This window comes from Streptomyces sp. NPDC104581 (genome assembly GCF_055583685.1).
Genome location: NZ_JBVJNN010000041.1, coordinates 1 through 57,671, shown reverse-complemented (window position 1 = coordinate 57,671; position 57,671 = coordinate 1). Strand labels below are relative to the sequence as shown.

Genomic DNA, 57,671 nt, shown 5'->3' with positions numbered 1-57,671 from the left:
GCCTGGCTGGCCGGCGCCGAGGTGGCGCTGGTCCTGCTCACGCTCATCACCGCGGTCGTCGTCGCCATCCGGCTCGGCCGCGTGATGATCCGCCGCCTGCGCGACCTGCGCAACGCCGCCCACGAGGTGGCGCACACCGGTCTGCCGCGGGTGATGACGGAGCTGTCCCAGCCGGGCGCGCTCAGCGGCGCCACTCCCGAGCAGGTCGCCGAGCGGTCGGGCAACCCGGTGAAGACCACGGGTCTGGACGAGATCGGCGAGGTCGGTGAGGCGTTCAACGCCGTCCACCACGAAGCCGTCCGCCTCGCGGCCCAACAGGCCCACATCCACGAGCAGTTCGCCGAGACGCTGGTCGGTGTCGCCCGCAGGGGCGCGCAGCTGACCACCGTCATGGTGTCCGAGCTGGACGCGGTGCAGCGCGACGAGGCCGACCCCGAGCGCATGAAGACCCTGTTCGCGCTCGACCACCTCGCGATCCGAATGGAGCGCAACACCAACAACCTGCTGGTGCTCGGTGGTTACGGGCACGGCCGGGTACGGTCCGCCGACATCTCCTGCTCGACGGTGATCGTGGCCGCCGCGCAGCAGATCGAGCGCTTCGACCGGGTGTCCCTCGGTGTCATCGAGTCCGGCATCGGCATCGCCGCGCGTGTGGTCCACGACGTGGCGCACATCCTGGCCGAACTCCTCGACAACGCGACGCGCTTCTCGCCCCCGGACAAGCAGGTCGGGGTCGCGGTCTGGCGGCTGTGGGACCGGGCGGTCGTACAGATCGTCGACGAGGGCGTGGGCATCACCGCCGAGAAGCGCGCCACCCTGAACAAGGGTCTGCTGGAGCCGAAGTCCGGCATCGGCGACGTACGGTCCATGGGTCTGCACGTGGTCGCGCGGCTCGCCGCCCGGCACGGCATCGTCGTCGAACTGCGCGACTCCTCGGGTCCGGGCACGATCGCCGAGGTCACCCTGCCCGCGAACGTGCTGGCGGCGGCTCCGCAGGAGGCCACGCCTCCCGCGCAGGGAGCGCTCGGCGAGCGTCCGGGCGAGCGTCCCGGCGTGCGCTACGAGACCCCGCGCCCGATCACCGGTCCCGGACCGCTCCGCCGTCAGTCGGCGGGTGCGGGAGCGGGCGCGCCGACCGGCCCGAGCGGCATCGGCAGGAACGGCGACGCCGCCACGGCGGGCGACTACAACCCGGGAGGGGACAACGGCTCCGCCGGCTCCTCCCGTGACGCATCCCGCGGTTCCGACGGCTCACGAGGCTCCGGCGCGGCGAAGGGTTCCCCCGCCGACGACCGCGAGCGCTCCAACGCGCCTTCCCAGCACCCCGTTCACGCGGAGCCGGTCTCCCGTATCGCCGGAGTCAGCTCCTCGGGACTGCCACTGCGGCAGCGCAACACGCCCAAGCAGTGGCCCACCCTGGGCAAACGCGACGGTGCGGACCAGCGGTCCGGTGCCGCCCCCAAGCCGTCGCCCCGCCGTCGGGACTCCCGGCAAGTCTCTGACGTCCTGGCGGCCTACGCCCAGGGGATCAACAGGAGCACGAGCCACCGCGGGCGCTCCGCCACCGACGACGACACCCAACGGAGCACAAAATGACGACCTCACCCAACGACCTCAGCTGGATCCTCAGCGGATTCGCCGGGCGCATCCCGGAGGTCACCCAGGCGATAGCCGTGTCCGTGGACGGACTCGCCCTGGCCTACACCGGGGTGGAGCGTGACGACGCCGACCGGCTGGCGGCCATCGCTTCGGGTGTCGTCAACCTGCTCTCCGCCGCCGCCCAGTTGACGAACACCGACCCCGTCGAGCACAGCCTGACCGCCATGGAGGGCGGCTACATGTTCTCGATGGCCGTCTCCAGCGGCGCGTCCCTGCTGGTCACGACCACCAGGGACGCGGACATCGGCGAGGTCAGCTACATGATGTCCGAACTGATCAACCAGGTCGGCGACTCCCTGACCCCCCAGATCCGCGACACGGACGCCCAGCCCTCCCGCTGACGTCCGGGTCGTGCGGGCCCCGCCGTCCGGCTCGTTCTGCCGTACGCGGTGTCCCGCTCGTTCCGTCCGGTTATTTCCTCCATCCCGATGAGAGCCCTCATGTTCTTCGACAAATCCATACGTGGCCGCAGCAGAGTCCGGCCGGTCGGCGCGGCCGCCCTCGTACTCGGACTGGCAGCCGTCACCGGGTGCAGCGGCGACAGCGGCGCCGGCGACGACACTGTGAAGATCGGCCTGGTGGCCTCGCTGTCAGGCACCTACGAGCCCGTCGGCACGGAGCTGCGCAAGGGCTTCGAGCTGTACCTGGCGACGCACGACAACAAGCTGGGCGGCCGTGAGGTCGAGCTGATCGTGGCGGACGAGGGCGACGGTCCGCCGACCGCCGTTCCCGCGGCCACCAAGCTGATCAAGAAGGACAAGGTCGACGCGCTGACCGGTCTCGTCGGCGGTGGTTCGGTCAACGCGGTGATGCCGCTGATCAACCAGGCCAAGATCCCGCTGCTCGGTTCCAACGGCCGTCCGCCGGTCAAGGACATGAAGTACCTCTGGACGACGAGCTTCCTCTCCGACGAACCGGGCGCGGCCATCGCCCCGTACGTCAAGGAGAAGGTCGACGGCCCGGTCTACGCGATCGGCCCCGACTACCAGGGTGGCTACGACGAACTGCGCGGCTTCACCGACGAGTTCAAGAAGGTCGGCGGCAAGCTCGCCAACCCGGACGGCAAGACGAAGTGGACGCCGTTCCCGAAGACGACGAACTTCATGCCGTACTTCGCCGAGATCGCCAAGACGGACGCGAAGGCGGTGTACTGCTTCTACGCGGGCAAGGCCGCCATCGACTTCGCCAAGCAGTACGCGCAGTCCGATGTCGCCGATCTGCCGCTGTACACGGCCTTCGTCACCGAGGGCAGTGTGCTCCAGGCGCAGGGCGACGCGGCCAAGGACGTCTACTCGGTCCTGAACTACGCGGCCGACCTCGACAACGAGGCCAACCGCAAGTTCGCCGCCGACTGGACGGCCAAGCACGACACCCAGCCGACCACCTACGCGATGGCCTCGTACGACGCCGCCGCCGTGCTGGACCAGGCGATCGGCGACGCCGCGAAGAAGGGCGACGTGACGCCCGAGACCATCAACACCGCCATCGGCGGTCTCGGCCAGATCGACAGCCCGCGCGGCGCCTGGGAGTTCGGCGACAAGGCGCACTCGCCGGTGCAGCAGTGGTACCTGCGCCAGGTGCGCAAGGACGGTGACCAGCTGGCCAACGTCATGGTCCAGGACCTGGCGACCCTCGGCAGCTGAGATGAATCTCCTTGATGCCCACTTCGTACCGGCGGTGGACGGCGTGGCCTACGGGCTGTTGCTGTTCGTCGTCGCCGCCGGCCTGAGTCTCGCCTTCGGCACCGCGGGCGTGCTGAACCTGTCACACGGCACGCTGTACGCGATCGGCGCCTATACCGGTGCCGAGTTGAGCGACGGGACCTGGGGCGGCCTCGCCGTCGGACTGGCGGCCGGGACCGCGGCGGCCACCGCCGCCGGGGCCTGTCTGTCCGCCGCGACGATCCCCCTGGCCCGTCGTGGGCATCTCGCGCAAGCACTGCTGACGTTCGGGCTCGCCCTGATCGGCGGCAATCTGCTCATCGAGTTCTTCGGGGCCGACGAGCTACCGGTACGCGTCCCCGAGGCGCTCGACTCCTCGGTGACGCTGCTGGGCCACCGTTACCCCGCCTACCGCCTCTGCTTCATCCTCATGGCGGTGGTGCTGGCGGCGTTCGGTACGTGGGTGCTCACCCGCACCCGCGTGGGCGCGGCGGTACGGGCGTCCGCGGACGACCCGCAGATGCTGGCGACCACCGGGCACAGCCCCCGCGCCGTGCACACCGGTGTGCTGGCCGCCGCCGGGGCGCTGGCGGGTGCCGCCGGAGTGCTCGGCGCGCCCATCATCGGGCCGGGCGCCGGCACGGCCGACACCGTGCTGATGCTCTCGCTCGTGGTGGTCGTGCTGGGCGGGCTGCGGTCGCTGTGGACCACGCTGTTCGCGGCGATCGCCGTCGGCGAGGTGCAGACGCTCGGTGTCTCGGTGGCGCCGGACTGGGCGCCGTACCTGCTGTTCGCGGCGATGGCCGCCGTACTGATCCTGCGCTCCCAGTTCACCGAACCGGCGACTTCGGGGGCGCACGGCGGCGGGGACGGTGGCGCGGACCCGGTCGAGTGGCTGCGGCGGCGGCTCTCCGCGTCCTTCAAGGGGCGGGGAGCGGGCGCCGCGGCGCCGTCCGGTCCGGTCCCGTCGGGGACGCCCACGGGGAAGTCCTCGGGGGCGGTCCCGTCCGGGGGCGGTGCCGACAGGACGGAAGCGGGCGGACCGGGGAGCCGCGCGAAGCTGCCGTGGCTGCTCCGCGGCGGCGGGGACGGAGGCGACCTCGCCTCTCGGGTACGCCAGGCCGCCCCGCTCCTCGTGCTGCTCGGCGTGCTCATCGCCCTGCCGACGCTGCTCGACGCCTACACCATCTCGCTGGCCGGCTCCGCGCTCGCCCTCGGGCTGCTCGCGGTCAGCGTCACCATCCTGACCGGTTACGCCGGGCTGCCGACCCTGGGCCAGACGGCGCCGTTCGCCGTGGGCGCCTACGCCACCGCGAATCTCGCCGACGCCGGATGGACCGCGGGCCCGGTCCAGATCGTCGTCGCGGCGATCGCCGCCGCGCTGTTCTCCCTGGTGACGGGGCCCGCGGTGATCCGGGCCCGGGGGACCACGGTCCTGATGATCACCCTCGCCATCGGTGAACTGGCGAGCGCGGCCATCAACCAGCTCAAGTCCGTCACCGGCGGCGCCGACGGACTCGTCGGCTTCCCGCCCACGCAGGCGCTCTGGGGCGGTGAGGGGATGGTCGACGAGAGCGAGGTCTACAACTACGCGCTCGCCGTCGCGGTCGTCTCCGTCGCCGTCACCCTGCTCGTGCTGCGCTCCCCGGCCGGAAGGCTGCTGATCGGTACCCGCAGCGCCGAGGCCCGCATGCGCGCGTCCGGTCACCCCGTGGGCCGCTATCTGCTGATGGCGCACATCGGCGCCGGCGCGCTCGCCGGGGTCGGCGGCTCGGTCATGGTCACCGTGCAGCAGTACCTCTCCCCCGCCGACGTCGGTTTCGAGATCGCGGCGTTCGCGCTGCTGGCGGCCGTCATCGGCGGCAACACCTCCGTGGTCGGCGCCCTGATCGGCGCCGGACTCATCGTCAGCACCCGCGACTGGGTGGCCGGTTCCTGGCCGGGCCACGGCCATCTGCTGCTCGGCGTGCTGTTCGTCCTCGCCGTCTATCTGCTCCCGCGCGGTCTGGCCGGCCTGCGCGCCGGACGGGGAACCGGTGGGCCGGGTCCCGGTGGACGGCGGACGACCGGGGCCGACCGGCCACCGTCCGACCACGACAGCGCTCCGGCCGGGAAGGTCGCCCCATGACAGCCAGCACACCGGCCACGGCGCCGGTACTGGACCTGAAGAACCTCACACGGCGGTACGGGAGCCTCACCGCCGTCGACGACGTCAGCCTCCGGCTCCCCGCCGGAGCACGGCACGCCGTCATCGGGCCCAACGGCGCGGGCAAGACCACCCTGCTCAACCTGATCGCCGGCACCGACCGGCCCGACCACGGCACCATCGCGCTGGGCGGCACGGACATCACCCGTACGGCCACCGCGAAGCGCAGCCGCCTCGGGATCGCCCGCAGCTTCCAGCAGCCCTCGGTCATCGGTGAGCTGTCGGTGCTGGACAACATCGTGCTGGCCGGCTGGCGGCACCACGCGCTGCGCCGGGGAGCCTGGCGGCGCCCCTCCCGCTACCGGCAGCACGCCGAGTCCGCCGGGCGGCACCTGGAGGCCGTCGGCCTCGCCGACTCGGCGCGCAGGCCGGCCGCCGACCTGTCGCACGGTCAGCGCCGCATGCTCGACCTCGCGGCGGCGCTCGCGGGCGACCCCCGGCTGATGCTGCTCGACGAACCCGCCGCAGGACTGACCGAGGGCGACATCGGCCGTCTGCTCACGATCCTGCGCGGCCTCCCGGACAGCGTGGCCGTCATCCTGGTGGAGCACCATGTCGAGGTCGTCGCAGAACTCGCCGAGACGGTGACCGTGTTGGCGGCCGGACGGGTCCTGATCACCGGTCCCACCGCCGAGGCGCTCGCCCATCCGGAGGTCCGCGACGCGTACCACGCCACGGGCGCCCGCGATACAGCAGAAGCGAGAGGGTGACCGACCACCGATGCTGGAACTCACCGGCCTGACGGCGGGCTACCACGGCGGCACCGTCCTGCACGACATCGACCTGACCGTCCCCGCCGGCTCCGTCCACGCGATCGTGGGCCACAACGGGGCGGGCAAGACCACCCTCGTCCACACCGTGGCGGGGTTCATCCGCCCGTCGGCCGGCTCGGTGCTGCTGGACGGCCGGGACCTGACCGGGCAGCCGGCGCACCGGGTGGCGCGCGCCGGGATCGGCCTCGTACCGCAGGGGCGCCGGGTCTTCGCCGGGCTCACCGTCGCGGAGCACCTGCGGCTCTCCTACCGCCCGCCGCGCCGCGGCGACGCGGCCCGGCCCGGCGCGTGGACCCCGGCCCGGGTGCTGGAGCTGCTGCCCCGGCTCGGTGAGCGGCGGGGCAACCGGGGCACGGACCTGTCCGGCGGCGAGCAGCAGATGCTCGCCCTGGCGCGTGCGCTGCTGGGCTCGCCGAGCGTGCTGCTGATGGACGAGCCGACGGAGGGGCTGGCGCCCGGCCTGGTCAAGCAGGTCTACGAACTGGTCGGCACCCTGGCGGACGAGGGGATCGCGGTGCTGCTGGTCTCACCGAGCCCCACGCAGGCGGCGGAGTGCGCCCGCACGATCACGGTGCTCACGTCGGGCCGCCCGACCCTGCGCATGTCGGGCGAGGCCGCCCGCGCCGACCCGTCCCCGCTCCACGAGGCCCTGGAACTGACCCCGTCCCGTCCGGCGGCCGGCTGAATCCGCCCGGCGGGCAGTTCAAAGCCCGTGCGGCGCTAGAGGACAACGCGCCCGGCCCGTGCGGCGTTTGAGGACAGCACGCCCGGCCCGTCAGGCGCTTGAGGGCGGAACCGGCCCACCGGGGACCCCCGGTGGGCCGGTCGCGTCACTTCAGCCGGTGCCCGCCGAACCCGCTGTTCCGGTCCGACCCGCTGTTCTGCGCCTGCCACCACACGTCGAACTCCGCCTGCCCCATCGCGCCCCACTCCGGCGTGTTCTCCACCTGCGCGCTGCCCATCCTGCGGGCCAGCGCGACCAGCGAGGCGCCGACGGCCCCCCGGTTGGTGTCGTACGCCTCCGCGATCTCCTTCCAGCTCCCCCCGGCCACCGCCGCGGCCTCCAGCGCGGTCGCGTCCTGGAGCGCCTTCACGCTGCCGCCGCCGATGTGCGGCCGGGCCACGCTGGCGGCGTCGCCGACCAGCAGCATCCGCCCGGAGGTGTACTGCGGCACCTCCAGGTCGTAGATGGGCTGGATGAACGTGGTCTCGGCGGGCGTACGGAGCACCCGGGCCGCCCAGTACGGCGGGAAGTTGTCCGCGACCAGGGCCCGGAGGTGCGCGGTGAGCGCCGAGTTGAGCCGGCCTGGCGGCAGCGACGTCGGTGTCCGCAGGTCCGGGTGGAGGTCCTCGGACTCCGGCGGGGCGGTGTAGAGCACCCAGTTGAGCCGGTGTCCGCCGACGCCGTCGGGGATGCGGTAGATCATGCAGTGGCCGCCGGGGAAGACCACGTTGTGCGCGTCGTTGCCGTCGGACGGCAGGTCGGCGACGTCCGCGGAGGTGCCGCGCCAGCCGATGTACCCGGCGTACGTCGCGCTGAGCCCGGGGAACATCGCCTCGCGTACGACGGAGCGGTAGCCGTCCGCCCCGATCACGGCGTCGAAGCGTTCCCGCTGTCCGTCCGCGAGTCGGAGGGTCACACCGTCCGAGTCGGGCTCCACCGCGTCGACGAGCGCGCCGGACCGGTAGTCGACCTCCTCGGGCACCCGGCGCCGCAACTCGCTCCACAGGGAACCCCAGTTGTAGGCGCGGAACGGGAACGGCTGCTCGCCCACGGCCCGTCCGTGCTCCGCCTCACCGTCCCGCACGCTCCACACCCGGCGGGTCAGCGGCGCCCAGGGCATGTCGGCCGCCACGTACCCGGCGCCCTGGAGTTCGTCGTACCGGTCGTTGTGGAGGGCGATCCCGACTCCCCTGTCGCGGAGTTGGGCGTCGGCCCGCTCGAAGACGGTGACCTTCCCGGCCCCGCCGCGGGACACGGCCAGCGCCGTGGCACACCCCGCTATGCTGCCGCCGACGACGGCGACGCTGCCTCCACGCATACCTGGCACTCCCACTCGGTCGATGTTCCGGTTTCCCCCGCGCTCGGGGCCACGACGGATCTTATCGACGTCAATCCCGCGCCGAGCGGGCGCGACGGCTCAGCGACAGCCGTTCCGGTCCCCACCGCGAAGGAGGCGCTCGCCGGGCGGGGAGCGCGACACGGCCCGGTGGAGGCCGATCCCACCGGGCCGGTCCCGACAAGACACCATCTAGCGCCGCGCACGCACCAGTTGGGCGTCCGCCCAGTCTCCGTGGTCCGAGTCGATGCCGTCGCCGCCGTCCGTGACGCGCAGTGTCAGTTGCCGCACCCCGCTGACGTCGACGTCGAACGCGTACGCCGGGTCCGCCGGCCCCAGGACACCGCTGCGGGCCAGGACCTCGCCGTCGCCGATCACCTCGAACTCCACCGAGCCCTTGTCCGGCTTCTCCTCGTCGATGCCGGCCCAGGCCGTGAAGCGGTCGTGGGCGCCGTTCAGTTCGACGGTCACCTCGGAGCGCGCGTGCACCCCGAGTCCCTTGTCGTACGTCGTGTCGCCCAGCCGCAGCGGGCCGCCGTCGCCCGCCCCGTCCTCGCCGTTGGAGAGATCGCGCTCGACCGGGCCCCAGCCGTTGGACTCGGATGCGAACGGCAACGAGCTGACGTACACGGTGCCCTCACGTGCCACGAAGACCCGCACCGTGCGCTCGACGGTCAGCGGCGGCGCGTCAGGGCGGGCGTCCGGGTCGCGGTAGGCCACCGTGACCGGGATCTCCGTCGCCCCGTACTCGGGGTCGGCGGGGACGGTGACCCGCCAGGACGCGGTCAGCGCGGCCCCGTCGGGCAGTTCGTCCGCCGTCGCCCCGTCCCCGTCGACCGCCCAGCCCTCCGGGGTGCGGGCGCCGAGCGTCACGTCCTCGGCGGGTCCCGCCTCGTCCAGGACGAAGCGCGCGGTCATGTCGACCTCCGCGCCCGGCAGTGCGTCGGTCTTCGCGGGGGTGACGGAGAGCGTACCGACGGGCACCGTGTCCACCGGCCGGTCGCAGCTCTCGCGGCCCGGCACGGCGCGGCAGATCTGCGCGGCGAAGCCGCCGTCCGCCAACACCGGCACCGTGAGCGCTTTCTGACGGTCAATCACCTGACTCTGGCGCACGACACCGTCGGCGCCGTCCCGTAGGACGTCGACCCGCCACGAGCCGGGGCCCAGGAACGTCAGCGGGACCCGCTCCGTACCCCCGTCGCCCGCCCTGATGGAGCCGAGGAACCACCGGTCGCCGTTCCTGCGCGCGAACGTCGCCGCCTCACCGGGCGTACCGGCGACGAGCCGGCTCTCGTCCCAGACGGTCGGGACCTGGTCGAGGAACCCGGCGAGTTCGGGCCGGGCGCGGTACGCCTCGACGCTGCCCGCGTAGTTCTGGAACCCGGACTCGTACACGACGGAGAGCGCCAGCTCCGCGGCCTCGGTGTTGTCGCGCTGCCCGAACTGGAAGCCCATGGGGGTGAAGTCCATGGAGCCGACCACGTTCCGGGTGTAGGGCAGGGTCGCCATGTCGTCGGCCCGGACATCGCCCTGCTCGGCGCCGTGCACACCCTCCATCGTCATGACGTGCGGCCAGGTGCGCTGGATGCCGTGCGGCAGCGTCGAACCGTGGAAGTTGACCATCAGCTCGCGGTCGGCGGTCTCCCGCAGGATCTCGTCGTACCACTCCATGCGTTCACGCGAGTCGGAGTCCATGAAGTCGATCTTCAGCCCGGCCGCGCCCCACTCCTTGACCTGGTCGAGCCGGCGCGTGCGCTCGGCGGGCGTGTCGAGATCGGTCCAGTGCATCCACAACAGGACGCCCACGCCGCGCCGTTCGGCGTACTCCATCAGTTCCGGCATCCAGTCGGTGGTGTTCCAGCCGTCGTCCACCAGGGAGTACTCCCAGCCGTGCGCCGCCGCGTAGTCCACGAACCGCTGCTGGGTCTCCAGGCTGCGCTGCGCCGCGCCGAACCCGGCGAGCCAGGACCAGGCGACGGCGCCGGGACGGATCCAGGAGGTGTCCGCGACGCGGGAGGGCGGGGCCAGGTCGTCCACGAGCGTGGACTCGGTCACGGTCGCCAGGTCACCGGCGATCACGGTCCGCCAGGGGGTCGCGAGCGGCCCGCCGGCCGGCCGGGGTACCGAGGGGTCGGCCAGGGCCACGTCGTAGCGCCCGTCGCCCGTCGTGTGTGTGAGCCGGCTCGCGGGATAGCGGCCGTCGACGTCCGCCTCGGTGAGCAGTACGTGGTCGTCGCCCACCTGGAAGAGCGCCGGGTAGGCGTACTGGCCGCTGGGCGCCCCGGCGGCGGTCGTACCGTCGTACGGCTGCTCGTAGTTGACCGAGTAGTCGCTCAGCCGGGCCGGCGCGTCCGCCGGCAGCACGAAGCCGGACGCCTCGCGCAGCACGGCGCCGTCGCCGGCGGGGAGCACATAGCGGTAGGCGACTCCGTCGGCGGCGGCGCGCACGACCAGGTCGACCCGTGCCCCGCCCTCGCCCCGGAGGGTGAAGCGCGACTCCGCCATGTCGACGGTGCGGCGGCGCTCCTTGCCGACGACGGTGGTGTACCGCTCGGTGATCCGGCGGTCCTCCCGGTCCACCAGACGCAGCCCGCGCGTCAGGTCGGCGTCCTCGGTGACGATGCCGACGGGCGAGGGCTCGACGAGGGTGCGGTCGCCGTCCCGTACGGCGAGGGTGACGGTGCCGTCGGCGGGTTCGAGCCGTACGGCGGCGACGGGCCCGCCCCGGGAGACGGTCCAGTCGGACCCGGCGGGCACCGGTCCGGTCGCGCCGTCCCGGGCGGCGGCCGGGGTCCCCAGACAGAGCACCCCCGCGAGAGCGGTCGCACAGGCGGCACGCCATCGCTTCGCCGATCCTGGTCTGCTGTTCGTCATCGCTTGTCCCTCTCACTCGGAGCCGGGCTCAACGGGCAAACACGGGGCGCGAGTCGGTGATGACAGGGCAGAGCCTGAAGGGGCGCCCGCGCCCCGGATTGTCCACCGGAATTCCCCGGAACCGCCAGGGTCTGTCGCACAGAATCCAACAGAATCCATAACCCGCATACGACGCGGGCATGGGCCGGCCGGGGCGTCTCGTCACACGGGTGCGGTGCCGCGTCACGCACGGGGAGAGGAAGCCGGTCACCGCGTCCGGGCAGCAAGGTCCCCGCCCGGCCGGACCGGCGGGGCCGCGTGCGGGGTTCCCCGGCAGGCGCTCAGGCCGAGCGCTTCCTCGCCGGGGCCTTCTTCGCCGGGGTCTTGCCGGCCGCCGTCTTCTTCGCGGCGGCCTTGCCTGTCGCGGCCTTGCCCGTCGCGGCGGTCCCGCCCGTCGCGGCCTTCTTCGCCGCCGTCTTCTTGGTGCCCGCCGTCTTCCCGGCGGCCGTCTTCTTCGCCCCGGTCCCGGCGGCCGTCTTCGACGCGGCCTTCTTCGGCGCCGCCTTCTTCGTGCCCGCCGCCTTCTTGCCGGTCGGCAGACGCGTCACCTCCGCGTGATCCCCGCCCCCTGCCCCGCCGCCCTCGCCACGCGACGCCTTCGCCGCCCGCACACTGCTCTCCAGCGCCGCCATCAGGTCCAGCACCTTGCCCCCGCCCCGCTCCCCCGCCCCCTCCGGCGCCGGGAGCCCGCCGCCACCCGCCTTGGCGGCGATCAGCTCCTCGACGGCCTCCCGGTAGTCGTCGTGCAGGGATTCGAGTTCGACCTCGCCGAGAGTGTCCATCAGGGCGTCGGCCAGGTCGAGTTCGGCGTCCCGGATGCTGACCTCCGTCTCCGGCGCCACCCCCTCCGGCCGGCGGATCTCGTCCGGCCACAGCAGCCCGTGCAGCGCGATGACATCACCGAGGACCCGCACCATGCCCAGCCGCTCGCGACCGCGCAGCGCGAATTTCGCGATCGCCACCTTCTCGCTGCGCTTCAGGGCCTCGCGCAGGAGTGTGTACGGCTTCGCGGCCGGTACGCCGTTCGCCGCGATGTAGTACGCCGAGCCCACCTGGAGCGGGTCGATCGACTCCTCGGGCACGAATCCCACGATCTCGATCGTCTTGGCCGTCGGCAGCGGCAGCTGGGCGAGGTCGTCGTCCGAGATCGGGATCATCGTTCCGTCCGCGTCCTCGTACGCCCTGCCGATCTCGGCCGAGGTGACCTCCCGCTCGTCCAGCTCGCAGACCTTCCGGTAACGGATCCGGCCACCGTCCGCCAAATGGATCTGCCGGAACGAGATCGAGCGGCTCTCGGTGGCGTTCATCAGCTTGATCGGGATACTCACCAGACCGAAGGAGATTGCGCCGTTCCATATGGATCGCACGTTAGATCCCTCACATCCAGAATTCGTGGGATTCTCATCGTATGACGCCCATCGCCGAGGTGGAGGGGCGGCGGATCCCCCTCAGCAACCTGGAGAAGGTCCTCCACCCGGCCACCGGGACCACCAAGGGCGAGGTCCTGCACTACTGCGCGACCTCGGCCGGTGCCCTGCTCGCCCATCTGGCCAATCGCCCCGTCTCCTTCCTGCGCTACCCGGACGGCCCCGCCGGCCAGCGCTTCTTCACCAAGAATCCGCCGCCGGGCACGCCGTCCTGGGTACGCAGGGCGACGGTGCCCCGTTCGGCGGAGTCGACGGCCGAACAGGTACTGGTGGAGGACCTGGCGACACTGATGTGGGCGGCGAACCTGGTCGTGGAGTTCCACACCCCGCAGTGGCAGGTCGACAGTCCGGCCCGCGCCGACCGCATCGTCTTCGACCTGGACCCCGGCGAGCCCGCGACCGTCGTGGAGTGCTGCGCGGCGGCGCTCTGGCTGCGGGAACGGCTGGCGGCGGACGGGCTCAACGCCTACGCCAAGACCTCGGGCTCCAAGGGCCTGCATCTGCTCGTGCCGCTGGAGCCGACCCCGTCGCGCGAGGTCTCCGCCTACGCCAAGTCGCTCGCCGTCGAGGCCGAGGCGGAGCTGCCGCAGCTGGTGGTCCACCGGATGGCCCGTGCGCTGCGCCCCGGCAAGGTGTTCGTCGACCACAGCCAGAACTCGGCGGCGAAGACGACGGCCGCGCCGTACACACCGCGCGCCAGGACGGAACCGACCGTCTCCACCCCGGTGTCCTGGGAAGAGATCGGCGACTGCGCGGCGCCGGAGGATCTGGTCTTCCGCATCGGTGACATCGCGGGGCGGCTGGCGCGGTACGGAGACCTCCTCGGCCCGCTCCTCAATCCCAACCGGGCGGGCCGCCTGCCGTGACCGCCGCCCTCGCGGGCGTGCACCATGGGGGTGCGCCGGTCATGAGCACCGTGAAGCGTCATGAGAAGAGAAGGAACCACGCATGATCATCTTCGGGACCAAGGGCTACATCTACCAACTGGCGATACTGACGCTCGTGTGCGGCCAGTGCGGCAACCCGTCCGCGCACACGCTCCGCAAGCGCGTCTCCAAGTTCACGCTGTTCTTCGTGCCGCTGTTCCCGTACTCGACGAAGCACTACACGCAGTGCACGTTCTGCGGTGTGGAGCACCAGGTGCCGAACGAGCAGGCCGAGCAGCTCCTCGCACAGAGCGCGTCGCAGGCCCAGCAGGGCATCGGCCAGCAGCACGGCGCCAACCCGTTCGCGCAGGGCGGTCAGGGAGGCGGCGGCAACCCGTTCAGCCAGGGCGGCCAGGGACAGCAGCCGGGCCAGGGCGGCAACCCGTACCAGCGCTGAGGCCGGCCGGGGCCGCGGGCACAGGGACAGGGCCGGGGGGACGGCCGGGGGCGCGAGACGGGGCACACAGAGTCACGGTTGCGGACAGAATGTGACGAAATTAGGGTAAATCGGGCGAGCCACCCAGTCCCGCACATCGCCCCTCGCCCCCCTCTCCGAACATCAGGAGTCACGCATGTCCCAGCGCCCCCCGCGTTCCCCCGCCCCGCGCCTCCGGGGCCTCTTCGGCCCGTACGTCGCGGCCCTCGCCGTCGCCGCCGCCGCACTGACCGCCACGCCCGCGCTGGCGGCGGTGCCGGCGCCGCCGCCGGTCGGCTCCGGCGGCCACACCGGTATCGAGGCCGGGCGCACCGGCGACGCCGGCCCCGAGACCGAGACCTCCACGATGGGCTCGGGCGAGTACAAGGGCCGTGTCACCGCCAGGACCGGGCTCCTGCTGCGCGACAGGCCCTCCCGCGGCGGCCGGGTCATCGGCAGCGCCGCGTACGGCTCGATCGTGCACATCCTCTGCAAGACGCGGGGCGACGAAGTGAACGGGAACGACCGCTGGTACCTCCTCACGGACGGCAACTGGGCCTGGGGCTCCGCCGCGTACATCGAGAACATCGGCAAGGCACCGCGCTGGTGCTGACCCTGCGGGAGCCCGACATGCCTTATGTCTTTACATAAGCGGACATAAGGCATGTCGGGTTGCTACGTTGCGCTCCATGACCGCAACGACGGCGGACTCGCCCCCGCCCGAACTACGTCTCCGCAAGCGGCGCGGGGTCGAGCTCTCGCTCGTCGTGTGCGCCGTTCTGATCCCGCTCCTCGGTTACGCCGCCGTCGGTCTCGCCCATCACGACGCGGTCCCGCCCGACGCCCCGCGCCACAGCGCGGGGCTCGGTCTGCTCGCCCTCATGGCGCATCTCGCGGTCCGGTTCCGCGCCCCGTACGCGGACCCGCTGCTGCTCCCGATCGCGGTCCTGCTCAACGGCGTCGGGCTCGTGCTCCTGCACCGGCTGGACCTGGCCACTCCCGGCGAGCGGGACGCGCCCGCGCAACTCGTCTGGTCGACCCTCGGTGTCGCGCTGTTCATCGCCGTCGTCGTGCTCCTGCGCGACCACCGGGTGCTCCAGCGGTACGCGTATCTGTCGGTGGTCGCCGCGCTGCTGCTGCTGACCGTGCCGATCTTCTTCCCCGCCGTGAACGGCGCCAGGATCTGGATCCGGATCGACGAACTCTCCTTCCAGCCGGGCGAGTTCGCGAAGATCCTGCTGGCCGTCTTCTTCGCCTCCTATCTCGCGGCCAACCACGGCGCCCTCGCGTACACCGGCCGCCGGATCTGGCGGCTCCAGTTGCCCACCGGCCGGGTGCTCGGCCCGATCGTCGCGATCTGGCTGCTCAGCGTCGTCGTACTGGTCCTGGAACGCGACCTCGGCACGTCGCTGCTCTTCTTCGGCCTCTTCGTGATCCTGCTGTACGTGGCGACGGGCCGCACCGGCTGGATCGCGGTGGGGCTGCTGCTGGCCGGTGTCGGCGCGTTCGCCGTCGGCTGGCTCGAACCGCACGTCCACAGCCGGGTGGAGGACTGGCTCGATCCGTTCGCCTCCATCGACGCCGGGCAGGGACCCGGCCAACTCGCCCAGTCCCTCTTCGCGTTCGCGGCGGGCGGCATGTCCGGTACGGGGCTGGGGCTCGGCAGGTCCGTCCTCATCGGCTTCGCCGCCAAGTCCGATTTCATTCTCGCGACGGCGGGCGAGGAGCTGGGGCTGATCGGGCTGACCGCTCTCTTCCTGCTGTACGCGCTGGTCGTCGCCCGTGGCTACCGCACCGGGCTCGCCCTGCGCGACCCGTTCGGACGGCTGCTGGCGGTCGGTCTGGCGTCGATCGTGGCGCTCCAGGTGTTCGTGATCGCGGGCGGGGTGACGGGGCTGATCCCGCTCACGGGCATGGCGATGCCGTTCCTGGCGCAGGGGGGTTCCTCGGTCGTCACCAACTGGGTCATCGTGGCGCTGCTCATCCGGCTCAGCGACTCGGCGCGCAGACCGCGTCCGGAGACGGTGGACACGGGCGTGATCGCGTCGGCGGTGATCGCGACGGGAGCGGCGGGAGACGTCGGACCGGCCGGACCCGCCGGACCGGCGGAAGGGCCTTCGGCCGAACCGGCGGGCGGGAGCGAGAGATGATCAGCCATATCCGTCTCGCCGCCGCGTTCTGTCTGCTGATGCTCGTCGCCCTGCTCGTCAACGCGGCGCGTATCCAGGTCATCCAGGCGGACTCGCTCGACCGCAACCCCGCCAACCGCCGTGCGGCCATGGACCGTTACGAGCAGCCGCGCGGGGAGATCGTCGTCGAGGGCCGGCCCGTCACCGGTTCGAAGGACACCGGCCAGCAACTGCGCTACGAACGCACCTACACCCAGGGCCCGTTGTACGCCCCGGTGACCGGCTTCTCCTCGCAGACGTACGGCACCACCCTGCTGGAGCACGCCCAGGACGGCATCCTGGCCGGCACCGACCCGATGCTGGCACCGCTGCCGTTCTGGAACGACATCACCCGGACCCACCCGCCGGGCGGGCGGGTCGTCACCACCGTCAGGTCGGCGTTGCAGCGGGCGGCCTACTCGGGCCTCGACGGCAGGCGCGGCGCGGTCGCCGCGGTCGAGCCGGCGTCGGGCAGGATCCTCGCGCTGGTCAGCAGCCCCTCGTACGACCCCGGGACGCTCTCGGGCACGGGCCGGGCGGTGACCGACGCGTGGCGGCGGTTCAACAGCGCCGACGACCAGCCGATGCTCAACCGGGCCATCCGGCAGACGTATCCGCCCGGTTCGGCCTTCAAGATCGTGACGGCCGCCGCCGCGCTGGACGCCGGGGTGGTCGACGACGTCGACGAGCCGACGGGCGTGCCGGAGCCGTACGTCCTGCCGGGCACGCGCACCACGCTCCCTAACGACGCGCGCGGCTGTGACAGGGAGTCGCTCGCCTACGCGATCAAATGGTCCTGCAATTCGGTGATGGCCGGTCTCGGGGTGGCGGTCGGGCTCGACGGGATGGTGGCGGCGGCGGACCGATTCGGGTTCAACGACCGGCGGTTGAGGATCCCGTCGGGTGTCGCCGTGTCCAACTTCGACCGGGAGATGAGCGACGACCAACTCGCGCTCTCCTCGATCGGCCAGTTCGACACGACGGCCACCCCGCTCCAGATGGCGATGGTGGCGGCGGCCGTCGCGAACGACGGGGAACTCATGCGCCCCTATCTGGTGGACCGGACGCTGGCGGCCGACGGCGACGTCGTCTCCCGTACCGGCGAGCACTCCGACCACCGGGCGATGAGTCCGTCGACGGCCTACCGGCTGCGGAAGTTGATGGTGGAGGTCGTGGAGACCGGTACCGGGAAGAGCGCCGGGATCGACGGCGCGACGGTCGGCGGGAAGACGGGCACGGCGCAGCACGGCGTGGGCAACTCCGGTACGCCCTATGCCTGGTTCATCGCCTGGGCCCAGGCCGCGGACACGGGCCGGCCCGCGGTGGCGGTGGCCGTGGTGGTGGAGGACGCCGAGGCGGTGCGCGGTGAGATCAGCGGGGGCGGCGACGCCGCGCCGATCGCACGGGCGGTGATGGAGGCGGCGCTGCGAGACTAGGCCGTGTGGTGGACGACGGCTGGTGGTCGGTGGGCGAGGCGCTGGACCGGATCGGCAGGCTCGATCCGGAGCTGAGCGCGTTCGTCGAGGTGTGGCACGCGCGGGCGGCGGATCCGGTGGACCGCCGACTGCCCCTGGCGGGGCTCCCGTTCGCGGTGAAGGGCCCGGCGGGTCTCCGCTCGTACGCGGCGCGGCGGCTGGTCGCGGCGGGGGCGGTGCCGGTCGGCTCGACGGCGGTGCCGGGGCCGGGGACGTACTGGCGGACCTGGGGTCTGGGCGCGCACGGCCGTACGGTCAACCCCTACCGCGCCGACCGCGTGCCCGGTGGTTCGTCGGCCGGTTCGGCGGTGGCGGTCGCCGCCGGCCTGGTGCCGCTGGCGACGGGAAGCGACGGGGCGGGCTCGGTGCGGATTCCGGCGGCCTGGTGCGGGGTGTTCGGCCTGAGGACGACGAGGGGGCTGCTGCCGTCGCCGGACCCGACGGAGCTGGCGACGGCGGGGGTGCTGACCCGGCGCGTACGGGACGCGCGGCTGTATCTGCGGTGCGTGCTCGACGGGTACCGGGAGGCGCCCCGGGTGCGGACCCCGGTGCGCGCCACGTACTCGCCCGACCTCGGTTTCGCGCGGACGGATCCGGCGGTGGAGGCGGTGGTGCGGGCGGCGGTCGGCCGGCTGGTGGCCTCCGGGGTCGTACGGCTCGACGGGGCCCCCGGCGCGCGACTGTCGCTGCTCGACCCGCGCGGGACCTGGCTGGCGGTACGCGGCGGCGGGGCACCGGCCGAGGAAGAGGGCGCCGGCGCGGATGTGCGGGCGGAGAACGACCGGCGGCTCGACGCGTACTTCGCGCGTACGCCGCTGCTGCTCAGTCCGGTGACACCGAACCGCCCGCACGGTCACGACGGACCGGGCCCCGACGTCTACTCGACGGCACTGACCTGGGCGTTCAACCTGAGCGGGCATCCGGCCGCGAGTCTGCCCGCCGGGTTCACGCCCGACGGCTGCCCGGTGGGGCTCCAACTGGTGGCGGAGCGCGGGGCGGACGTCCCACTCCTCGAAATCGCGCGTGCCGCGGAGGAGGCCCTGCCTATCGTGCGCCCATGACGACATCTTCCGCCGCCCCGGCCGGCCGGCCAGCCCCCCAACCCGCCCGCGAACTCGCCCAGGTGAATATCGCACGTCTCAAGCACCCGCTGGACTCGGTCGAGTTGAAGGGTTTCACGGACGCGCTCGATCCCGTGAACGCGGTCGCCGACGCCTCCGACGGCTTCGTGTGGAGACTCCAGAGCGACTCGGGCAACGCCACCGACGTCCCGGTCTTCGGCGACGAGTGGCTGATCATGAATCTGACGGTGTGGCGTGATGTCGACGCGCTGACGGCCTTCATGTACCGGGGACGGCACCGCGAGCTGCTGTCCCGCCGCTTCGAGTGGTTCGAGCGCGTAGAGGAGGCGATGACGGCGCTGTGGTGGGTGGACGCGGGCGTCCGCCCGACGGCGCGGGACGCGGAGCTGCGGCTGCTGAGTCTGCGCGAACACGGCCCGACGCCGCACGCGTTCACGCTGCGGAAGACCTTCGGGCCGCACGCGTAGCCGGGAGCGGCCAACACGCGCTGTTGTACGGGGAGTCGACAAGTGGCGCGGAGGGGATTGACGAGAGCTACTGACAGGAAGTCTCATAAGAGGGTCGAGACCGTACCCCCGGTAACCCCAGTCATGAGGTGCTCTCAGCCATGACAGCAGCGCACGAACGCGATGTGACAGCCCCGCCCACGCGCGACGACGGCGGGGGCGGGGGCGACGTGCTCCACGCCGGACTGCGGGCCGGCCCCCGCGACGACGACGGCGCACGCGACATCCAGCTCCTGCGCGACGCGCTGGGCCCGCTCCGGGACCGCGAACAGGTCGCGCTGCGCCTCCTCGAAGCCTCGGCCAAACACTCCTTCGACCCGGACACCGACCTCGACTGGGACGCCCCCGCGGAGGACGGCAAGTGGTACTGGCCGCCGGAGCTGGTCTCCCTCTACGACACCCCGCTCTGGCGGAAGATGTCCGAGGAGCAGCGGATGGACCTCGCCCGCCACGAGGCCGCCTCACTCGCCTCGCTCGGCATCTGGTTCGAGATCATCCTGATGCAGCTGCTGGTCAGGCACATCTACGACAAGTCGGTGACCAGCAACCACGTGCGCTACGCCCTCACCGAGATAGCCGACGAGTGCCGGCACTCGATGATGTTCGCGAAGATGATCCAGAAGGGCGGCGCACCGGCGTACCCCGTCCCCCGCGTCTACCACAACGTCGCGCGCGTGCTGAAGACCGTCTCCACGACCCCCGGTTCGTTCGCCGCGACGCTGCTGGGCGAGGAGATCCTGGACTGGATGCAGCGCCTGACGTTCCCGGACGAGCGCGTCCAGACGCTGGTGCGCGGCGTGACCCGCATCCATGTGGTGGAGGAGGCCCGCCACGTCCGCTACGCCCGCGAGGAGCTGCGCCGCCAGATGGTGACGTCCCCCCGCTGGGAACAGGAACTGACCCGCGTCACGGCCGGCCAGGCGGCCCGCGTCTTCTCGGTCTGCTTCGTGAACCCCCAGGTCTACGACAACGTCGGCCTGGACCGGCGCGAGGCCGTGGCCCAGGTCCGCACGAGCCCCCACCGACGCGAGGTGATGCAGTCCGGCGCGAAGCGCCTGACGGACTTCCTGGACGACATCGGGGTCATGCGCGGCACGGGACGCCGTCTGTGGAAGGCGTCCGGCCTGCTGGCGTGAGTACGGGTGGGGCCGGGGCACCCGGCCCCACCCGGCGCACGGGCCCGCCCGCCCCGGTCAGTGCTTCGCCCGGCGGCGCAGGACCAGCGTGGTGCCCGCCACCGCCACCGTGACCAGCGCGGCGCCCGCCCAGATCTTCGTGCCGTCCGTGTCCGAGACACTGCCGCCCAGGCCACCGCGGGCACCCCTGGACGGGTTCGGGCTCGGGCTCGGGCTCGACGCCGCGCGGACGGTGAAGGTGAACGAGGAGGGGCTGCCGTTCGGGCAGGCGATGCTGATCGTGTGGCTGCCAGCGCGGGCGTCGCGGCGGACGGTGCCCGTGCCCCGGTAGGTACCGCCCGATCCCGCGGACAGCACGACCGAGCCCGTGAAGGCCCCGGACGAGGCCGTCACCGTGCTGGCGTCGCAGCCGCCGTTGAGCGTGAGCGAGACCGAGGAGCCGGCGGTCGCCGGGTTCGGGCTGACCGTCAGGGTCGGCTGGGTGTCGGCATGGACCGTCGCCGCACCCATGCCCAGGGCCAGGGAGGACAGGGCAGCGGTGGTGAGGATGCGAACAGGGCGCATGGTGGGGATCTCCGCTTCCTTGGCACGGTGCGGGCGTCTGCCACCCGCTCGGGGAACCGGGCCGTGGCCTTCATGAAAGGCAGACACACCGTCAAGCGGCGCGCCGACGCCGGACACCCCGTTCCGTCGAACAGCTCAGCGCCGGGCGCGAAGCCGCTGGTCGCGGACGTGGGACGGGGACGGGCGGCGGGGACGCTGCCGTACGCCGCGGGGGTGACCGGCGTCCGCCCCGGCGGGGCACTGCGCGACACTGGCGGCGTGAGAAGCGAAGAGACCGTCTTTGTCGGCGGACCGCTCGACGGTCGCGTACTGCCCGTGCTGACCGGGCCGACCGGGCAGCCGCCGAAGTGGTACGAGGTACCCGTGCCGGACGCCGCGGGCGGGCCGCCCACCGTGCTCGCGTACCGGCGCGTGCCCGCCGGGTACACCAGGCGGCTCGGGCTCCAGCGCGGCTGGAAGTACGAGTACGTCCCCGGGGGGCGCGAGCGGCGCACGCTGAAGTGGCCCTGGTCCAAGCCGGGACCCGGCTGAGCGTTCGGCGGTTCGGGGCGGGATCGCGAACTCGTTGGCCACACACGGTCACATATGGTGCGGCAGGCGCGATTTGTCGGGCACCATCTAGGATCGACCAGGCCGGAGACGACCTCCCGGCAGAGCGACCAGGGGGCTTTTCGCGTGATGGAACCGCTGCGGCACGACGACCCACGCCTTGTCGGCCCGTACACCGTGCTGGCGCGGTACCGGGAGTCGGCCGGCGCCGTGCGCTATCTGGCGTACGGCGCGAACGGCGCCACCGCCGTCGTCTCCGTCGCCCGCCCGGACCTCGCCGCCCTGCCCGCCTTCCGGCGGCGCTTCCAGGCCGAGGCGCGCACCGCCGAGCGGCTGGCCGGCGGGTGGGTGCAGCCGCTGCTCGACTCGCGTACGGACGCGGCCGGGACGGAGCCGCTGTGGACCGCGAGCGACTACATCCCCGCGGTGACGCTCGGCGAGGCCGTGGCCGTCGCCGGTCCGCTGCCCGCGCGTGCCGTGCGGATACTGGGCGCCGCGCTCGCCGAGACGCTCTCGCGGGTCCACGCGACGGGGGCCGTGCTGCACGGGCTCACGCCCGACACCGTGACCCTCGCCGCCGACGGGCCGCGCCTGACCGCCTTCGGGGCGCTGGGCGCCGCGGCGTCGGCGGAGGCGGCCGAGGGCGGACGGCTCTCCGTACGGCTGGGATATCTGACCCCGGAGCAGCTGAACGGCGAGGAACCGGGACCGCCGTCCGACATCTTCGTGCTGGGTCTGCTCCTCGCGTACGCCGCCACCGGTACGACGCCCCTCACCGAGGGACCACCGGACGCGGCGGCCGAACGCATCGCGCACGGGACGGCCGAACTCGACGGTGTGGCCGAGGAGTTGCGGCCGATCGTCGCGCGCTGCCTGGCCAAGGAACCGGGCGAGCGGCCGACCGCCGGGGCGGTGGCCGCGGAACTGGCACTGGAGGGCGCAGCCGCGGCGGCCGTCGCCGTACCGGGCGGCTGGCTGCCCGACGCGCTGTCGGCCTCGATCGCCGCACAGGCCGCCCGGGTCGACGCCCTGCACGCGCCGCTGGAGAACCCGGCGGACAGGGCGGCGGAGGACGCTACGCCGGAGGGGCCGGCGGACGCCGTCCCCGGGGCCCCCGCCGGCGCCGCGTCCGAGCCCGACTCCCGCACCACCCGTATCGGCCGTCCCCGGACCGCGTCAGGCGGCGAGAGCGGTGTCGTCGACCGGCCGACCGCCGCCCTGTCGGTGCCCCGCGCCCGGCCCGAGCCGACCGCGCTGCCGCTGCCCCCCGCCGCCGCCCCGGTGCCGCAGCAGTCCCAGCCGCTCCCGGCCGGGCCGCCGGGACCGCCCGCCCTGCCGCCGGGGCCGGTGCCCGCCACCGTCCCGGCCGCCGCCACGGGTTCCGGCTCGGGTTCCGGCTCGGGCCCGCTGGCCGCGCTGCGGCGGGGGCCGCTCGGGCAGCCCCTCGGGCGGCGCGCGCTCATCACGGGCCTGGTCGCGGGCGCCGCCGGGCTGGTGATCGGCGGCGCCGGTGCGCTCGCGCTCGCCGACGACGAGCCGTCCGGCGATACCGACGCCAAGCCCGGCAAGGACACCCGCGAGGGCCTCACCGGGCTGCCGCCCGAGGCGCTGTGGGCGTACGAGCAGAAGGTGGCGGCCGACGAGGTCCTCAACGCCGCCGTCATCGGCCGCGTCCTCGTCCTGACGGCCGCGTCGGGCGCGACCGGCGTGGACGTGCGCACCGGCAAGCGGCTCTGGCGCGACGCCGGTGCCGCCGCGCTCCACCAGGCGCTGCCCGCCTCCGGCGGACTCGCCCTCGTCGCCGGGACGACCGGCCTGCTCTGGATCTCGGCCGCATCCGGCGAGGTGAGGCACCGGATCGACTACGCGGACGGTGTCGCCGACGCGCCGGGACTCGTCGTCGCGGGCATCACCGGCAGCGGTGACGGCCAGGTCTGGTTCACCGGATCGCACAAGTCCGGTACGGGGAAGACGGCCGCCGTCCGCACCCATCTCTTCGCCTTCGACCTGGCGACCCGCAAGGAGCTGTGGCGCTCCGTGATCTCCAACGGCCGCGCCCCGTTGACCCCCGTGTACCAGCTGATCGCCGTACGGGAGGCGGACATCGTGGTGCGCCAGGACGCCAAGTCGCTGACGCCCGCCCAGGTCAAGGCGGGCAAGGGCAGGTCGGTCTACCACTGCTTCAGCCGCGCGGACGGGGAGCGGGTCTGGTCCAGGTCGTTCGGCGCGGTGCCGCCCTCGGCCGGTTCGGCGGGGGACGCGGAGGGACGGCTGTTCGCGGCGGCGGCCGACCAGCTGTACGCGTACGACACCGCCGGCACCGGGCAGTTGTGGCGCAGGTCCGGCGCGCCACGGGTACCGGGGCAGGACTCCTTCGCCTTCGGCACCGGCACACTCCTCGGCTCCACGCTCTACATCGCCAACCGCTATCAGGAGGTGTACGCGCTCGACACCGAGTCGGGCGTGGAGCGCTGGAAGGGCACGACCGAGGGCCCGGCCTGGAGCGGCGTCCCCCGGATCACGGTGAGCGGGAGCGGCCGGACGGTACTGTCCGCCGACGGGCTCCAGGTGACCGCGTTCGCCGCGAAGGACGGCAGGCGGCTCTGGAAGTTCCAGAACGCGGGCGGGCCCGCCCCCTCCCCCGACGCCGACGGCGCCGCCGTGGCGCCGCCCGCGTACCAGCCGCTGATGGCCGGGAAGAGCGCGGTGATCCGGCGCGGGGGCACCTTCTACGCGCTGCCGGTCGACTGACCCGGGAGGAGCCCGGAGCGCGCAAGCCGCCACGCCGGGGGCCGCCGTATCGGCCCGCCGGGGGTGACGGCGTGCCGCCGTACCGCCCAATTGTCCGCTAAGCACACGAGGGGCGGGCATCTGACGCCGCATCATCGCCTTGGGGCCGGACGGACCGTCCCGTACCTGGAGGTGATGGTGTGTCAGGCCGACTTCTGCGGTCCGTCTGCGCGGCGGCACTCGCCGTCCTCGCGGCGGTCCCCTCCGCAGCGCCCGCGGGCGCCGACCCCGCGCCCGTCACCGGGGACAACGGGTCACCGGCTCGGGGCGTCTCCGAACTGCTCACCGAGATGCGGACGCTGTACCAGGAGGCCGAGGAGGCCACCGAAGCGTACAACGCCACCGAGGTGAAGCTGACCGCCCAGCGGGCCGAGGTGAAGAAGGTCGGCGCGGGGCTCACCGACGCCCGCGAGGCGCTGGTCCGCAGCCGCGCCCAGGCGGGGCAGCTGGCCCGCCGGCAGTACCAGGGCGCCTCGGAACTCTCCTCCTGGGTCGAGCTCCTGCTCACCGACGACCCCCAACGCGCCTTGGAACAGCGGCATCTGATGGACCGTGCGCAGCGTCAGCGGCTGTCGGCCGTCGCGCGGCTGACGAACGGCGAGAGGCACGCCGACAGCCTCGCCGCCCGGTCCCGCGAGGCACTCGACGAGCAGCAGGCGCTCGCCGCGGAGCAGCGGAAGCGGCGCGACACGGTCAGGGCGAAGCTGACGGACGTCGAGAGGATGCTCGCGTCGCTCACCACAGAGCAGATCGACGCGATCGCCGAACGGGAGGCCGCCGACACCGACGAGGCGCAGGAGAAGCTGATCACCTCAGGCGCGCTCGGCCGGGCGGCCGACGGGGACGCGGGGCCCGCCGCGAGTTCGCGCGCACCGTCGGCGGAGGGCGAGAAGGCGCTGGCGTACGCGGTGGAGCAGATCGGCAAGCCGTACCGGTGGGGCGCCGCGGGGCCGGACGCGTACGACTGCTCGGGGCTGACCTCACGGGCCTGGACGCGCGCCGGGGTCGCCGTGCCCCGTACGAGCCAGGAGCAGTGGGCCGAGCTGCCGAGGGTGGAGCTGAGCGAGCTGCGCCCCGGTGATCTGGTGGTGTACTTCCCGAAGGCGACCCACGTGGCGATGTATCTCGGTGACGGCCGGGTGGTGCACGCCCCTCGTCCGGGGTCGCGGGTGAAGGTCTCCCCCCTCGCGTCGAACCCGCTGCTCGGCGCCGTACGGCCGGACCCGGACGCCGACCCGCTGGACGCGGCGTCGTACGTACCGCCGGAGCTGCCGCCGGGTGCCACCGAGGGCGACGACACCGGCAACGATTCACAGTCCGCGCCCGCGTCGGCATAGGCATAGGCGCGGCATCGGCCCCGGTGGGCGCAACTCCCCGGCGAACGGCCTCAGTCGGCCGCGGTCTCGCCGACCGACGCCAGATACGCCTCGGTCTTCCCGGCGTCGTAGAAGAAGTCCTCGAAGTCCGACGGGTCGTCGAAGCCGTTCGCGAACCGGTCCGCGACCGGCTGGAGCTCGCACGCCGCCCCGAACATGTCCAGCACGTGTCCGGCCGGCGGGGCGAGCATGGTGTTCGTCCACTTCGTGGCGTGCCGCGCGCTCTCCCAGTGCCGGTCGAACGTCGCCTGCATCCACGCCTCGTCGAACTCCCGGTCGCCGTGCGACACGATCGACTCCAGGTACGAGGCGGCGCATTTGGAGGCCGAGTTGGAGCCCTGGCCGGTGACGGGATCGTTCGCGACGACGACGTCGGCGACGCCGAGGACCAGCCCGCCGCCCGGCAGCCGTCCGACCGGGTGCCGCACGGTGGGGGTGTAGCGCCCGGCCAACGTGGCTTTCGCGTCGGTGAGTTCGACCTTGGTGGCGCGGGCGTACTCCCAGGGCGTGTACCGCTCCATCAGCTCCAGCGTCAGCGAGAGATGGTCCGCCGGGTCCCTGATGCCCTCGAACACGTCGAGCGGTCCGCCCGGTACGCCCTCCCAGAACAGGATGTCCGCGCGGCCGGTGAAGGTCAGCGTCGGCATCACGAACAACTCGCCGACCCCGGGCACGAGATTGCAGCGGACGGCGTCGAACTCCGGGTGTTCGGGGCGCGGGCCCAGACCGTGGACGTAGGCGACGGAGAGCGCCCGCTGCGGTGCGGTGTACGGCGAGCGGGAGGCGTCCCTCGCGAACATCGCGACCAGTTCGCCCTTGCCGGCCGAGACGAGGACCAGGTCGTAGGCGCGCGAGAAGTAGTCCAGATCGGACACGGCCGCGCCGTGGATGACGAGTTGGCCGCCGCGCTGGGCGAACGTCTCCATCCAGCCGGCCATCTTGACCCGCTGGTCGACGGACTGGGCGATCCCGTCCAGCATGCCCACCCAGTCGACCGGGCGGGAGGAATCGGGCCCGGCGACCGAGACGCCGAGTCCCTCGACCCGCGGGGCCTGGGACTCCCAGAAGCCGAGGTGGAGGTCGCGTTCGTGCTGGAGGGCGGTGTGGAACATGCACTGGGTCGACATGACACGGCCGCACCTGATCTCGTCCGCCGTGCGGTTGGACATCAGCGTGACCTCGTAGCCGTGCGACTGGAGTCCGAGGGCGAGCTGGAGGCCGGACTGACCGGCTCCGACGACGAGTATCTTCCGCATGGCGGGTTCTCCGTTTGTCCGCTTCCTGTTCCTGCTGGTCGGCGCTTTCCTGTTCCCGCCGGCCGGCGCTACCGCCGCCCGGTTATCCGTCCACCGCTCCCAGGGCGTGGCCCACCAGGGTCAGCAGCGATTCCACGACCGTGATCCTCTGACGCGCGTCCATGATCATCACGGGTATGCCCGCAGGTACGGACAGCGCCTCCCGCACGTCACCGGCCTCGAACGACTCCGTGCCCTCGAAGTGGTTGACCGCCACCACGTACGGCAGTCCGCGCTCCTCGACGTAGTCGAGCGCCGGGAAGCAGTCGGCGAGCCGGCGGGTGTCGGCCAGGACGACGGCGCCGATGGCGCCGCGCGCCACGTCGTCCCACATGAACCAGAAGCGCTGCTGACCCGGGGTGCCGAAGACGTACAGCACGAGGTCGTCGTCGAGCGTGAGGCGGCCGAAGTCCATCGCGACGGTCGTGGTGGTCTTCCCGGAGGCCGCCGCGAGATCGTCGGTGCCCTCACCGGCGCTGGTCATGACGGCCTCGGTACGCAGCGGCCTGACCTCGGAGACCGAGCCGATGAAGGTGGTCTTGCCGACACCGAAACCGCCCGCGACCACGATCTTGGTCGCTATGGGTGCTCTGGTGTGGTCCAACTGCCAGTCGCGCGGCGCTTCGTCCCGGGCGTCCCGCACGTCCGGGGTGTCAGAGACGGCGGAGTCCACCCAGCACCCTCTCCAGCAGCGCCCGGTCCGGGTGGTCGCTGCCGTGACCGGTCCCGTACACCCGGATCCGTCCCTGGTCGGCGAGATCGCTGAGCAGGACCCGGACGACTCCCAGCGGTATCTTGAGCAGCGCCGAGATCTCGGCGACCGTCCGCATCCGCCGGCACAGCTCGACGATGGCGCGCATCTCCGGCATGACGCGGGCGGCGGGCCCGCCGCCGTCCGTCAGCTCCTTGCGCTCCTCGGGGGCTTCGAGCGCGGCGACGAACGTCTCGACCAGCAGCACGTGCCCGAAGCGCGTCCTGCCGCCCGTCAGGGAGTACGGGCGGACGCGTGCGACGCGGCGGTCCGTGGCGCGCGACGGAAGCCGGCGGGCGCCCGGCCCGCGGGCGGGTCCGGACGGCGACGCCGGTCCGGGCACCGGCGCCGACACCGATGTCATTGGGCGCTCTCCATCGACTTGCGCAGCTCGCTGCGGAGTTCGGGGGTGAGCAGGTGTCCGGCGCGACCGACGAACATCGCCATGTGGTAGGCGACGGCGTGCATGTCGCAGTCCGGGCCGGCGTGCAGGCCGAGCAGCGAACCGTCGCTGATCGACATGACGAAGACGGTGCCCTCCGCCATGGCGACCATCGTGTGCTTGACGCCGCCGGTGCCCATCAGCTCGGCGGCGCCGAGGGTGAGGCTGCTGATGCCGGAGATGACGGTGGCGAGGTCGGCGCTGGAGCCGCGCGGGCTCTCGCTCCCGGCGGCGCCGTCCGCGTCGTCGTGCAGTGCGGGGTCCGAGGAGAGCAGCAGGAGTCCGTCGGACGACACGACGGCCACGGAGCGTGCTCCCCGTACCTCCCCGACGAGGTTCGTCAGCAGCCAGTGGAGATTACGGGCCTCGCTGCTCAGGTCGAATGTGCCGGTCGCCGTCAACTGCGTGCCTCCTCGACAGTTTCCCCCGTCTCATCCGGACGCGCGTCGGCCCCCTCCGCCGCCTCCGTCCGCCGCGGTACTGAACTGCTCTGCTTCTGCTGCACTTCGGTCTGCTCCAAGAGCTCGGCGTCGGCGTCGCGCCTGCCGGCCTTCGCTCCCCGGTGAAAGCCACCGAGCCTGCGGCGCAGCGCGTCCGCGTCGACGCTACCCGTCCGATCGGCCGCCGTGGAGGTGGACTTGGCGGGTTTAGGGGTGCGTCTGGGCAGTCCCTTGCCGGTGACGGCGGGCGGAACGGCGTCGGTGACCGGCTCGGTTGACGTCGCGGCGGGCGGCTGAGGCTCCTCGGTCGGGGCTGTCACATCCGTCCGATCCGCCTCCTGCGTCTCAGTGACTGAGACAGCCGGGGCGTCGGGCGCGTCGGTGGCCTCGTCGCCGACGCCGGGCGGGACGGCGTCCGTGACGGCGTCCGTGGGCTCGCCGGTGACGTCGTCCGCGGTGTCGCCCGCGGCGTCGGCGACCCGCTCGTGCGTGTCGGGGCCGATGGCGTACGGGTCGTCGGCGGCGGCCTCCTCGGGCGCCACCACCAGCGGGTCACGGTCCGGACGGCCGGACAGCACATTGGAGTTGGCCTCCGCCACCGAACCCGGCAGGGTCAGCACCGGCGCCGAGCCCGCCGGGGTCACCCGGTGCGGGCCCGCGATCGGCCGGGCCGTGGGCAGCAGGGCCTGCGGCAGTACGACGACCGCCGCGACCCCGCCCTGCTGGTGCTCGCGCAGCGTGATCTCCACGCCGTGACGCGTGGCGAGCAGCGCGGCGACGCGCAGACCGAGCCCGTCCCCCTCGCCGTCGGTGCCGCTCTGCTTCCCGGGCTCGGCCGTCCGCGGCTGCTTCGCCTTCCCCTTCGTCTTGGCCTTCGCCTTCGACGCCGGGCCCGGCCACTCGTGCCCGTCCGGATCGGCGAGCCGCTGGTTGAGTTCGGCGATCCGCTCCGCCGACATGCCGATGCCCCGGTCCTGCACGGAGAGCATCGCGTCACCGCTCTCCAGCAGCCAGCCCGAGAGCTCGACGCGGGAGTCGGGCGGCGAGAACGACGTGGCGTTCTCCAGGAGTTCGGCCACGAGATGGCTGATGTCGTCGGCGGCGAAGCCGGCCAGCTGGGCGTGCGGCGGCAGCGACTGGATGGTGACCCGCTCGTACTTGTCGATCTCGCTGACCGCCGCGCGCAGGACGTCGACGAGCGGCACGGGGCCCGGGTAGCTGCCGCCGTACTCGTGCCCGGCGAACATCAGCAGATTCTCGTTGTGCCGGCGCATGACCGTGGCCATGTGGTCGATCCGGAAGAGGACACCGAGCCGGTCCGGGTCCTGCTCGCGCTCCTCCAGGCTCTCGATGACGCCGAGTTGGCGCTCGACGAGACCGAGCGTGCGCAGCGAGAGATCGACGAACGTGTGGTGGACGGTGTTCCGCAGCCCTTCGAGCTGCGCGGTGATGTCGTCCGCCCGCTCCTGGAGTTCGGCGCGCTGGTCGGCCACGGCCTGCCGGGCGCCGATCAGTCCGGTGCGCTCGCTGTCGAGCTTCTCCGCGCGGGCCGACACGTCGAGGAACTTGGCGTGCAGGCTGTTGAGCGACCGTACGACCTGCGCGAACTCGTCGTCGCGGCCGGTGAAGCGGACCGGTTCCCCGGTCGCGGGCTCGGCGGCCAGCCGGGCCGCTCCGATACGGACGACGGCGAGCGGCCTGGTGAGCGTACGGGCGATGGCGGTGGAGACGCCGACGGAGACGATCAGCAGACCGCCGAGGAGCGCGATGCCGATCTCCAGGGAGGTGACACCGTCGTCGCGGAGCTGCTCCAGGCGCTTGAGCTGTGCGGAGCCGATACCCGACTCGACGCCGCGCATCTGCTCGATACGGCTGGACAGCGACGACTCGACCTTCTCCCGGTCGGCGTCGCGGTCGCTCTCGGACAGCTCGGGACTGTCGGTGAGGCGGGTCAGGTACTTCTCCGCCGCCGTCACCTCGGGTCCGGTGACGGTCGTGGCGAGGGAGTCACGCGCCCGGGTGCCCGCCGACTGGTCGAAGTCGGCGAGGGCGGCCAGTTCATGGACACGGGCCTGCTGGGCGGCGGCGCTGAGCTCGTCGCGCGTACGGTCGCTCTCGGCGGAGTCCCCGCCGTCGGCGGGCTGGACGGGAAGCCCGGTGACGGGGTCGATCTCGGGCGCCGAACCCTTCGGCGCCGGGACGGCGAGCGCGGCCAGCAGCAGGCCCCGGGTGGCCGACGCCTGCTCGACGGCGCGTCCGAGCGCGGCGGGGGCTCGGGTGCCGTCGGCGGCCTCGGGGGGCGTCTTCTCGGCGACCTCGTCGCTGAGGGCGTGCAGTTTGGCGATGACGTCCGTGTACGCCTGGTACGCCTCCAGGGCGCTGCCCTTGCCGGTGAGGGCGGTGCGGCGGACGGACGGGACGGTGGAGAGGTCCCTGCGCAGTCCGGGGGACGCGGACTCGTCGATCTCGTCGATCTGCCGGTCGACGCGGGTGGCCGGGTCGCCGCCGGGCCCGCCGCCGTCCACCGCGTCCTCGTCACCCTTGCCGCCCTTGTCGCCGGCGGCGTCCTGGCGGCCCCCGGCGATGTGCACGACGACCTGGTCGCGCTCGTCGGCGAGGGAGTGGGCGAGGACGGCCGTCTGCCGGTTCAGCTCGGCGAGGGTGACCAGACGCTGGGCGTCCGTCAGTTCGGCGGATGTGGCGAGGACGGCGGGCAGGCCCGCCGCCACGACGGTGACACCGACGACGGCGACCGCGGCGACGAGCCGGCTGCGTACCCGCACGGGGCGGCCGGCCGGAACCTCGGGTGCGTCGGCGGAGCCGGCCGTCACCGCCTTACGGGGCTCTGCCGGGCCCTGGGACCCGCCGCGCGTGCCGCCCTTGCCCCGAGGCCGCTTCTTCTGCACCGGTGCTCGCATTCTTGACTCGTCCGCCCATGAAGCAGAGGTGACGCCCGGTCACACCGGACACCCTCTGGACCCCTGGCACGGCTTCCGACCATTCCAGCGTTTCTCGGAGGGGCGCGTTTCGGCTGCTCCGCCACCTGAACGAGTGAACATCAAGGAGGAGTTGGCGAACAACTCGCGCGGGCGCGCGTCACGGTGCGCGCGATCGGGGCGGTTGGAAGTTACGCGTGAGCTTTGGCAAGATGCCCGGTCGCCCCGACGCGGATCTGATCATTCCGCTCGTGACGACGACCGCTCGGGCATCGCGCGGAAGGACGCCCCCGCGCACCGTACCCGGACGCGTCAGGTGCGGTGGCCGCCGCGTCCGCCAGGGGGCGCGGGGGCCCGCGTGGAGACGGCCGGGCAGCCGTGGAGACGGCCCGGGGGCGTCCGCCGGCGGCGGGCCACCCGTCCGGCAGACTGGGGGCCATGCGCATCGACATCGCCACCGCCCCCGGCAGCCATCCGCGCCCGAACGAGGACTGGACGGCCGTGGCCACGCCCTCGGCGGGCAGCGGCGGGACGCTGATCGCGCTGGACGGTGTGACGCCTCCGCCGGACGGCGACGGCTGTGTGCACGGCGTCCCGTGGTTCACCGCCCGGCTGGGCGGGGCGCTGACCGAACTGTCCGCCTCACGGCGGGAGATGTCCCTCGCCGGCGCCCTCGCCGAGGCGATCCGGCGTACGGCCGACGCCCACCGTGACACGTGTGACCTTTCTCACCCCCGCACACCCCAGGCAACCGTCGTGATGGTGCGCTGGGACGCCGACACGGTCGAGCACCTCGTCCTGTCGGACTCCACCCTCCTCCTGGAGTCGCCGGACGGTGAGGTGCGGGCCGTCGTGGACGACCGGCTGGACCGCGTCCCGCGCTCGGTCCGGCGGCAGGCCGCCGCGACGGACGCGCTGCGCAACGCGGAGGGCGGCTTCTTCACCGCGGCCGTCGACCCGGGCGTGGCGGCGAAGGCCGTGACGGGGCGGACACCGGCGGCACGGGTGCGTACGGCCGTCGCCCTCACCGACGGCGCCGCGCGCTGGGTCGAGGTGTTCCGGGAGGGCGACTGGGCGGACTGTCTGGCGCTCGTCAGGAAGAGCGGACCGCAGGAGCTGATCGACCGGGTACGGGCGGCGGAGTCGGCGGACCCGGACGGGGTGGCCTTCCGGCGGGGCAAGCCGTACGACGACGCGACGGTCGTGTACGTGGAGCCGTAGGGCGTGTCCGCGACGTGGCGCCGTCCACCCGCGGGGCGGAGTCCGGCAGGCCCGCCGTGTCCCCGCTCCTGATCCGTGGCGCCGCCCGCCGCGGGGCCGGGACCACGGCGGCCGGTGCGGTGCCCGGCGAGGCGGAGGACCGGCCTCGTACCGGGCGCGCCGGCCCGCTCCGACACCCGCAGGGGACACCTTCCATACCCCTCGGGGCTACGGAGGAGAGGCGCCGTGCGCGCCTCGCGGACCCGGCCCACGCCCCCCGGGGCCGGCTCAGCTCGCCGCGCGCGCGTTCAACTGGTGCAGCAGCCGTGCCAGTTCGGCGACCTCCGACCGGTCCCAGTCGGCGAGCTTGCGTACGTACCGCTCGCGCCGCGCGTCCCGCACCCGGCGGAAGCGCGCGACCCCTTCGCCGGTGAGCCGGACCAGCGAGGCACGCCCGTCGGCCGGATCGGGCTCGCGGGTGACCAGTCCGAGCCCCTCCAGCGCGTGCAGTTGACGGCTCATGGTCGCCTTGCCGACCCCGAAGTAGACGGCGAGATCGGTGGCCCGCTGATGGCCGGTCTCCTCCAGCCGTACGAGAAGTCCGTAGGCGGCCGGCTCCAGTTCGGGATGGACCTCGCGGGCCATCTCACCGGAATTGGCTCTGGCCCGCCGCAGAAAGACGGCCAACTCGCGCTCCAGTGCCAGGAATTCGTGGTCCACTCCGCCATTCCCGGCCGGTTCGGGTTCTTTCGCCGTACCGTCTCCGTGCACGTCCGCACCCACCACACCCATCGCGCGCTTTCCGCTCCTGAACTGTTCCGTCTCCGAGGCCCGTCGCCGCGGCCGCGTCATTATTTCGCAGGTTTTATCCCGGCGGCGCGGCCCGGGGCGCCCCGTCCGCGCACGGCAGGGCCCCCGGCACCGAGTGCCGGGGGCCCGTCGCCCGCGATCGTCCGGAGCGGGTCGCGCGTTACGCGGCGACCGGGACGTCCGTGTCCGCCGGCGCCGTCGCCGACGAGAGCGCGATCTCCAGGACCTGGCGTACGTCCGTCACCGGGTGGACCTCCAGCTTCTCCAGGATCTCGGCGGGGACGTCATCCAGGTCCGCCTCGTTCCGCTTCGGGATCACGACCGTCGTGATGCCCGCCCGGTGCGCGGCCAGCAGCTTCTGCTTCAGACCGCCGATGGGCAGCACCCGCCCGGTCAGCGAGACCTCACCGGTCATGGCGACATCCGTACGGGCCTGGCGTCCGCTCAGCAGCGAGGCGAGCGCCGTCGTCATCGTGATGCCCGCGCTCGGGCCGTCCTTGGGCACCGCGCCCGCCGGGAAGTGGATGTGCACGCCCCGGTCCTTCAGGTCGGCGACCGGCAGCTCCAGTTCCGCGCCGTGCGAGCGCAGGAAGGAGAGCGCGATCTGCGCCGACTCCTTCATGACGTCGCCGAGCTGTCCGGTCAGGGTCAGACCCGAACCGCCCGTCTCCGGGTCGGCCAGCGACGCCTCCACGTAGAGGACGTCCCCGCCGGCGCCGGTGACCGCGAGGCCCGTGGCCACACCCGGCACGGCGGTACGGCGCTCGGCCGGGTCCTGGGCGGACTCGGGCACATGGTGCGGCCGGCCGATCAGCCCGCGCAGATCGCCGTCTCCCACGGCGAACGGCAGTTCGCGCTCGCCCAGCTCGTGCTGCGCGGCGATCTTGCGGAGCAGTCTGGCGACGGAGCGTTCGAGGTTGCGCACGCCCGCCTCGCGGGTGTACTCGCCCGCCAGCTTGCGCAGGGCCCCGTCCTCCAGCGTCACCTCACCGGGCTCCAGACCGGCCCGCTCCAGCTGCCTCGGCAGCAGGTGGTCGCGGGCGATGACGACCTTCTCGTCCTCGGTGTAACCGTCGAGCCGCACCAGCTCCATCCGGTCGAGCAGTGCCTCGGGGATGGACTCCAGGACGTTGGCGGTGGCGAGGAAGACCACGTCGGAGAGGTCGAGCTCGACCTCCAGGTAGTGGTCACGGAAGGTGTGGTTCTGCGCCGGGTCGAGCACTTCGAGGAGGGCGGCGGCCGGGTCGCCCCGGTAGTCGGAGCCGACCTTGTCGATCTCGTCGAGCAGGACGACCGGGTTCATCGAACCGGCCTCCTTGACGGCCCGGACGATACGGCCGGGCAGCGCGCCCACGTAGGTGCGCCGGTGGCCCCGGATCTCCGCCTCGTCCCGGACACCGCCGAGCGCGACACGGACGAAGGAGCGGCCCATGGCGTGCGCGACGGACTCGCCGAGCGAGGTCTTGCCGACGCCGGGCGGGCCGACGAGGGCGAGGACGGCGCCGCCGCGGCGGCCTCCGACCACACCGAGCCCGCGGTCGTCACGGCGCTTGCGGACGGCCAGGTACTCCGTGATCCGTTCCTTCACGTCCTCCAGGCCCGCGTGTTCGGCGTCGAGGACACGCTGGGCGCCCCGGATGTCGTACGCGTCCTTCGACCGCTCGTTCCACGGCAGTTCGAGGACGGTGTCCAGCCAGGTGCGGATCCACGAGCCCTCCGGGCTCTGGTCGGACGACCGCTCCAGCTTGTCGACCTCCTTGAGCGCGGCCTCGCGGACGTGCTCGGGCAGCTCGGCGGCCTCCACACGGGCCCGGTAGTCGCCGGACTCGTCCTCCGGGTCGCCGTTGAGCTCGGCCAGCTCCCTGCGCACGGCGTCGAGCTGGCGCCGGAGCAGGAACTCGCGCTGCTGCTTGTCGACACCCTCCTGGACGTCCTTGGCGATGGACTCGGCGACATCCTGCTCGGCGAAGTGCTCACGGAGCTGGTCGGTCGCCGTCTTCAGCCGGGCGACCGGGTCGGCCGTCTCCAGCAGCTCGACCTTCTGGGCGGTGCTGAGGAACGGCGAGTATCCGGCGTTGTCGGCGAGCTGCGAGACGTCGTCGATCTGCTGGACCCGGTCCACGACCTGCCAGGCGCCGCGCTTCTTCAGCCAGTCGGTGGCGAGAGCCTTGTACTCCTTGATCAATTCGGTGACCGAACCGGGCAGCGGGTCGGGCACGGTCTCCTCGACACGCAGTCCCTCGACCCACAGGGCCCGGCCGGGCCCTGTCGTACCGGCGCCGATCCTGACGCGGCCCCTGCCGCGGATCAGGGCGCCGGGGTCGCCGTCGGAGAGCCTGCCGACCTGCTCGACGGTCCCGAGGACACCGGTCCCCGCGTAAGCCCCGTCGAGGCGCGGCACGAGCAGCACCTTCGGCTTTCCCCCCTCGGAGCCGTCGCCCGCCGCCGCCTGGGCGGCTTCCACGGCGGCACGTACCTCGGTGTCGGACAGGTCCAGCGGCACCACCATCCCCGGCAGCACGACCTCGTCGTCGAGCGGCAGCACGGGCAGGGTGAGCGGTGTGGACGTGGCAGCCATGGTCTCCCCTTCGGCAGTCAAAACTTGAGCTATGTGGGCTCAATGCTTGTGAGCCTGCCGTTGTTCCCCGGATACCCGGGGAGGGTGTTCGCTCTGAGCGATCGGGGCCGGACGGGCCGCGCGGGACGGGGCTCAGTGGCGGCGGACGTCGGCCGGGACGGGAGGGACGGTCCGGGGCCGTACGCCTCACCTGCGCCGTACGCGTGAGTGACGACTGACCGACCCCTCCCCGGGCAGACGGCCCGGGAACCGAATTGTCGTCGCCCCGCGCGCCCCGCCAGGATGACGGCGGACCCGGTTCAGCCGCAGATCTGAGGAGACACCCCCGTGCCCGACCCCACCCCCGGCGTTTCCGGCGCCCCGGAAGACCGCCCCGTGACCCTCGACCGGCGCGACGGACCGTACGGCGAGGTCGTCCTGCGCCGGCGGCCCGGCGGCCCGGACGACGAGGGTGACATCCACGAGATCGTCGTCAACGGCACGTTCCTCATGGACACCTCCGACGGGCGCTCCGAGCGGCTGCTGATCGACGCCGCGCAGGCCGCCCTCGCGCCCGACCGCCGTGACGGCCTGCCGTCCGTCCTGATCGGCGGGCTCGGTGTCGGTTTCTCCCTCGCGCACGCCGCCGCCGACGACCGCTGGGGCCGGATCGTGGTCGTCGAACGCGAGCAGGCCGTCATCGACTGGCACCACGGGGGCCCGCTCGCCCGGATCTCCGGCGCCGCGCTCGGCGACCCGCGCACTGTGATCCTCCGCACCGACCTCGTCGAGTACCTGCGTGAGGCGGCGGAGGTCACCGACGGGCCCACCGACCACTACGACGCCCTCTGCCTCGACATCGACAACGGACCCGGCTGGACCGTCACCGACGAGAACGCGAGCCTGTACACACCCGCCGGGCTGGCCGACTGCCTGGCGCGGCTCAACCCCGGCGGAGTCCTCGCCGTATGGTCCGCGCGGCCGTCCCCCGCCTTCGAGGAGGCGCTGCGGAATGCCGGTTTCACCGGGGTTAGGACCGAAGAGATCCCAGTTGCCCGGGGAGTGCCTGACGTGGTCCACCTCGCCGTTCGCCCTGCGTAGCCGGGAGCCCTCCGGTGCCTCTACGCTGCTCCCCACACACGGGATCGACATCCTCACGGGGTTGTGGATCGAGGAACACGGATCGCGGAACGTACCAGGGGCGGGGCGATGGAGCAGACACACACCAGCCAGAACGGGGTCGCGGCCACTCCCGGCGCGCAGCGCCGGGTGCTCGTGGTCGAGGACGACGCGACGATCGTCGACGCCATCGCGGCCCGGCTGCGCGCCGAGGGCTTCGTGGTCCAGACCGCGGTCGACGGTCCCGCGGCCGTGGACGCCGCCGAGGCGTGGCAGCCCGACCTGATGGTCCTCGACGTGATGCTGCCCGGCTTCGACGGTCTGGAGGTCTGCCGCCGTGTCCAGGCGCAGCGTCCGGTGCCCGTACTGATGCTGACGGCGCGCGACGACGAGACCGACATGCTCGTGGGGCTCGGCGTCGGCGCCGACGACTACATGACCAAGCCGTTCTCGATGCGGGAGCTGGCGGCGCGGGTGCATGTCCTGCTGCGCCGGGTGGAGCGCGCGGCGCTGGCCGCCGTGACGCCGCGCAGCGGCATCCTGCGCCTCGGTGAGCTGGAGATCGACCACGCGCAGCGCAGGGTGCGGGTGCGGGCGGAGGACGTGCATCTGACGCCCACCGAGTTCGACCTGCTGGTCTGTCTGGCGAACACACCGCGCGCGGTGCTCTCGCGTGAGCAGCTGCTGGCCGAGGTGTGGGACTGGGCGGACGCCTCCGGCACCCGTACGGTCGACAGCCACATCAAGGCGCTGCGCCGGAAGATCGGCGCCGAGCGCATCCGGACGGTGCACGGCGTGGGGTACGCCCTGGAGACACCGGCACCATGAGCCGGGCGCCGGGCGGCGGGGGCGAGCAGGGCGAGGGCCCCGGACGTACGGGGCGCGCGGGCCACGGCGGCCCGGCGCGCAAGGGCCCGGCCAGGATCAGGGCCGGGCACGGGTCCCTCGGCGGGGCGGACGCCGGCGGTCTGCGGCCGTTCTCCATCAAGACCAAGCTCGGCATGCTCGTGGTGGTCTCCGTGCTGATCACCACGGGGCTGCTGATGGTGGCGCTGCGCACCGAGACCGAGCTGCGCTTCATCACGGTCTTCTCCATGATCGCGACGCTGTTGATCACACAGTTCGTGGCGCACGGTCTGACCGCCCCGCTGGACGAGATGAACACGGTCGCGAAGGGCATCTCGCACGGTGACTTCACGCGGCGCGTCAGCGGCGCCGACCGCCGTGACGAGCTGGGCGACCTGGCGTCCACCATCAACCGGATGGCGGACGACCTGGAGGCGGTGGACCGGCACCGCAAGGAGCTGGTCGCCAATGTCTCGCACGAGCTGCGCACACCGATCGCCGCGCTGCGCGCCGTGCTGGAGAACGTGGTGGACGGGGTGTCCGCCGCCGATCCGGAGACGATGCGCACGGCGCTGAAGCAGACGGAGCGGCTGGGCAGGCTGGTGGAGACGCTGCTGGACCTGTCCCGGCTCGACAACGGCGTGCTGCCGCTGAAGGCGCGGCGCTTCGAGGTGTGGCCGTATCTGTCGGGGGTGCTGAAGGAGGCCAATCTCGCGGCCTCGCAGCGCGGTCTCAGCTCGGGCTCCGGCAACCACACCCGTACGGACGTGCATCTGCACCTGGATGTGTCGCCGCCGGAGCTGACGGCGCACGCGGACGCGGAGCGGCTGCACCAGGTGGTGGCGAATCTCATCGACAACGCGGTCAAACACAGTCCGCCGCACGGCCGGGTGACGGTGCGGGCGCGGCGGGGGCACGGTCCGGAGTCGCTGGATCTGGAGATCCAGGACGAGGGGCCGGGTATTCCGGAACCGGAGCGGCACCGGGTGTTCGAGCGTTTCAACCGCGGCAGCGCCCCGTCGCCGCACGGTCCGGGCAGTGACGGCGGTACGGGGCTGGGGCTGGCGATCGCGAGCTGGGCGGTGGATCTGCACGGCGGACGTATCGGGGTGGCCGAATCCGTACGTGGCTGCCTCATCCAGGTGACACTTCCGGGAATCCCTCGGGCGCGAGGTTGACGTAGGGTTCGAAGCGGAGGCACCGAACGAGCGTGTTCTGACGGAAATTCGGTCGGGTGCCGCCGGTCCGGACTCCGTTCAGGCGGTGAAAAGGCCGTGTCGGCGCCGAGGTGCGTCCGCAGCTCCGAGGACAGCTCTCGGGAAACCTGGCTCGATTCCCGCCAATTCCTACGCCGAAACCCGCCTTCCGGTGTGACTTGCATGACGTTGCCCCCGCCCGGTCTGCTCCTCTCGGTCCGGTAGGCGTAGCCTTGATTCCCGCTGTCCATCACCTTGTGAAGCGGAAGAGGGCGGTTGCCGCCGTGTCGTCTCAGTCCCCCAGTAACTCAAGCGTCTCGACCGACCAAGCGGGTCAGGACAAGAATCCTGCCGCCGCCTTCGGGCCCAATGAATGGCTCGTCGACGAGATCTACCAGCAGTACCTCCAGGACCCGAATTCGGTCGACCGCGCCTGGTGGGACTTCTTCGCCGACTACAAGCCGGGCACGACCGGTACGGCGGACAAGAGCCAGGAGTCCGCGACGGCGTCCACCGCAGCCGCGGGGGCTGCGGCGGGTGCCGCGCCCGCCGCACCCGTGACACCGAAGGCGACGACCACCGCGACCGCTCCCGCCGCCCCGGCGAAGCCCGTGGCGGCGGCTCCCGCGCAGGCTCAGGCCCCCAGGGCCGAGTCGGGGGCCCCCGCCGCCGCGCCGGCCGCTCCGGCGAAGCCCGCCGCCGCGGCTCCCGCGCCGCCCCAGGCCGCGCCGCCCGCCGCGAAGCCGGCGGCAGCCAAGGCGGCGCCGAAGAAGGACGAGCCGTCCGGCGAGGAGCCAGCCGGCCCCGAGTACGTGACGCTGCGCGGCCCCTCCGCGGCCGTCGCGAAGAACATGAGCCTGTCGCTGGAGCTGCCGACGGCCACGTCCGTGCGCGCCGTCCCGGTGAAGCTGCTCTTCGACAACCGCATCGTCATCAACAACCACCTGAAGCGGGCGCGCGGCGGCAAGATCTCCTTCACGCACCTCATCGGGTACGCGATGGTGCAGGCCATCAAGGCCATGCCGTCGATGAATTACTCCTTCGCGCAGAAGGACGGCAAGCCCACCCTGGTCAAGCCGGAGCACATCAACTTCGGTCTGGCCATCGACCTGGTGAAGCCGAACGGCGACCGCCAGCTCGTCGTCGCCGGCATCAAGAAGGCCGAGACGCTCAACTTCTTCGAGTTCTGGCAGGCGTACGAGGACATCGTCCGGCGCGCCCGCGGCAACAAGCTCACGATGGACGACTTCAGCGGCGTCACCGTCTCGCTGACCAACCCGGGCGGCCTCGGCACGGTGCACTCCGTGCCGCGTCTGATGCCGGGTCAGTCGGTCATCATGGGCGTCGGTTCGATGGACTACCCGGCGGAGTTCCAGGGCACGTCGCAGGACACCCTGAACAAGCTGGGCATCTCCAAGGTCATGACGCTGACCTCCACGTACGACCACCGGGTCATCCAGGGCGCCGCCTCCGGCGAGTTCCTGCGGATCGTCAGCCAGCTGCTGCTCGGCGAGAACGAGTTCTACGACGAGATCTTCCAGGCGCTGCGGATCCCGTACGAGCCGGTGCGCTGGCTCAAGGACATCGACGCCTCGCACGACGAGGACGTCACGAAGCCCGCGCGGGTCTTCGAGCTGATCCACTCCTACCGGGTGCGCGGTCATGTCATGGCCGACACCGACCCGTTGGAGTACCGCCAGCGCAAGCACCCCGACCTGGACATCACCGAGCACGGCCTCACCCTGTGGGACCTGGAGCGGGAGTTCGCGGTCGGCGGCTTCGCCGGCCAGTCGATGATGAAGCTGCGCGACATCCTGGGCGTGCTGCGCAACTCGTACTGCCGCACCACCGGTGTCGAGTTCATGCACATCCAGGACCCGAAGCAGCGCAAGTGGCTCCAGGACCGCATCGAGCGCTCCAACACCAAGCCGGAGCGCGAGGAGCAGCTGCGGATCCTGCGCAGGCTGAACGCGGCCGAGGCGTTCGAGACGTTCCTCCAGACCAAGTACGTCGGCCAGAAGCGGTTCTCGCTGGAGGGCGGCGAGTCCGTCATCCCGCTGCTCGACGCGGTCATCGACTCGGCCGCCGAGTCGCGGCTCGACGAGGTCGTCATCGGCATGGCCCACCGCGGCCGGCTCAACGTGCTGGCGAACATCGTCGGCAAGTCCTACGCGCAGATCTTCCGCGAGTTCGAGGGCAACCTCGACCCGAAGTCGATGCACGGCTCCGGCGACGTGAAGTACCACCTGGGCGCCGAGGGCACCTTCACCGGGCTCGACGGCGAGCAGATCAAGGTCTCGCTGGCCGCGAACCCCTCGCACCTGGAGGCGGTCGACCCGGTCCTCGAAGGCATCGCGCGCGCCAAGCAGGACATCATCAACAAGGCGGGCACGGACTTCACCGTGCTGCCCGTCGCCCTGCACGGTGACGCGGCCTTCGCGGGCCAGGGTGTCGTCGCCGAGACGCTCAACATGTCGCAGCTGCGCGGTTACCGCACCGGCGGCACGGTGCACGTGGTCATCAACAACCAGGTCGGCTTCACCGCCGCCCCGGAGGCCTCGCGCTCCTCGATGTACGCGACGGACGTCGCGCGCATGATCGAGGCCCCCATCATCCATGTGAACGGTGACGACCCGGAGGCGTGCGTCCGGGTGGCGCGGCTCGCGTTCGAGTTCCGCCAGACGTTCAACAAGGACGTCGTGATCGACCTCATCTGCTACCGCAGGCGCGGTCACAACGAGGGCGACAACCCGCAGTTCACCAACCCGCAGATGGTCACCCTGATCGACAAGAAGCGTTCGGTGCGCAAGCTGTACACCGAGTCGCTGATCGGTCGCGGCGACATCACGCTGGAAGAGGCGGAGCAGGCGCTCCAGGACTTCCAGGGCCAGCTGGAGAAGGTGTTCGCCGAGGTCCGCGAGGCCACGTCGCACCCGGCCCCGGCCCATGTCCCGGACGCCCAGGCCCAGTTCCCGGTCTCGGTCACCACGGCCATCTCGCAGGAGGTCGTCAAGCGGATCGCCGAGTCCCAGGTCAACATCCCCGACCACATCACGGTGCACCCGCGGCTCATGCCGCAGATGCAGCGCCGTGCGGCGTCGGTCGAGGACGGCACGATCGACTGGGGCACCGGCGAGACCCTCGCCATCGGCTCGCTGCTGATGGAGGGCACCCCGGTCCGTCTGTCGGGCCAGGACACCCGACGCGGCACGTTCGGCCAGCGCCACGCGGTGCTGGTGGACCAGGAGACCGGCGAGGACTACACCCCGCTGCTCTACCTGGCCGAGGACCAGGCCCGCTACAACGTCTACGACTCGCTGCTGAGCGAGTACGCGGCGATGGGCTTCGAGTACGGCTACTCGCTGGCCCGCCCGGAGTCGCTGGTCATGTGGGAGGCCCAGTTCGGCGACTTCGTCAACGGGGCGCAGACGGTCGTCGACGAGTTCATCTCGTCGGCGGAGCAGAAGTGGGGCCAGACCTCGGGCGTCACGCTGCTGCTGCCGCACGGTTACGAGGGCCAGGGCCCGGACCACTCGTCCGCGCGTCCCGAGCGCTTCCTCCAGGTGTGCGCGCAGAACAACATGACCGTCGCGATGCCGACCCTGCCGTCGAACTACTTCCACCTGCTGCGCTGGCAGGTCCACAACCCGCACCACAAGCCGCTGGTGGTCTTCACACCGAAGCTGCTGCTGCGGCTGAAGGCCGCGACGTCGAAGATCGAGGAGTTCACCTCGGGCGGCTTCCGCCCGGTGATCGGCGACGCGATGGCCGAGGCGGGCACGATCGACCCGGCGGAGGTCCGCAAGGTCGTCTTCTGCGCCGGCAAGGTCTACTACGACCTGGACGCCGAGCGCCAGAAGCGCGGTCTGAAGGACACCGTGCTCGTGCGTCTGGAGCGGCTGTACCCGCTGCCGGGCGCGGAGCTCCAGGCGGAGATCGCGAAGTACCCGAACGCCGAGAAGTACCTGTGGGCGCAGGAGGAGCCGGCGAACCAGGGCGCGTGGCCGTTCATCGCGCTCAACCTGATCGACCACCTGGACCTGGCGGTCGGCGCCGACATCCCGCACGGCGAGCGTCTGCGCCGTATCTCGCGGACCGCGTCGTCGTCGCCGGCGGTCGGCTCGGCCAAGCGGCACCAGGCGGAGCAGGCGCAGCTGTGCGCCGAGGTGTTCGACGCCTGAGCGCGGTGACATGACGTACGAGGGCCCGGCCCCGCTTCCGAGCGGTGCCGGGCCCTCGCACGTGCGGTCCGGGCGCGGGGCGCCTCAGCCCAGATACGGCTCGAAGTCCCAGTAGGGCCTGATCCGCTGGCGCGCCGACAGCGTGTGGTGGTGCTGCGCGCCCATGGTGCGGGTCAGCTTCTGGAGGGCGTCCTCCTCGACCTTGTCCGCCTCCTCGCGCTGCCGCAGCCCCCGCAGGTCGGCGGCGAGCGCCGTCTGGGTGGAGAGCGTCAGCGGATGGTCGTCGCCCAGCGCCGCACGGGAGCGCCGCAGCGTCTCCCGGCTCAGCTCGGCGGCCTCCTCCAGCCGGCCGGTGAGGTTCCGCCCGCCCGCCGCGTTCAGCGCGCAGCCGAGCGTCCACGGGTGGTCGTCGCCGAGCAGGGTGCGCAGTCCGGTGAGCGCCTGCTCGAAGAGGACGAGCGCGCCGTCCCTATTTCCCTCCGCCTGCATGAGGAGGCCGATGTTGGACTGCATCCCGGTCGGTACGGGGTGGGCCTGGCCGACCAGGGCGCGGTAGGTGTCCTCCGCCTCGGTGAGCAGGTCCCTGGCCTGGCCCAGATCGCCGTGCACGCGCAGGTAGTTGCCGTAGTCGGTGACCAGCATCAGGTTGTTGTGGTGGCCCTTGCCGTACACGCGCTCGTGGCGTGCGAGCAGGTCGGCCATCAGCGGCCCGACGTCCTCGCCCTTCGTACCGGCCCTGCGCCTGCACAGGACGAGGTTGTGCTGCGCCCACAGCGTCTGCGGGTGGTGTTCGCCGAGGACCTGGATATGGGTCCGTACGCCCAGCTCCTGCCGGGCCAGGGCGTCGTGGTACCGGCCGAGGAGCCGCAGGTCGCGCGCGCACGCGTTGACCGAGTGCAGGGTGTTGGAGTGCCGGGCGCGCAGGACCGCCTCGCGCTTGCGGAGCGTGTCGAGGTCGGTCTCGTACGCCTTCTCGAACTGACCGAGGAGGCGCAGGGTCACCCCCAGGTTGTGCTGGGCCTGGAGGGTGGTCCACTGGTCTTCGCCCAGCAGGTCGCGGCCGACATCGACCACGTCCCGCTGGAGCCGGTACGACTCCGGGTAGCGGCCGAGGAACCGCAGGTCGGAGCTGAGCCCGCTGTTGGCGGTCATCAGCCTGATCGGGTCGGGGTCGGGCTGGGCCAGCAGCAGATCCAGAGTCGCGCTGTCCCGGTCGTACGCCTCGTGGAACCGGCCGCTCGCACGCAGGATGACCGTGGTCTGGGCGCTCAGTTCCAGCATGATTTCCGAGCCTGGCTCGAACAGCTCGACCCACTGCTCCCGCACCCGGCGCGCCAGGTCCATGCCGACGGTGTACTCACCGCTGTTGTAGCAGTACTGGAGGCAGTTCAGGACGAGTTGGACCGTGCGCGGGTGGGTGCTCGCCAGGGCGCCCGAGTATTCGAGCTGGGGCAGGATCTCCGCGTACCGGGGCCACTGCCTGCTGTCGGAGGGCTCGCCCGGGTCGCTGCCGACCAGGACCTGGCGGACCACGGCGCGGTGGGTGTCGCGGTCGGAGCCCGCGGTGAGCCGGGTGACGATGCCGTGCACGACGCGGTGCATGTGGACGGACTCCTGGCGGGGCCCCGCGTCGCGTCCCTCCGAGACGGACGAGCTGCGTGAATCCTTGGTGATCACCGAGTAGTTGGCGAGGGTGTCCAGGGCGCGCGGCCAGTCGGGCGAGTTGTCGGCGATCCAGCGGAGCTGTTCCGGAAGCCCTTCGGGTGACACCCCACGGACCAGGCCGATGGGGATCCGGCCGGGTGCGAAGCAGGCGCACAGCTTGAGGAGTTCGAGCGCGCGGGGCTCGGACTCGCGGACCCGGTTGAAGAGCATCGACCAGGAGGTGAGCGAGGAGCTGGGGTAGTCACCCAGCTCGGACACCTCGTCGAGGGGGTTGATCTCCCCGCTGTGGACCTTCCCCAGGTACTCGGGCACGGGCATCCGCAACTCGCCGAGCAGCGCCGCCGCGTGGGCCATCTGGAGCGGCAGGTCCTGGAACTCGACGGCGACCTGGTCCGCCTCGGCCGCCGTGATGTGCGGCGCCCTGCGCATCAGATAGCCGGTCGACTCGGCGCGCCGGAAGACCGGCACCTCCACCACCTCGCCGACCGAGCGCCAGCCGTGGTTCCGCGAGGTGATCAGGATGTGTCCGGTGCCGCCGCGGGGCAGCATCGCGGCGGCCTCCTCCACGTCCTCCCAGCCGTCGAAGATGACCAGCCAGCGGCCGTGGGGTTCGCCGCGGCGCAGCGCGTCGCGCACCGCGCGGATCCGCTCGCCGGGCTCGGAGCCGCCGCGCAGGCCGAGGGCCGGTGCCAGCTCGCCGAACCGGTCGCGCTGGGTGCCGCGCTGGTCGGAGTTGACCCACCACACGACGTCGTAGTCCGGGCTGAAGCGGTGCGCGTACTCGGCGGCGAGCTGGGTCTTGCCGATGCCGGCCATGCCGACGAGCGCGCAGACCGCGGCGCCCGGTTCGACCTCGGTGAGCGATTCCTGGACCCGGTTGAGCAGGTCGTCGCGGCCGGTGAAGCGTGAGTTGCGGCGCGGCACCTCGCCCCAGACGGCGGGCGCGTCGCTGGGGTAGCGCGAGGGCGAGGGCAGGGCGTCGGCGCGCAGCGAGCCCGGTTCGAGGGAGAGCCGTGCCAGCAGGCGCCGTTCGGCTTCCTGTTCGCCGATGCCCCACAGGTCGACCGGTTCGAGGACGGCGGTGGCGGGCAGCAGCGAGCGGTTGGTGAGGTTGACGGCGGCGAAGCGCTCCGCGTTGGCGGCGACGAAGCCGCGCAGCACGTCGTTCCAGTCGCCCTCCCGGCGCGGTCCGAGCTGGAAGAACCACTCGCTGAGCACCAGCAGCACCCTGCCTCTGGCCAGCAGGAGGTCGCCGAGCGCGTCCTCCAGGGACTCGTCCCGGTCGGGGTCCCAGCGGTGGGTCGTGACGCGGTGGCCGTGTGCTTCCAGCCGGCGTGCGATCCAGGTGGCCCACGGCCGGTGGTGGCCCGGGAAGGCGACCACGAAATGCTGGGGCTCCTGATCGGCGCCGCCGTCCCCAGTCAGGTGCCGCTGAGCGACCATGCGCGCGTCTCCTCATTCATCGAGCTGCGCCATTCCCTGACGGCGCGTCTGAAATGTTACCGAACGTCACCGTCACCGGACAGGGAATCGGACAGTGCGTACGGGCTATTCGGGCCCCTGCCGAGCGACGTCAGATGCTGCTTCATCGAGAGGGCGAACCGCGTTCCCCGCTCGGTGAGTTGATGGCCGTCCAGCAGGACGGGGAGCGCGTCGGCGACCTGGGCGCGGTACTTCTCGCGGTGGCCGCGGGCGGTGCGGCGGGCGGCGGGCGCGGCACCGGGGCGCTCGGCCACGCGCGACCAGAGGTCGGCGAGGGCGAGATGCGCGTAGGTCCCCTGGAGGACCCCGTCGAAGGGGCGGGGGTCCTCGCGCCACGCGACGCGGTGGACGGCGGCGCCGTCGGCGCGGTGCAGCGCGACGAGGTCGGCGAGAACGGCGAGTTTGCTGTGGGCCAGTTCGTGGACGAGCACCTCGGCGAACCGGCGCGCGGTGTCGGGCAGCGCGGTGTGCACGGCCCAGGGCGCCGCCCTGAGGGTGCCGCTGGAGGCGCCTTCGCCCGCCGGTGCCATCGGCACCACGGCCCGTACGAGCCGGGTGACTTCGGCCGCGCGCCACGGGTCCGCGGACTCCAGGAGGGCGACGGCGGCGCGCCAGCGGGTGAGCCAGGCGGCGCGGTCCGTACGGGACCGGGCGCCGGCGCCCGGGGGGCGGCCGGTGCCGAGGTCGTCGAGCCGGCCGGCGCTGCCCGGCAGCACGGCCAGGGCGTCCCAGCCGGCCCCCATCCCCCGGCCGTCGGGCCGCAGGAGTACGGACCGGGCCGGGCGGCCCAGGGGGGTGAGCAGCGTGCCGCGCGGGCCCGAGCGGATCCGTACGAGGGGCGCGCGGGCGTCCAGGACGCCGGTGCCGGGCAGGACGAGACGTCCGTCCGCCGTGGGGAGCGGGAGGTCGAGAGGGGCTCCGGTGCGCAGCGCCGTGGCGACGGCGATTCCCCCGAGGGGGCGGAGGGCGGCGGCGAGGCCCTCGGGTCCCGGTGCGTTGAGGGCGTCGACGACCCAGCCGCCGACGGCGGGGTAGTCGAGGAGCCGGCGCGCGGCGCCCGGCGCGGGCGACTCGGCGCGGGCGAGGAGCCGCCAGTCCCGGTCGAACGCGGCGCGGGCGCCGCCCGGTAAGTCCTCCCGCCCGACGCGGGCGAGCAGGGCCTTGAGGAGGACCAGGCGGCGGCTGTGCAGGGCGGCGTGCAGCAGGTCGGTGTCGCGCGGCAGCTGGCGGGTGGCGGCGAGCCGCACGAGGGTGCCGGGCGGGATGACGAAGGCCCCCGGCGCCTCGGCCATTACCTCCGCTCCGCGGCGGGAGCGGCCGGTTCCCACCGCCACGTCGGCCCGTTCACTTCCCGTCGTTCCACGAATCGGTGAAGGACCCCGGACAGCGGAGTACGTCCTCGACGGCCGCCGTCAGCGCGGCGTCGTCCAGTCCCTGAAGGGTCCACAGGTCGACGCCGGTGAGATCGGGGAGCACCGGACTGCCTGGAATCCCACTGATCCGCTCCGCGGACCCGGGCACACGTTGCTCCAGCACGCTCTGCTCCTCCCCGATGCCCCCGAGGGCGTGTGGTGAAAGTCCCGCCTTGCGTTCGCACACACCAGACGCCTGGAGCACCGCTCTGCGGGGCGGACGGCGCCGGGTTCACGGCACGCCGTGGGAGGCGATGCCGTGAGGATTCTCCTTCCCGAGGCCCACGATTCGGAAACCCGTTCGTTACGCGGGTAGTTGGGGTTCCGGCCGTGGGAGGCGGCTTCGCGGACGCGCGGTGGGGAGCGCATACCGGGGCGCGTCGATGCACGCGCCGGTCGCGCACGCACACGGCGGTTGCCGGTCGGTTCACCCCCGTACGGAGCGGCCGGCCGGGCCCGTCCCTCCGCCGCCGTCCAGCGCCGCCACTCGTTCGCGGGTCGCCCGTGCCTCCTCGTCCGGGACCTCGGCGCCCTGCTCGGCCAGGCCCCGCCAGTGCGTGTCCGCGGCCCGGTAGTCGGCCAGCGCCGCCGAGGGGCGGGCCATCCGCTCGTACAGTGCGCCGCGGCCGTGCAGCGCACGGGCCGCCGTGAGCGAGGGGTGGTCGGTGATCTCGCGCAGCGCGCGGCCGTAGTCGGACTCGGCCGCCGCGAAGTGCGCCTGCGGGTCCGGCAGTTCCAGGCGCGCGCCCGCCAGCAGCAGCCAGGAGCGGGCCCGGGTGGCCGGGTCGGCGGCGCGGCGGGCCGACAGCTCCAGCAGATGGCAGCCCTCGTAGACGTCGGGCAGGAAGCCGCCGCCCGCGCGGTCGTCGCGGTAGCGGTCCAGCAGGGCCGTGCCGAGCAGCAGGTGGAGGCGCCAGCGGAGCGGGGCCCTTGAGGTGACGTTGGTGAGGGCCTCGCGCAGGATGCCCTCGGCCCGGTTGATGTGACGGGTCTTCGTGAGCAGCATCTCGCCCCATTCGGCGAGCAGTTCGCACCGTTCGTCGCTGTCGCGCGGCGCGTTGCGCTCGGCCCGCCCGTACGCGGTGGCCGCCGCCTCCCAGTCCCCTGCCTCGCGGTGGATCCGGGCCCGTTCGCGCAGGGTGCGCAGCAGCAGCGGGGCGCTGTCCTCGGCCGCCGTCTCCGCCGCGTCGGTCAGGGCGAGGAGTTCGGCGGTGTCGGGCTCCCGGGTCAGCCGCAGGGCCGACACGAGGTCGAGGAGCGCGCCGGCGCGGCGGTGCGGTGGCGCCGCCAGTTCGTCCAGCAGGCCGAGCGCGGTGCGCAGTTCGCGCGCCGACGCGGTGGCGGGCTCCCGCGGTTCGGCCACGGTGCCGGCCAGGTCGAGCAGGACCCGGCCCATCCGCAGCCGGCGCGCCGTCTCGGTGGCGAGGTCGGCCCCGTCGGGCATCTCGGCCAGTCCGGCGATCGCCGCGTGCAGCCACCGGGGGTCGCGGTCCTGGCGCCACAGCTCGTGCCGGACGTCCGCTCGGGCGACGGCCGTCGCCGGTTCGCGTCCGGTGAGCAGCCGCTCGGCGCGGGTCAGCAGGTCGTGCGCCCCTTCCGGATCGCGCCGCGCCTCCACCGTGTTGGCGCGGGCGAACAGCACCCGCCCCAGCAGGTGCCGGGAGCGTCCGTCGTCGTCGGCGGCCAGCGCCTGTTCGGCGAGCGCCTGCGCGTCGATGAGCATCTGCCGGTCGCGGCGGTCGCGCCACAGGCCCAGCAGCCGCTCCACCTCGTCCAGCCTGCCGGGCACCGGCCGTACGGGCCGGTACCAGCGCACCACGCGGGCGGGGACCTGGGCGAACAGTTCCTCGTCGGCCTGCGGTCCCCCGTCGGGGTCCTCCGGGACCACCGGTTCGGCGGTCTCCAGGCCCTGGAGGCGGGCGACGGCCAGCGCCGGGAAGTTGCGCATGCCCTTGCCGAACCGCCGGGTGACGTACTCCGACAGGTATTTGAGGACCAGTTCGGCGGCGCCCTGGTCGAGCATCTCCAGCAGCAGTTCGCGGACGCCGGGCGCGAAGTCGTAGCGCGGTCCCGGCACGTCGGCGGTGTCGGGCAGCCGCTCCAGCAGCCCGCCGAGGAGCACTTCGGCCAGTTGCATGGGGCCGGTGTCGGGCAGCAGCGCCTCCTGGACGAGATGCATGACGGGCAGGTAGAGCGGTACGGCCGCCAGATGGACGGCCAGTTCGAGCGCGCCCGGCGACGCGCCGGAGCGGAAGTCGCGCAGCCGTGCCTGCGGGGTGCGCGCCCCCGCGTACGGCCCGGACTCGGGCTGCGCCGGATGCCGCGGCAGCACCCAGCCCGCCGCGCCGCGCATCGTACGGGTGCCGGTGCCGCCGAGCAGTTGGGCCCAGCCGCCGAGGACCCGGTCGGTCGGCAGCAGGACGGGGACCGGGCGCGCGCCGGCGGGCGGCGCCTCGCGGCCGTGGGTCTCGTCGGGGACGAACCGCATGCCGCGGCCGACGCCGGGCTCGTGCACGAGCAGCCCCGGGTCGGCGGGCAGGGCGGTGCGGTCCCACAGCCGGGGCGGCAGGGGCTGCACGACGGCGATCTGGGAGCTCTCGGCCCAGCGGTACAGCATGCGCTGGGCACCGCCCGACTGCCACAGCGGCCCCACGCAGTCGCTGATGACGAGGGTGAGCCGGCGGCCGGTGACGTCGCGGTGCTGGTCGGCGGGGCGCAGCCGGGTCTGCCTCGGGTCGGGACCGGTACCGGCCATCGCCGAACCGTCCGGCCCCGGGTGCAGGTAGTGCACCTGGACGTCGCGGAACGCGCCGAGCCGCTCGCACGCCTGGCGGAGCCGTTCGAGGGTCAGCTGCCACACGGAGGCGGTCGGTGAGGCGTCCATCAGGAGCTGGATCTCGGCCTCCCGGTGGGTCGCCGGGCGGCGTACGGGACGCAGGAAGCCGTCGGCGGCGCTGCGTTCGGCGGTCGCCTCCTCGTCCAGCTCCGTGCCGAGGACCGGGGGGACGGGCGGGCGGTAGCCGCGCAGCGGTCGCAGCGCGCGCTGGAGGCCCAGCAGGCCGGACAGGGCTCCGGTGGCCGGTGCCCGTATCGGGAACGAACGGGTGGGGACGGCCTCCGCGGTCGACGGGGCGTACAGCGAGACGGGAGCGGTCTGTTCGGCGCTGCGGGCCGAGGGGTCGGGCCGGGGGCCCGGCTCCTCGGCGGGCGGCCGTACGGCCGGGTCGGCCGCGGCCGGCCGGGGGGCGGGAGGTTCATGGTGCTCCGGACGATCCCCCGTCCGGGGCCGGGGAGCCGTCAGACGCGCCAGCCACACGGCGTCGGCCAGCTCACTGGCGGACACCTCGCGGCCCGCCGCGCGCAGCCGGCCCACCAGCTCCGCCAGCCCGTCGGACCGTCCGACGGACGGGTCGTCCGGCCGCCCCGCCTGCCGGTCCGGTCTGCCCTGCTGACCGGGGGGCGGGCGTGGAGTGGCGCCGGGGGGCGGGTCGGGGGTGGTCACCACGTCACCTCGGACGGTCGAGAGGGCGGAGCAGCATCTCGGCGAGCCTGTTGCGGGTGACCTGTTCGGCGTCGGCGGCGCGCTGGGTCACGTAGAGCGCGTTCAGGAGCTGGTCGGTGGCGACGACCTCGCCCGGTTCGCGCTGGAGGAAACGCTCGATCAGTTCGGCGCCCTCCTCCAGGGCCTCCTCGCCGAGGTGCGCGGCGACCATGGCGGCGAGCTGCTTCTCGCCGGGCGGTTTGAGATCGAGCTGGATGCAGCGGCGCAACAGGGCGGCGGGGAAGTCCCGTTCGCCGTTGGAGGTGAGGATGATGAAGGGGAACGCGGTGCACCGCACCCGGCCGCCCACCACGGTCACCGGGGTGCCGTCGTCGGTGAGGACGTCGGTGGCGGGCTCCCGCTCGGCGCGCCGCTCCAGCTCACGGATGGTGAACTCGCCCTCCTCCAGGACGTTCAGGAGGTCGTTCGGCAGGTCGATGTCGCTCTTGTCGAACTCGTCGATGAGCAGTACCCGGGGAAGCCCGTCGGGCGAGGGCAGCAGCGCCGTACCGAGCGGACCGAGCCTGATGTACGAGCCGATCGGCGGCTGCCGCACCGCGTCGCCGGACACCGCGCGGTCGAGCTGTACGTCCTGGAGCCTGCCGATGGCGTCGTAGTGGTAGAGGCCGTCCTGAAGGGTGGTGCGGCTGACGATGGGCCAGCGCAGCACCCGGCCGAGGCGCAGTTCGTGGGCGACGGCGTGCGCGAGTGTCGACTTGCCGGTGCCGGGGGTGCCGGTGACGAGGAGCGGGCGGCGCAGCTGGAGCGCGGCGTTGACGGCCTCGACCTCTTCGGGGCGTGGGTGGAAGGACTCCACGAGACGGCGTTTGACGCCCAGCCGGCGGGCGTTGTCCACCTCTTCGCTGTCCGCCGGACCGTCCCGCGGTCCGTCGGCGCCGTCGGGGGCGCGTGCGGTGAATTCACGCCAGGGGGGCGGGGCGGGTAATTGCCGCGCACCGTCGTGCGGTAGGCCCGCTCCCCGGTAGATGCGCCAGTCGCTCACTGTGGGCTCCTCATCGCTGTCGGCCCGGCGTGCGCCCGGCATCCTGGACGTCCGTACCCCGCCCGGACGTCCGTACCCCGTCCGCAGCGGGTGGCTTGGGGGCATGTGTCTGTCATAGGGGCGGGAATTGCAGGGGTTCGTCGGGAGCCGGCCTGTGGGGTGGATCGTAGATGAGGACGATGTGCCGTGCCCAGGCTGTGTCCCGATCGTCGCCGTCGGGGCCGGCGCTGACGTTGCGCAGCAGCCGTACGCGCTCGCGCAGTTCGCCCCCGGTGGGTGCCTCGCGCACCAACTCGGCGGCTCTGCGGTGGAATTCGGCGCAGTCGTCGTGTCCGTCCTCGCCGGTGCGGCGGCACAGCACGGCGACGTGGCCGGCGTGGAAGGCGCGGGTGAGGACGCGTGAGCCGCGCCCGGTGGCGGTACTGGCGCAGTACACGGGCAGGGGCACGCCGGCGCCGCCTCCCGTGCTCACCGACAGCCGCGCGTAGGCCGCCTCCTCGCCCTCGGGTACGGCGGCGCCGTGTCCCTGGTCCGGTACGTCGAGACAGAGCGGTACGGCCTCCAGGGGACCGTGCTCGGTGGCGCGTCTGGCGCGGTTCCACTCGGGGGTGACGCCGTCGCGGCGGCGCAACTGGTCGCGCAGGGCGACGACTCGGCGCCGTCCGATCGGCAGGGTGTGCACGCTGGGGGGTTCGTCGCCGCGCGGCAGCCGGGAGCGCCATTCGTCGACGGGCTCGTCGAAGAGGGTGCGGGGCAGCAGGAAGTCGACGGCGGCCAGGTACTGCCCGGCGTCGGCGCGGGCCAGCGCCTCGCTCAGCCCCTGGCGTACGGCGGCCTCCAGTCCGGTGCGCGGGACGCCCTCCTCGTCGTGCCGGACGGTGGTGGTGCCGCCGTCGGAGTCCAGCAGTTGCACGCGCCAGGGGTGGGTGCCGTAGACCTCGGGCTCGATGACGACGAGTACGTCGTCGTGGGCCGCGTCGGGTCCGGTGCGCGCGCCGTCGCCGCTGCCGTCGCCGCCGGCGAGGAGCGCGAGGCTCTCCTCGCGGATCACGTCGGTCTCCAGGGCGTTGGCGGCGGTCTCGACCCACTCGCGGAGTCTCTTGGCGCCGGGGGTGTCGCGCGGTGCGCGCAGGGCGCCGTGGACCATCGCCGCGTACAGGACGACGGCTTCCTGTTCGAGATCGCGTCCCGCCGGGGCCGCTTCGGTGCGCTCGCGCGGGTCGTAAAGAAGGCCGGAGCCCTCCCGCCAGTTGCGCGGGTCGTTGGACTCGATGCGCTGGAGGCCGCGCAGCAGACGGCGGCTGGTGCCGTTGACCAGGTGCAGCACCTGGCCGGGCCCCGACGGGGGCTCGACCTCGGCGAACAGCCCGTAGAGCTGGGTGCGCGAGCGCGGGTCGAAGCTGTGCGGCCGGCCCTGCCGCACCGCGAGCCGGGCGTGCAGGCGCGGCCAGCAGTCGCCGGAACCCTCCAGACGCCGCAGATGGTGCCGGTCGTGGGCGGCGACGACTTCCGCCCAGACGGCTTCGGCGCCCTGGTCGCACAGGGCGCGCAGGCCGGTGACGGACTCGGCGCGGCCGACGGTGGCGTCGCCCTGGCCCTGGCTCCTGATGACGCCGATGACCGATCCGTACCGGGTGTCGACGACGGGTCCGCCCGAACAGCCGCGCAGGACAAGGCCGTCCTGGAGCCACATCGCGTTCCCGCGGCGGCCGCCGGTGGCCATCGCCTTCGTGGAGAGGAACTCCTCGGGGCCGTACGCCCCCGAGGTCTGCGCCCAGCCGTACAGCTCGACCTCGGCGGGGGTGGTCGCCGAACGGTCGCTGAGCCAGAGGCAGTCCGCGAAGTCCGCGCCCGGCACCCGGACGAGCGCGAGGTCGTGGCCGGCGACGACATGGGCGATCTCGCCCTCCAGCCGCTCGTCGTCGCAGGTGGTGACGGTGACACCGCCTCCTGGCTCCCGTTCCATCGCACCCACCCTCTTGTCCACGACATGCGCGCAGGTCACGACCCATTCGGGGGCGACGAAGAATCCGCTGCCCCAGAACCCGGCACTGCCTCCGTCATACCCGGCGGCGGGGGGCCCGATGCGGACGACTCCCCGGCTCACGGGGTCTTCGAGGGAGCTCATGCGTCAACACACGGGGAGTACGGAGGCGTTGGGACGGCGCGCGTCCCTCCGCCGGGTGATCCGCAGACCTGAGCGCCGTTCATCCGCACCCCGTTCCCCCGAAGTTGAGGCATGTGCGACGAGGCTAACCGGATGATCCCGGAGTGGGGAGTGGTTCGGGCCCCGGCGAGGCGGGGGGCGCCGCGCCGGGTGGGGCGGGTGGGGCCTGTGGGGGCTCCGGCCGGTCATGGCCGGGCTGCCAGGTGAGGGTGACGGAGATGGACGCCTTGGCCTCCCCGTCGGCCAGGACCGCGGCCACCCCCTTGCCCGGCTTCATCGCCAGCTCGATGCCGAACGTCGCGCTGACCTCGCTCGGCCCCGCCGCCCGCGCCGCGTCCATCACGGTGGCGCCGACGGCGGCGATCACCTCGTTGACACGGGTGACGCCCGAACGGATCCGGTCGGCGGCCCCGACGTCGACGAACGCCGACTCGTCCGGCCGCAGCACACTGACCCTCGCGAGAATGACCTGCCCGCCGGGCAGGACCACCTCCTGTACGTCGTCGTCCAACGCCGCCCCTCCCCCACTCGCCCGCTCACCGCGTGGGCCGCGATCCACGGCCCGGCTCCGCGATACCTCCCCTCCGTACCAGGTCGTTACGCTGTTCGCATGTACTTCACGGATCGCGGGATCGAGGAACTGGAGAAGCGGCGCGGCGAGGAGGAGGTCACCTTCGAGTGGCTGGCCGAGCAGCTGCGGACGTTCGTCGATCTCAACCCGGACTTCGAGATCCCGGTGGAGCGGCTGGCCACATGGCTGGCCCGTCTCGACGACGAGGACGACGACGAATGACGGGCGCGCACCGGGCATCGCGATAGGTCTTGACTTCCCCGATCCACGATATATCGTGTCCCTCAAGGGACGCGATATATTGCGTCGTGGCCGGCCACAGGGAGTCAGCACCATGGCAGAGTCGACGTGGGAAGTCAGCGAGCCCGAGAAGCTCACTTTCGACGACCCGGTGACGGCGCTCAGCGTACGTATCGTGAACGGCACCGTGAACGTCGTCGGCACCGACGAGAGGGTACTGGCCGAGCAGGGCGGCGCGCGCCTGGAGATCTCCGAGATCCAGGGCCCGCCCCTGATCGTGACCCGCACCGGCACCACGCTCACCATCGCCTACGAGGACCTGCCCTGGCAGAACTTCCTCAAGTGGCTCGACCGCAAGGGCCACCGGCGCAGCGCCGTCGTCTCCCTCGCGGTCCCGGCCGGGGCGAGCGTCGAGGTCGGCGTCGTCGGGGCGGGCGCCGTGATCTCCGGGATCAAGGGGCGTACGGAGGTGCGCGGCGTGAACGGCGACACCACGCTGGTCGGCCTGGCGGGCCGGGTCAGCGCGGAGACCGTCGCCGGCAGTGTGGAGGCCCAGGCCGTCACCGGCGACCTGCGCTTCAACTCCGTCTCGGGCGATCTGACCGTCGTGGACTGCGGCGGGTCCTCCGTACGGGCGGACACCGTCAGCGGCGACATGGTCATCGACCTGGAGCCCGCGGGCAGACCCACGGACATCAAGGTCAACACGATCTCCGGCGAGGTCGCCATCCGGCTGCCGCACCCGGCGGACGCGAAGGTCGAGGCGAACACGGCGAGCGGTTCGGTCTCCAACGCCTTCGACGATCTGCGGGTGGGCGGACAGTGGGGCGCGAAGAAGATCACCGGCACGCTCGGGGCGGGTACGGGGCAGCTGAAGGCGATGACGGTGTCCGGCTCGATCGCGCTGCTGCGGCGGCCACCGGCGGAGGATCCGCACGGCGCGGGCCACCCGGCGCCCGGCTCCGCCGGCACCGCGCCCACGGGCGCCACCCCCCGGGACGCCGCCGCCGACGGCGCGGCGCCGGCCGACGAGAAGGAGCTCTGACATGCCCCCGGTCTTCGCCCACGGCCGTCTCCGCCTCTACCTGCTCAAGCTGCTCGACGAGGCGCCGCGCCACGGCTACGAGGTGATCCGCCTGCTGGAGGAGCGCTTCCAGGGCCTGTACGCGCCGTCCGCCGGCACCGTCTACCCGCGGCTGTCCAAGCTGGAGGCGGAGGGCCTGGTCACACACGCCACCGAGGGGGGCCGCAAGGTCTACTCGATCACCGAGGCGGGCCGCGAGGAGTTGGCGGGCCGCAGCGGTGAACTGGCCGATCTGGAGCTGGAGATCCGCGAGTCCGTCTCCGAACTCGCCGCGGAGATCCGGGACGACGTAAGGGGCGCGGCGGGCCAGCTGCGCAACGAGATGCGCGCGGCGGCGGCCTCCGCGTCGGCCGGCACCCCGGACGGCGGGACCGCCGCCCGGGAACACACGCCGGGCGAAGGCGAGTCCTGGCGCGCGGCGAAGGAGGAGCTGCGCCGCGCGAAGCAGGAGTGGAAGGAGCAGGCGCGCCGGGCGAAGGACGAGTCACGCCGGGCGCGTGAGGACGCGCAGCAGGCCCGGCGCCAGGCGAAGGAGGCGCAGGAGACTGCGCGCGAGGAGATGCTGCGCATCGCCAAGCAGGTCCAGGACCAGGTGCAGGGCCACTTCTCGCGGGGCGACTGGCCGACGGGGGTACGGGAGGGCCTGTCCGAACTGTCGACACAACTCGGCGGCCTGGCGAAGGGCACGGCGTGGCCGCCGTACACCAGACCGGACGCGCCGGACACGGACGAGCCCGCGTGGGCCCAGGACACCCCGCCGACGGGCGACCCGGCCCGCGATCTGGACCGGCTGCTGGACCGCTTCCGCGACGACGTCCGCGACGCGGCGCGGGACCACGGGGTGACGGATGCGCAACTGGCGGAGGCGCGGCGTCACTTGTCGACGGCGGCGGCGCACATCGGGGCGCTGCTGCGGAGGCCTCCGGCGTAGGTGCCGCCCCTGCGGGCCGGTGCCGGGGTGCTGCCCGTGCGGGCCGGTTGCCGGGTGCCGCCCCTGTGGGCCGGGGTGGGGGTGCTGTCCCTGCGGGCCGGGGTGGGGTGCCGGTG

General features: G+C 72.9%; 43 protein-coding genes (1 of these 43 running past the window's edge). 25 read left to right on the top strand and 18 right to left on the bottom strand.

Annotation, left to right across the window (positions count from 1 at the left end; genetic code table 11):
- The 6 genes from ACZ61E_RS26735 to ACZ61E_RS26710 form a co-directional block, all read left to right on the top strand.
- Positions 1–1,596 carry the 3' portion of a sensor histidine kinase gene (locus ACZ61E_RS26735; RefSeq protein ID WP_469702418.1) on the top strand. 894 nt of this gene lie to the left of the window's left edge, so 1,596 of the gene's 2,490 nt are visible here — the last part of the coding sequence; its start codon lies off the left edge, out of view; it ends in the stop codon at positions 1,594–1,596.
- Positions 1,593–2,000 (top strand): roadblock/LC7 domain-containing protein, encoded by a 408-nt coding sequence (locus ACZ61E_RS26730; RefSeq protein ID WP_147873855.1) that lies wholly within the window; start codon positions 1,593–1,595, stop codon positions 1,998–2,000. Before ACZ61E_RS26735 ends, ACZ61E_RS26730 begins: the two co-directional genes overlap by 4 nt.
- A 99-nt stretch (positions 2,001–2,099) precedes the next feature.
- Entirely contained in the window at positions 2,100–3,302 is a 1,203-nt protein-coding gene (locus ACZ61E_RS26725; RefSeq protein ID WP_469702417.1) for an ABC transporter substrate-binding protein, read from the top strand.
- A 1-nt stretch (position 3,303) separates the two neighbouring features.
- Positions 3,304–5,448, top strand: coding sequence for an ABC transporter permease (locus tag ACZ61E_RS26720; RefSeq protein ID WP_469702416.1), 2,145 nt, complete (start codon positions 3,304–3,306; stop codon positions 5,446–5,448).
- Positions 5,445–6,236, top strand: a complete 792-nt coding sequence (locus tag ACZ61E_RS26715) for an ABC transporter ATP-binding protein (protein WP_469702415.1) — start codon at positions 5,445–5,447, stop codon at positions 6,234–6,236. Before ACZ61E_RS26720 ends, ACZ61E_RS26715 begins: the two co-directional genes overlap by 4 nt.
- A gap of 10 nt (positions 6,237–6,246) precedes the next feature.
- Positions 6,247–6,984, top strand: coding sequence for an ABC transporter ATP-binding protein (locus tag ACZ61E_RS26710; protein ID WP_469702414.1), 738 nt, complete (start codon positions 6,247–6,249; stop codon positions 6,982–6,984).
- A gap of 145 nt (positions 6,985–7,129) precedes the next feature.
- On the opposite strand, the gene ACZ61E_RS26705 is transcribed toward ACZ61E_RS26710, so the two are convergent.
- From ACZ61E_RS26705 to ku, 3 genes are all read right to left on the bottom strand, one after another.
- Entirely contained in the window at positions 7,130–8,341 is a 1,212-nt protein-coding gene (locus ACZ61E_RS26705; protein ID WP_469702413.1) for an FAD-dependent monooxygenase, read from the bottom strand.
- Between the two features lie 210 nt (positions 8,342–8,551).
- Entirely contained in the window at positions 8,552–11,233 is a 2,682-nt protein-coding gene (locus tag ACZ61E_RS26700; protein WP_469702412.1) for an NPCBM/NEW2 domain-containing protein, read from the bottom strand.
- 320 nt (positions 11,234–11,553) lie between these two features.
- On the bottom strand, positions 11,554–12,639 hold the full coding sequence (ku, locus tag ACZ61E_RS26695) for a non-homologous end joining protein Ku (protein WP_469702411.1): 1,086 nt from the start codon (positions 12,637–12,639) through the stop codon (positions 11,554–11,556).
- A gap of 41 nt (positions 12,640–12,680) precedes the next feature.
- On the opposite strand from ku, the gene ligD reads away from it, so the two are divergent.
- The 8 genes from ligD (at position 12,681) to ACZ61E_RS26655 (ending at position 20,407) form a co-directional block, all read left to right on the top strand.
- Entirely contained in the window at positions 12,681–13,565 is an 885-nt protein-coding gene (ligD, locus tag ACZ61E_RS26690) for a non-homologous end-joining DNA ligase (RefSeq protein WP_469702410.1), read from the top strand.
- 82 nt (positions 13,566–13,647) lie between these two features.
- A complete protein-coding gene (locus ACZ61E_RS26685; RefSeq protein WP_469702409.1) occupies positions 13,648–14,022 on the top strand; it encodes a zinc-ribbon domain-containing protein in 375 nt (124 codons plus the stop codon).
- Between the two features lie 175 nt (positions 14,023–14,197).
- Entirely contained in the window at positions 14,198–14,653 is a 456-nt protein-coding gene (locus ACZ61E_RS26680; RefSeq protein WP_469702408.1) for an SH3 domain-containing protein, read from the top strand.
- 76 nt (positions 14,654–14,729) lie between these two features.
- Positions 14,730–16,190, top strand: coding sequence for an FtsW/RodA/SpoVE family cell cycle protein (locus tag ACZ61E_RS26675; protein WP_469702407.1), 1,461 nt, complete (start codon positions 14,730–14,732; stop codon positions 16,188–16,190).
- Positions 16,187–17,644 carry a penicillin-binding transpeptidase domain-containing protein gene (locus ACZ61E_RS26670; RefSeq protein ID WP_469702406.1) on the top strand — a complete coding sequence of 486 codons (1,458 nt, stop codon included), beginning with the start codon at positions 16,187–16,189 and terminating at the stop codon, positions 17,642–17,644. The genes ACZ61E_RS26675 and ACZ61E_RS26670 overlap by 4 nt, the downstream gene beginning before the upstream one ends.
- Before the next feature lie 8 nt (positions 17,645–17,652).
- On the top strand, positions 17,653–18,744 hold the full coding sequence (locus ACZ61E_RS26665; RefSeq protein WP_469702427.1) for an amidase family protein: 1,092 nt from the start codon (positions 17,653–17,655) through the stop codon (positions 18,742–18,744).
- A complete protein-coding gene (locus tag ACZ61E_RS26660) occupies positions 18,741–19,232 on the top strand; it encodes a DUF3291 domain-containing protein (protein WP_469702405.1) in 492 nt (163 codons plus the stop codon). Before ACZ61E_RS26665 ends, ACZ61E_RS26660 begins: the two co-directional genes overlap by 4 nt.
- A 140-nt stretch (positions 19,233–19,372) precedes the next feature.
- Positions 19,373–20,407, top strand: a complete 1,035-nt coding sequence (locus ACZ61E_RS26655; RefSeq protein WP_469702404.1) for an AurF N-oxygenase family protein — start codon at positions 19,373–19,375, stop codon at positions 20,405–20,407.
- Between the two features lie 57 nt (positions 20,408–20,464).
- Here ACZ61E_RS26655 and ACZ61E_RS26650 read toward each other — a convergent pair whose 3' ends face one another.
- Positions 20,465–20,971: a hypothetical protein gene (locus ACZ61E_RS26650; protein ID WP_469702403.1), complete on the bottom strand. Its 507-nt coding sequence runs from the start codon at positions 20,969–20,971 to the stop codon at positions 20,465–20,467.
- Positions 20,972–21,229: 258 nt separating this feature from the next.
- Here ACZ61E_RS26650 and ACZ61E_RS26645 point away from each other — a divergent pair, with 258 nt between their 5' ends.
- The 3 genes from ACZ61E_RS26645 (at position 21,230) to ACZ61E_RS26635 (ending at position 25,647) form a co-directional block, all read left to right on the top strand.
- Positions 21,230–21,502 carry a hypothetical protein gene (locus ACZ61E_RS26645; RefSeq protein WP_469702426.1) on the top strand — a complete coding sequence of 91 codons (273 nt, stop codon included), beginning with the start codon at positions 21,230–21,232 and terminating at the stop codon, positions 21,500–21,502.
- 147 nt (positions 21,503–21,649) lie between these two features.
- Positions 21,650–24,271 (top strand): outer membrane protein assembly factor BamB family protein, encoded by a 2,622-nt coding sequence (locus ACZ61E_RS26640; RefSeq protein WP_469702425.1) that lies wholly within the window; start codon positions 21,650–21,652, stop codon positions 24,269–24,271.
- A gap of 179 nt (positions 24,272–24,450) precedes the next feature.
- Positions 24,451–25,647 (top strand): C40 family peptidase, encoded by a 1,197-nt coding sequence (locus tag ACZ61E_RS26635; protein ID WP_469702402.1) that lies wholly within the window; start codon positions 24,451–24,453, stop codon positions 25,645–25,647.
- A 50-nt stretch (positions 25,648–25,697) separates the two neighbouring features.
- Here the strand turns inward: ACZ61E_RS26635 and ACZ61E_RS26630 are convergent, their stop codons facing one another.
- The 5 genes from ACZ61E_RS26630 to ACZ61E_RS26610 all read right to left on the bottom strand — a co-directional run bounded on the left by ACZ61E_RS26630 (position 25,698) and on the right by ACZ61E_RS26610 (position 31,532).
- Positions 25,698–26,942 (bottom strand): styrene monooxygenase/indole monooxygenase family protein, encoded by a 1,245-nt coding sequence (locus tag ACZ61E_RS26630; protein ID WP_469702401.1) that lies wholly within the window; start codon positions 26,940–26,942, stop codon positions 25,698–25,700.
- 82 nt (positions 26,943–27,024) lie between these two features.
- Positions 27,025–27,654 (bottom strand): GTP-binding protein, encoded by a 630-nt coding sequence (locus tag ACZ61E_RS26625; protein ID WP_469702400.1) that lies wholly within the window; start codon positions 27,652–27,654, stop codon positions 27,025–27,027.
- Positions 27,635–28,096, bottom strand: a complete 462-nt coding sequence (locus ACZ61E_RS26620; RefSeq protein WP_469702399.1) for a DUF742 domain-containing protein — start codon at positions 28,094–28,096, stop codon at positions 27,635–27,637. The genes ACZ61E_RS26625 and ACZ61E_RS26620 overlap by 20 nt, the downstream gene beginning before the upstream one ends.
- Complete coding sequence (locus ACZ61E_RS26615) at positions 28,093–28,575, bottom strand: roadblock/LC7 domain-containing protein (RefSeq protein ID WP_469702398.1); 483 nt, start codon at positions 28,573–28,575, stop codon at positions 28,093–28,095. The genes ACZ61E_RS26620 and ACZ61E_RS26615 overlap by 4 nt, the downstream gene beginning before the upstream one ends.
- Entirely contained in the window at positions 28,572–31,532 is a 2,961-nt protein-coding gene (locus tag ACZ61E_RS26610; protein ID WP_469702397.1) for a sensor histidine kinase, read from the bottom strand. The genes ACZ61E_RS26615 and ACZ61E_RS26610 overlap by 4 nt, the downstream gene beginning before the upstream one ends.
- A 456-nt stretch (positions 31,533–31,988) precedes the next feature.
- On the opposite strand from ACZ61E_RS26610, the gene ACZ61E_RS26605 reads away from it, so the two are divergent.
- A complete protein-coding gene (locus ACZ61E_RS26605; RefSeq protein ID WP_469702396.1) occupies positions 31,989–32,771 on the top strand; it encodes a hypothetical protein in 783 nt (260 codons plus the stop codon).
- Positions 32,772–33,038: 267 nt separating this feature from the next.
- Here the strand turns inward: ACZ61E_RS26605 and ACZ61E_RS26600 are convergent, their stop codons facing one another.
- Both ACZ61E_RS26600 and lon read right to left on the bottom strand, forming a co-directional pair.
- Positions 33,039–33,542, bottom strand: a complete 504-nt coding sequence (locus ACZ61E_RS26600; protein WP_469702395.1) for a MarR family winged helix-turn-helix transcriptional regulator — start codon at positions 33,540–33,542, stop codon at positions 33,039–33,041.
- A 178-nt stretch (positions 33,543–33,720) separates the two neighbouring features.
- The gene (gene lon, locus ACZ61E_RS26595; protein ID WP_469702394.1) at positions 33,721–36,138 is read right to left on the bottom strand and encodes an endopeptidase La; all 2,418 of its coding nucleotides are present in this window, start codon (positions 36,136–36,138) and stop codon (positions 33,721–33,723) included.
- 327 nt (positions 36,139–36,465) lie between these two features.
- Between lon and ACZ61E_RS26590 the strand changes: the two genes are divergently transcribed.
- From ACZ61E_RS26590 to ACZ61E_RS26575, 4 genes are all read left to right on the top strand, one after another.
- A complete protein-coding gene (locus tag ACZ61E_RS26590; protein WP_469702393.1) occupies positions 36,466–37,218 on the top strand; it encodes a spermidine synthase family protein in 753 nt (250 codons plus the stop codon).
- 108 nt (positions 37,219–37,326) lie between these two features.
- Positions 37,327–38,064, top strand: coding sequence for a response regulator transcription factor (locus ACZ61E_RS26585; RefSeq protein ID WP_078075112.1), 738 nt, complete (start codon positions 37,327–37,329; stop codon positions 38,062–38,064).
- A 173-nt stretch (positions 38,065–38,237) separates the two neighbouring features.
- Positions 38,238–39,260: a HAMP domain-containing sensor histidine kinase gene (locus ACZ61E_RS26580; protein WP_469702424.1), complete on the top strand. Its 1,023-nt coding sequence runs from the start codon at positions 38,238–38,240 to the stop codon at positions 39,258–39,260.
- 302 nt (positions 39,261–39,562) lie between these two features.
- A complete protein-coding gene (locus tag ACZ61E_RS26575) occupies positions 39,563–43,459 on the top strand; it encodes a multifunctional oxoglutarate decarboxylase/oxoglutarate dehydrogenase thiamine pyrophosphate-binding subunit/dihydrolipoyllysine-residue succinyltransferase subunit (protein WP_469702392.1) in 3,897 nt (1,298 codons plus the stop codon).
- 84 nt (positions 43,460–43,543) lie between these two features.
- Here ACZ61E_RS26575 and fxsT read toward each other — a convergent pair whose 3' ends face one another.
- The 7 genes from fxsT to ACZ61E_RS26540 form a co-directional block, all read right to left on the bottom strand.
- Positions 43,544–46,567, bottom strand: a complete 3,024-nt coding sequence (fxsT, locus tag ACZ61E_RS26570) for an FxSxx-COOH system tetratricopeptide repeat protein (protein WP_469702391.1) — start codon at positions 46,565–46,567, stop codon at positions 43,544–43,546.
- A 56-nt stretch (positions 46,568–46,623) separates the two neighbouring features.
- On the bottom strand, positions 46,624–47,898 hold the full coding sequence (locus ACZ61E_RS26565; RefSeq protein ID WP_469702390.1) for an aKG-HExxH-type peptide beta-hydroxylase: 1,275 nt from the start codon (positions 47,896–47,898) through the stop codon (positions 46,624–46,626).
- 52 nt (positions 47,899–47,950) lie between these two features.
- A complete protein-coding gene (locus ACZ61E_RS26560) occupies positions 47,951–48,142 on the bottom strand; it encodes a hypothetical protein (protein WP_385803752.1) in 192 nt (63 codons plus the stop codon).
- A 303-nt stretch (positions 48,143–48,445) separates the two neighbouring features.
- A complete protein-coding gene (locus ACZ61E_RS26555) occupies positions 48,446–51,520 on the bottom strand; it encodes an SAV_2336 N-terminal domain-related protein (RefSeq protein WP_469702389.1) in 3,075 nt (1,024 codons plus the stop codon).
- A gap of 4 nt (positions 51,521–51,524) precedes the next feature.
- A complete protein-coding gene (locus ACZ61E_RS26550) occupies positions 51,525–52,562 on the bottom strand; it encodes an AAA family ATPase (RefSeq protein ID WP_469702388.1) in 1,038 nt (345 codons plus the stop codon).
- A 112-nt stretch (positions 52,563–52,674) separates the two neighbouring features.
- Positions 52,675–54,690: a VMAP-C domain-containing protein gene (locus ACZ61E_RS26545; protein WP_469702387.1), complete on the bottom strand. Its 2,016-nt coding sequence runs from the start codon at positions 54,688–54,690 to the stop codon at positions 52,675–52,677.
- 124 nt (positions 54,691–54,814) lie between these two features.
- The gene (locus tag ACZ61E_RS26540) at positions 54,815–55,240 is read right to left on the bottom strand and encodes a CU044_2847 family protein (RefSeq protein WP_469702386.1); all 426 of its coding nucleotides are present in this window, start codon (positions 55,238–55,240) and stop codon (positions 54,815–54,817) included.
- Positions 55,241–55,339: 99 nt separating this feature from the next.
- Here ACZ61E_RS26540 and ACZ61E_RS26535 point away from each other — a divergent pair, with 99 nt between their 5' ends.
- The 3 genes from ACZ61E_RS26535 (at position 55,340) to ACZ61E_RS26525 (ending at position 57,555) form a co-directional block, all read left to right on the top strand.
- Positions 55,340–55,522, top strand: a complete 183-nt coding sequence (locus ACZ61E_RS26535) for a DUF6104 family protein (protein WP_469702385.1) — start codon at positions 55,340–55,342, stop codon at positions 55,520–55,522.
- A 112-nt stretch (positions 55,523–55,634) separates the two neighbouring features.
- On the top strand, positions 55,635–56,585 hold the full coding sequence (locus tag ACZ61E_RS26530) for a DUF4097 family beta strand repeat-containing protein (RefSeq protein ID WP_469702384.1): 951 nt from the start codon (positions 55,635–55,637) through the stop codon (positions 56,583–56,585).
- Between the two features lies 1 nt (position 56,586).
- Complete coding sequence (locus ACZ61E_RS26525; RefSeq protein ID WP_469702383.1) at positions 56,587–57,555, top strand: helix-turn-helix transcriptional regulator; 969 nt, start codon at positions 56,587–56,589, stop codon at positions 57,553–57,555.
- Positions 57,556–57,671: the final 116 nt, after the last annotated feature.

What these genes read in the sequence shown, in the direction of transcription:
- ACZ61E_RS26730 (WP_147873855.1), top strand. Translation starts at nt 1,593, where the DNA reads ATGACGACCTCACCCAACGACCTCAGCTGGATCCTCAGCGGATTCGCC.
- ACZ61E_RS26725 (WP_469702417.1), top strand. Translation starts at nt 2,100, where the DNA reads ATGTTCTTCGACAAATCCATACGTGGCCGCAGCAGAGTCCGGCCGGTC.
- ACZ61E_RS26720 (WP_469702416.1), top strand. Translation starts at nt 3,304, where the DNA reads ATGAATCTCCTTGATGCCCACTTCGTACCGGCGGTGGACGGCGTGGCC.
- ACZ61E_RS26715 (WP_469702415.1), top strand. Translation starts at nt 5,445, where the DNA reads ATGACAGCCAGCACACCGGCCACGGCGCCGGTACTGGACCTGAAGAAC.
- ACZ61E_RS26710 (WP_469702414.1), top strand. Translation starts at nt 6,247, where the DNA reads ATGCTGGAACTCACCGGCCTGACGGCGGGCTACCACGGCGGCACCGTC.
- ACZ61E_RS26705 (WP_469702413.1), bottom strand. Translation starts at nt 8,341, where the DNA reads ATGCGTGGAGGCAGCGTCGCCGTCGTCGGCGGCAGCATAGCGGGGTGT.
- ACZ61E_RS26700 (WP_469702412.1), bottom strand. Translation starts at nt 11,233, where the DNA reads ATGACGAACAGCAGACCAGGATCGGCGAAGCGATGGCGTGCCGCCTGT.
- ligD (WP_469702410.1), top strand. Translation starts at nt 12,681, where the DNA reads ATGACGCCCATCGCCGAGGTGGAGGGGCGGCGGATCCCCCTCAGCAAC.
- ACZ61E_RS26685 (WP_469702409.1), top strand. Translation starts at nt 13,648, where the DNA reads ATGATCATCTTCGGGACCAAGGGCTACATCTACCAACTGGCGATACTG.
- ACZ61E_RS26680 (WP_469702408.1), top strand. Translation starts at nt 14,198, where the DNA reads ATGTCCCAGCGCCCCCCGCGTTCCCCCGCCCCGCGCCTCCGGGGCCTC.
- ACZ61E_RS26675 (WP_469702407.1), top strand. Translation starts at nt 14,730, where the DNA reads ATGACCGCAACGACGGCGGACTCGCCCCCGCCCGAACTACGTCTCCGC.
- ACZ61E_RS26670 (WP_469702406.1), top strand. Translation starts at nt 16,187, where the DNA reads ATGATCAGCCATATCCGTCTCGCCGCCGCGTTCTGTCTGCTGATGCTC.
- ACZ61E_RS26660 (WP_469702405.1), top strand. Translation starts at nt 18,741, where the DNA reads ATGACGACATCTTCCGCCGCCCCGGCCGGCCGGCCAGCCCCCCAACCC.
- ACZ61E_RS26655 (WP_469702404.1), top strand. Translation starts at nt 19,373, where the DNA reads ATGACAGCAGCGCACGAACGCGATGTGACAGCCCCGCCCACGCGCGAC.
- ACZ61E_RS26650 (WP_469702403.1), bottom strand. Translation starts at nt 20,971, where the DNA reads ATGCGCCCTGTTCGCATCCTCACCACCGCTGCCCTGTCCTCCCTGGCC.
- ACZ61E_RS26640 (WP_469702425.1), top strand. Translation starts at nt 21,650, where the DNA reads ATGGAACCGCTGCGGCACGACGACCCACGCCTTGTCGGCCCGTACACC.
- ACZ61E_RS26630 (WP_469702401.1), bottom strand. Translation starts at nt 26,942, where the DNA reads ATGCGGAAGATACTCGTCGTCGGAGCCGGTCAGTCCGGCCTCCAGCTC.
- ACZ61E_RS26620 (WP_469702399.1), bottom strand. Translation starts at nt 28,096, where the DNA reads ATGACATCGGTGTCGGCGCCGGTGCCCGGACCGGCGTCGCCGTCCGGA.
- ACZ61E_RS26610 (WP_469702397.1), bottom strand. Translation starts at nt 31,532, where the DNA reads ATGCGAGCACCGGTGCAGAAGAAGCGGCCTCGGGGCAAGGGCGGCACG.
- ACZ61E_RS26605 (WP_469702396.1), top strand. Translation starts at nt 31,989, where the DNA reads ATGCGCATCGACATCGCCACCGCCCCCGGCAGCCATCCGCGCCCGAAC.
- ACZ61E_RS26600 (WP_469702395.1), bottom strand. Translation starts at nt 33,542, where the DNA reads ATGGGTGTGGTGGGTGCGGACGTGCACGGAGACGGTACGGCGAAAGAA.
- lon (WP_469702394.1), bottom strand. Translation starts at nt 36,138, where the DNA reads ATGGCTGCCACGTCCACACCGCTCACCCTGCCCGTGCTGCCGCTCGAC.
- ACZ61E_RS26585 (WP_078075112.1), top strand. Translation starts at nt 37,327, where the DNA reads ATGGAGCAGACACACACCAGCCAGAACGGGGTCGCGGCCACTCCCGGC.
- ACZ61E_RS26580 (WP_469702424.1), top strand. Translation starts at nt 38,238, where the DNA reads ATGCTCGTGGTGGTCTCCGTGCTGATCACCACGGGGCTGCTGATGGTG.
- fxsT (WP_469702391.1), bottom strand. Translation starts at nt 46,567, where the DNA reads ATGGTCGCTCAGCGGCACCTGACTGGGGACGGCGGCGCCGATCAGGAG.
- ACZ61E_RS26565 (WP_469702390.1), bottom strand. Translation starts at nt 47,898, where the DNA reads ATGGCCGAGGCGCCGGGGGCCTTCGTCATCCCGCCCGGCACCCTCGTG.
- ACZ61E_RS26545 (WP_469702387.1), bottom strand. Translation starts at nt 54,690, where the DNA reads ATGAGCTCCCTCGAAGACCCCGTGAGCCGGGGAGTCGTCCGCATCGGG.
- ACZ61E_RS26535 (WP_469702385.1), top strand. Translation starts at nt 55,340, where the DNA reads ATGTACTTCACGGATCGCGGGATCGAGGAACTGGAGAAGCGGCGCGGC.
- ACZ61E_RS26530 (WP_469702384.1), top strand. Translation starts at nt 55,635, where the DNA reads ATGGCAGAGTCGACGTGGGAAGTCAGCGAGCCCGAGAAGCTCACTTTC.
- ACZ61E_RS26525 (WP_469702383.1), top strand. Translation starts at nt 56,587, where the DNA reads ATGCCCCCGGTCTTCGCCCACGGCCGTCTCCGCCTCTACCTGCTCAAG.